The sequence below is a fragment of the Streptomyces sp. NPDC043878 genome (genome assembly GCF_056435735.1).
This window is the reverse complement of the sequence record NZ_JBWKDW010000016.1, coordinates 1-57,671: the sequence shown is the minus strand read 5'-3', so window position 1 is coordinate 57,671 and position 57,671 is coordinate 1. Positions and strand designations below refer to the sequence as shown.

The 57,671-nt window shown below is 72.1% G+C and carries 46 protein-coding genes, 5 tRNA genes and 1 pseudogene (1 of these 52 running past the window's edge); 39 read left to right on the top strand and 13 right to left on the bottom strand.

Annotation, left to right across the window (positions count from 1 at the left end; translation table 11 throughout):
• Positions 1–3,692, bottom strand: partial view of a sensor histidine kinase gene (locus tag AC07AZ_RS22535; protein ID WP_478850428.1) — the 5' portion only. 145 nt of this gene lie to the left of the window's left edge; only the first 3,692 of its 3,837 coding nucleotides appear in the window; the start codon lies at positions 3,690–3,692; the stop codon falls past the left edge of the window.
• Positions 3,693–4,295: 603 nt separating this feature from the next.
• On the opposite strand from AC07AZ_RS22535, the gene AC07AZ_RS22530 reads away from it, so the two are divergent.
• The 9 genes from AC07AZ_RS22530 (at position 4,296) to AC07AZ_RS22490 (ending at position 8,399) form a co-directional block, all read left to right on the top strand.
• Entirely contained in the window at positions 4,296–4,502 is a 207-nt protein-coding gene (locus tag AC07AZ_RS22530; RefSeq protein WP_478850426.1) for a hypothetical protein, read from the top strand.
• 208 nt (positions 4,503–4,710) lie between these two features.
• Positions 4,711–5,487 (top strand): fumarylacetoacetate hydrolase family protein, encoded by a 777-nt coding sequence (locus AC07AZ_RS22525; RefSeq protein WP_478850424.1) that lies wholly within the window; start codon positions 4,711–4,713, stop codon positions 5,485–5,487.
• Entirely contained in the window at positions 5,480–6,964 is a 1,485-nt protein-coding gene (gene gltX, locus AC07AZ_RS22520; protein ID WP_478850422.1) for a glutamate--tRNA ligase, read from the top strand. The genes AC07AZ_RS22525 and gltX overlap by 8 nt, the downstream gene beginning before the upstream one ends.
• Before the next feature lie 117 nt (positions 6,965–7,081).
• Positions 7,082–7,813: an HAD family hydrolase gene (locus tag AC07AZ_RS22515; RefSeq protein WP_478850420.1), complete on the top strand. Its 732-nt coding sequence runs from the start codon at positions 7,082–7,084 to the stop codon at positions 7,811–7,813.
• Between the two features lie 91 nt (positions 7,814–7,904).
• Positions 7,905–7,976, top strand: a tRNA-Gln gene (locus tag AC07AZ_RS22510).
• Positions 7,977–7,998: 22 nt separating this feature from the next.
• A tRNA-Glu gene (locus AC07AZ_RS22505) sits at positions 7,999–8,071 on the top strand.
• 62 nt (positions 8,072–8,133) lie between these two features.
• Positions 8,134–8,206 (top strand) — tRNA-Glu (locus AC07AZ_RS22500).
• A gap of 20 nt (positions 8,207–8,226) precedes the next feature.
• A tRNA-Gln gene (locus tag AC07AZ_RS22495) sits at positions 8,227–8,298 on the top strand.
• A gap of 28 nt (positions 8,299–8,326) precedes the next feature.
• Positions 8,327–8,399: transfer RNA gene (locus tag AC07AZ_RS22490), tRNA-Glu, on the top strand.
• A 211-nt stretch (positions 8,400–8,610) separates the two neighbouring features.
• Here the strand turns inward: AC07AZ_RS22490 and ndgR are convergent.
• Positions 8,611–9,327, bottom strand: coding sequence for an IclR family transcriptional regulator NdgR (gene ndgR / locus AC07AZ_RS22485; protein WP_478850418.1), 717 nt, complete (start codon positions 9,325–9,327; stop codon positions 8,611–8,613).
• Between the two features lie 188 nt (positions 9,328–9,515).
• On the opposite strand from ndgR, the gene leuC reads away from it, so the two are divergent.
• From leuC to AC07AZ_RS22465, 4 genes are all read left to right on the top strand, one after another.
• Complete coding sequence (leuC, locus tag AC07AZ_RS22480; protein WP_478850416.1) at positions 9,516–10,940, top strand: 3-isopropylmalate dehydratase large subunit; 1,425 nt, start codon at positions 9,516–9,518, stop codon at positions 10,938–10,940.
• Positions 10,941–10,954: 14 nt separating this feature from the next.
• Positions 10,955–11,548: a 3-isopropylmalate dehydratase small subunit gene (gene leuD, locus AC07AZ_RS22475; RefSeq protein ID WP_478850414.1), complete on the top strand. Its 594-nt coding sequence runs from the start codon at positions 10,955–10,957 to the stop codon at positions 11,546–11,548.
• A gap of 269 nt (positions 11,549–11,817) precedes the next feature.
• The gene (locus tag AC07AZ_RS22470) at positions 11,818–12,048 is read left to right on the top strand and encodes an SCO5555 family protein (RefSeq protein WP_356035124.1); all 231 of its coding nucleotides are present in this window, start codon (positions 11,818–11,820) and stop codon (positions 12,046–12,048) included.
• Positions 12,049–12,185: 137 nt separating this feature from the next.
• The gene (locus AC07AZ_RS22465) at positions 12,186–12,842 is read left to right on the top strand and encodes an HU family DNA-binding protein (protein WP_478850412.1); all 657 of its coding nucleotides are present in this window, start codon (positions 12,186–12,188) and stop codon (positions 12,840–12,842) included.
• Between the two features lie 118 nt (positions 12,843–12,960).
• Here the strand turns inward: AC07AZ_RS22465 and AC07AZ_RS22460 are convergent, their stop codons facing one another.
• Positions 12,961–13,164, bottom strand: coding sequence for a hypothetical protein (locus AC07AZ_RS22460; protein WP_478850410.1), 204 nt, complete (start codon positions 13,162–13,164; stop codon positions 12,961–12,963).
• Positions 13,165–13,173: 9 nt separating this feature from the next.
• Entirely contained in the window at positions 13,174–13,812 is a 639-nt protein-coding gene (cofC, locus tag AC07AZ_RS22455; RefSeq protein ID WP_478850408.1) for a 2-phospho-L-lactate guanylyltransferase, read from the bottom strand.
• A gap of 144 nt (positions 13,813–13,956) precedes the next feature.
• Here cofC and AC07AZ_RS22450 point away from each other — a divergent pair, with 144 nt between their 5' ends.
• The 3 genes from AC07AZ_RS22450 (at position 13,957) to AC07AZ_RS22440 (ending at position 16,968) form a co-directional block, all read left to right on the top strand.
• Positions 13,957–14,733 carry a lysophospholipid acyltransferase family protein gene (locus AC07AZ_RS22450; protein WP_478850406.1) on the top strand — a complete coding sequence of 259 codons (777 nt, stop codon included), beginning with the start codon at positions 13,957–13,959 and terminating at the stop codon, positions 14,731–14,733.
• A complete protein-coding gene (locus AC07AZ_RS22445; protein ID WP_478850404.1) occupies positions 14,730–15,740 on the top strand; it encodes an NAD(P)H-dependent glycerol-3-phosphate dehydrogenase in 1,011 nt (336 codons plus the stop codon). Before AC07AZ_RS22450 ends, AC07AZ_RS22445 begins: the two co-directional genes overlap by 4 nt.
• A 70-nt stretch (positions 15,741–15,810) precedes the next feature.
• Positions 15,811–16,968, top strand: a complete 1,158-nt coding sequence (locus tag AC07AZ_RS22440) for a D-alanine--D-alanine ligase family protein (protein WP_478850402.1) — start codon at positions 15,811–15,813, stop codon at positions 16,966–16,968.
• 51 nt (positions 16,969–17,019) lie between these two features.
• Here the strand turns inward: AC07AZ_RS22440 and AC07AZ_RS22435 are convergent, their stop codons facing one another.
• Both AC07AZ_RS22435 and AC07AZ_RS22430 read right to left on the bottom strand, forming a co-directional pair.
• Positions 17,020–17,520 (bottom strand): DUF3515 domain-containing protein, encoded by a 501-nt coding sequence (locus AC07AZ_RS22435; protein WP_478850400.1) that lies wholly within the window; start codon positions 17,518–17,520, stop codon positions 17,020–17,022.
• A 20-nt stretch (positions 17,521–17,540) separates the two neighbouring features.
• Positions 17,541–17,774, bottom strand: a complete 234-nt coding sequence (locus AC07AZ_RS22430; RefSeq protein WP_478850398.1) for an Lrp/AsnC family transcriptional regulator — start codon at positions 17,772–17,774, stop codon at positions 17,541–17,543.
• Between the two features lie 206 nt (positions 17,775–17,980).
• Here AC07AZ_RS22430 and AC07AZ_RS22425 point away from each other — a divergent pair, with 206 nt between their 5' ends.
• Positions 17,981–18,946, top strand: a complete 966-nt coding sequence (locus AC07AZ_RS22425; protein ID WP_478850396.1) for a thiamine-phosphate kinase — start codon at positions 17,981–17,983, stop codon at positions 18,944–18,946.
• Positions 18,943–19,758, top strand: a complete 816-nt coding sequence (gene thiD / locus AC07AZ_RS22420; RefSeq protein WP_478850394.1) for a bifunctional hydroxymethylpyrimidine kinase/phosphomethylpyrimidine kinase — start codon at positions 18,943–18,945, stop codon at positions 19,756–19,758. Before AC07AZ_RS22425 ends, thiD begins: the two co-directional genes overlap by 4 nt.
• Before the next feature lie 188 nt (positions 19,759–19,946).
• On the opposite strand, the gene rpmB is transcribed toward thiD, so the two are convergent.
• The gene (rpmB, locus tag AC07AZ_RS22415; protein WP_004924906.1) at positions 19,947–20,132 is read right to left on the bottom strand and encodes a 50S ribosomal protein L28; all 186 of its coding nucleotides are present in this window, start codon (positions 20,130–20,132) and stop codon (positions 19,947–19,949) included.
• Positions 20,133–20,379: 247 nt separating this feature from the next.
• Between rpmB and AC07AZ_RS22410 the strand changes: the two genes are divergently transcribed.
• Entirely contained in the window at positions 20,380–22,098 is a 1,719-nt protein-coding gene (locus AC07AZ_RS22410; protein ID WP_478850392.1) for a DAK2 domain-containing protein, read from the top strand.
• A gap of 653 nt (positions 22,099–22,751) precedes the next feature.
• Here the strand turns inward: AC07AZ_RS22410 and AC07AZ_RS22405 are convergent.
• Positions 22,752–25,679 (bottom strand): tetratricopeptide repeat protein, encoded by a 2,928-nt coding sequence (locus AC07AZ_RS22405; protein ID WP_478850390.1) that lies wholly within the window; start codon positions 25,677–25,679, stop codon positions 22,752–22,754.
• The gene (locus tag AC07AZ_RS22400) at positions 25,676–27,538 is read right to left on the bottom strand and encodes an HSP90 family protein (protein ID WP_478850388.1); all 1,863 of its coding nucleotides are present in this window, start codon (positions 27,536–27,538) and stop codon (positions 25,676–25,678) included. Before AC07AZ_RS22400 ends, AC07AZ_RS22405 begins: the two co-directional genes overlap by 4 nt.
• A gap of 166 nt (positions 27,539–27,704) precedes the next feature.
• On the opposite strand from AC07AZ_RS22400, the gene recG reads away from it, so the two are divergent.
• The 8 genes from recG to mutM all read left to right on the top strand — a co-directional run bounded on the left by recG (position 27,705) and on the right by mutM (position 35,434).
• On the top strand, positions 27,705–29,912 hold the full coding sequence (gene recG / locus AC07AZ_RS22395) for an ATP-dependent DNA helicase RecG (protein WP_478850386.1): 2,208 nt from the start codon (positions 27,705–27,707) through the stop codon (positions 29,910–29,912).
• A 499-nt stretch (positions 29,913–30,411) separates the two neighbouring features.
• Complete coding sequence (gene rsmD, locus AC07AZ_RS22390; protein WP_478850384.1) at positions 30,412–30,996, top strand: 16S rRNA (guanine(966)-N(2))-methyltransferase RsmD; 585 nt, start codon at positions 30,412–30,414, stop codon at positions 30,994–30,996.
• 26 nt (positions 30,997–31,022) lie between these two features.
• Positions 31,023–31,502: a pantetheine-phosphate adenylyltransferase gene (coaD, locus tag AC07AZ_RS22385; protein ID WP_478850656.1), complete on the top strand. Its 480-nt coding sequence runs from the start codon at positions 31,023–31,025 to the stop codon at positions 31,500–31,502.
• Positions 31,503–31,600: 98 nt separating this feature from the next.
• A complete protein-coding gene (locus AC07AZ_RS22380) occupies positions 31,601–32,668 on the top strand; it encodes an ATP synthase F0 subunit B (RefSeq protein WP_478850382.1) in 1,068 nt (355 codons plus the stop codon).
• 150 nt (positions 32,669–32,818) lie between these two features.
• Complete coding sequence (locus tag AC07AZ_RS22375; protein WP_478850380.1) at positions 32,819–33,472, top strand: YceD family protein; 654 nt, start codon at positions 32,819–32,821, stop codon at positions 33,470–33,472.
• Positions 33,473–33,474: 2 nt separating this feature from the next.
• Positions 33,475–33,648, top strand: coding sequence for a 50S ribosomal protein L32 (gene rpmF / locus AC07AZ_RS22370; RefSeq protein WP_007493396.1), 174 nt, complete (start codon positions 33,475–33,477; stop codon positions 33,646–33,648).
• A gap of 19 nt (positions 33,649–33,667) precedes the next feature.
• Positions 33,668–34,477, top strand: coding sequence for a ribonuclease III (gene rnc / locus AC07AZ_RS22365; RefSeq protein ID WP_478850378.1), 810 nt, complete (start codon positions 33,668–33,670; stop codon positions 34,475–34,477).
• Positions 34,478–34,570: 93 nt separating this feature from the next.
• Complete coding sequence (mutM, locus tag AC07AZ_RS22360; protein WP_478850376.1) at positions 34,571–35,434, top strand: bifunctional DNA-formamidopyrimidine glycosylase/DNA-(apurinic or apyrimidinic site) lyase; 864 nt, start codon at positions 34,571–34,573, stop codon at positions 35,432–35,434.
• An 80-nt stretch (positions 35,435–35,514) separates the two neighbouring features.
• Here the strand turns inward: mutM and AC07AZ_RS22355 are convergent, their stop codons facing one another.
• Positions 35,515–35,931 carry a winged helix-turn-helix transcriptional regulator gene (locus AC07AZ_RS22355; protein ID WP_478850374.1) on the bottom strand — a complete coding sequence of 139 codons (417 nt, stop codon included), beginning with the start codon at positions 35,929–35,931 and terminating at the stop codon, positions 35,515–35,517.
• 94 nt (positions 35,932–36,025) lie between these two features.
• Between AC07AZ_RS22355 and AC07AZ_RS22350 the strand changes: the two are divergent.
• Positions 36,026–36,178: pseudogene (locus AC07AZ_RS22350) on the top strand (NADPH-dependent FMN reductase); the annotation flags it as partial.
• 63 nt (positions 36,179–36,241) lie between these two features.
• On the opposite strand, the gene AC07AZ_RS22345 reads toward AC07AZ_RS22350, so the two are convergent.
• Positions 36,242–37,462 carry a CAP domain-containing protein gene (locus AC07AZ_RS22345; RefSeq protein ID WP_478850372.1) on the bottom strand — a complete coding sequence of 407 codons (1,221 nt, stop codon included), beginning with the start codon at positions 37,460–37,462 and terminating at the stop codon, positions 36,242–36,244.
• 170 nt (positions 37,463–37,632) lie between these two features.
• Here AC07AZ_RS22345 and AC07AZ_RS22340 point away from each other — a divergent pair, with 170 nt between their 5' ends.
• The 4 genes from AC07AZ_RS22340 to AC07AZ_RS22325 all read left to right on the top strand — a co-directional run bounded on the left by AC07AZ_RS22340 (position 37,633) and on the right by AC07AZ_RS22325 (position 43,942).
• Positions 37,633–37,914 (top strand): acylphosphatase, encoded by a 282-nt coding sequence (locus tag AC07AZ_RS22340; RefSeq protein WP_478850370.1) that lies wholly within the window; start codon positions 37,633–37,635, stop codon positions 37,912–37,914.
• Positions 37,915–38,295: 381 nt separating this feature from the next.
• The gene (locus AC07AZ_RS22335) at positions 38,296–38,499 is read left to right on the top strand and encodes a hypothetical protein (RefSeq protein WP_053747983.1); all 204 of its coding nucleotides are present in this window, start codon (positions 38,296–38,298) and stop codon (positions 38,497–38,499) included.
• Between the two features lie 228 nt (positions 38,500–38,727).
• On the top strand, positions 38,728–42,282 hold the full coding sequence (gene smc, locus AC07AZ_RS22330; RefSeq protein WP_478850368.1) for a chromosome segregation protein SMC: 3,555 nt from the start codon (positions 38,728–38,730) through the stop codon (positions 42,280–42,282).
• 238 nt (positions 42,283–42,520) lie between these two features.
• On the top strand, positions 42,521–43,942 hold the full coding sequence (locus tag AC07AZ_RS22325; RefSeq protein WP_478850366.1) for a sugar porter family MFS transporter: 1,422 nt from the start codon (positions 42,521–42,523) through the stop codon (positions 43,940–43,942).
• A gap of 87 nt (positions 43,943–44,029) precedes the next feature.
• On the opposite strand, the gene AC07AZ_RS22320 is transcribed toward AC07AZ_RS22325, so the two are convergent.
• The gene (locus AC07AZ_RS22320) at positions 44,030–45,001 is read right to left on the bottom strand and encodes an LLM class flavin-dependent oxidoreductase (RefSeq protein WP_478850364.1); all 972 of its coding nucleotides are present in this window, start codon (positions 44,999–45,001) and stop codon (positions 44,030–44,032) included.
• Between the two features lie 238 nt (positions 45,002–45,239).
• Between AC07AZ_RS22320 and ftsY the strand changes: the two genes are divergently transcribed.
• Positions 45,240–46,451 carry a signal recognition particle-docking protein FtsY gene (gene ftsY, locus AC07AZ_RS22315; RefSeq protein ID WP_478850362.1) on the top strand — a complete coding sequence of 404 codons (1,212 nt, stop codon included), beginning with the start codon at positions 45,240–45,242 and terminating at the stop codon, positions 46,449–46,451.
• A 244-nt stretch (positions 46,452–46,695) separates the two neighbouring features.
• Here the strand turns inward: ftsY and AC07AZ_RS22310 are convergent, their stop codons facing one another.
• A complete protein-coding gene (locus AC07AZ_RS22310; RefSeq protein WP_478850360.1) occupies positions 46,696–47,352 on the bottom strand; it encodes a bifunctional DNA primase/polymerase in 657 nt (218 codons plus the stop codon).
• Between the two features lie 434 nt (positions 47,353–47,786).
• Between AC07AZ_RS22310 and nsdA the strand changes: the two genes are divergently transcribed.
• The 6 genes from nsdA to AC07AZ_RS22280 all read left to right on the top strand — a co-directional run.
• The gene (gene nsdA / locus AC07AZ_RS22305; protein WP_478850358.1) at positions 47,787–49,310 is read left to right on the top strand and encodes a transcriptional repressor NsdA; all 1,524 of its coding nucleotides are present in this window, start codon (positions 47,787–47,789) and stop codon (positions 49,308–49,310) included.
• 315 nt (positions 49,311–49,625) lie between these two features.
• Positions 49,626–50,966, top strand: a complete 1,341-nt coding sequence (locus AC07AZ_RS22300) for an ammonium transporter (RefSeq protein WP_478850356.1) — start codon at positions 49,626–49,628, stop codon at positions 50,964–50,966.
• Positions 50,963–51,301 (top strand): P-II family nitrogen regulator, encoded by a 339-nt coding sequence (locus AC07AZ_RS22295; protein ID WP_003997576.1) that lies wholly within the window; start codon positions 50,963–50,965, stop codon positions 51,299–51,301. Before AC07AZ_RS22300 ends, AC07AZ_RS22295 begins: the two co-directional genes overlap by 4 nt.
• Before the next feature lie 42 nt (positions 51,302–51,343).
• The gene (locus tag AC07AZ_RS22290; RefSeq protein ID WP_478850354.1) at positions 51,344–53,794 is read left to right on the top strand and encodes a [protein-PII] uridylyltransferase; all 2,451 of its coding nucleotides are present in this window, start codon (positions 51,344–51,346) and stop codon (positions 53,792–53,794) included.
• Positions 53,795–54,437: 643 nt separating this feature from the next.
• Positions 54,438–55,991, top strand: a complete 1,554-nt coding sequence (ffh, locus tag AC07AZ_RS22285; RefSeq protein ID WP_478850352.1) for a signal recognition particle protein — start codon at positions 54,438–54,440, stop codon at positions 55,989–55,991.
• Positions 55,992–56,478: 487 nt separating this feature from the next.
• Positions 56,479–57,671 (top strand): ATP-dependent metallopeptidase FtsH/Yme1/Tma family protein (locus AC07AZ_RS22280; RefSeq protein WP_478850350.1); only part of this gene is annotated, 1,193 nt, incomplete at its 3' end.

Here is a 57,671-nt window from a genome sequence, read left to right as displayed (position 1 = left end):
TGGTGCTGTTGCTGCTGAGCCGTGCCCGGGACGAGGTTCGCCCGGGGCACCCGGCGCGGCAGGCCGGAAGTGGTGACGCCGCCCGCTGCCGGCTGCCGTACGCGTTCTGCCTGCCGGACGAGGTCGTCGTTCGGCGAGCTGCGCCAGGCTGAGGCGGCGGGACGTTGGGGGGCAGCGGGAGCCTGCGAGGGCTGGTGCTGCGGGGACGGCGCGGGGGCCGGTGCCGCGGCACCGTTGCCCTGCTGGCCGTGGAACCAGTTGGTCTCCAGCGTGTCGTACAGCGGGGTACGACCGTCACCGGGACCCGCCGGCGGCAGCGCCTCCGGCTCCGGGCGGGCGGGCCGCTGCTGCGGACGCTGCGCGGCCGGCGGACGCGGGAAGTCGTTGCCGCCGTGCGCGCCGTTGACCTGGGGACGCTCGAACTGGCCCGTGTTCGCGGGGTTCTGCCGCGCGGGCAGCGAGTGCTGTCCGGTGGAGCCGTTGTCGTAGCCCTGGGCCGGGAACTGGCCCGTGGACCCGTTGGCGTGACCGACGGCCGGGACCTGACCGGTCGAGCCGTTGTCGTACGGCTGCGGGGAGGCGAACTGGCCCGTGGACGACGGGTTGTGCTGGCCGGGCGGCGGCGTCCCGAAGACGTCGGAGCGGACGAACTGCCCCGAGTTCTGCGGGGGGTTGCCGTTGGAACCGTTGGAACCGTTGGAGCCGGGGTACTGGCCCGGGTCCGTGAAGCCGTTGGTGCCGACGACCGGGAACTGACCGGTGTCCTGCGGGCCGCCCGCACCGGGCCGGGGGAACTGGCCCGTGTTGTGCGGCTCGTTCAGGCCCGGACGCGGGGCGTCGAAGTCGGGCCGGGGGAGGTTCGGCACCGCGCCGGGACCCTGCCGGTCGTCGATGCGGGGCATCTGCGCGGTCTGCGCGGCGTCCTGCTCGTCGTGCCCGCGCGGGGCGTCCAGCGAGGCACGCCCCACCGGGGGCTGCGCGTTCTCGTCGCTCCAGCTGGGCGTGCGGGGCTGCTGGTCTCCGCCCGACAGCTCGGCCCGCGGACCACCGCGGCCCGGCAGCTGCGGCCGGCGGCCGCGGCGGGAGCCGCCACCCTGCTCGGCGTTCACGCTGGAGGTCTGCGGCGGTACGGGACGGCCGCCACCGAAGGCGTCCTGGCCCTGCGGGGCATTGGCACCGTTGGACTGAAGACCCTGCGGCTGGCCGAAGCCCGCGCCGGCCGGAGCCGGACGGCCCTGCTGCGGCGAGACCGGACCCTGCGGCCCGCGCGCTCCGCCGGGCGCACCCGGGCGACCGCCCGGGCCGTTGCCGGGCAGCGCGGCCCGCGGTCCCTGGCCGGCGGCGAGCCGGCCGCCACCGCCGGGGGCACCCGCGCCGAGAGCGCCGCCGGCGGGGGCGCCGGCACCGAGTGAACCGTTGTTGCCCGCCTGGCGGCGGGCCGCCGCAGCACCGGCGGCCGCCTGCGCGGCGGCCGGACCGCCCGCGGACGGGGCGCCCTGGCCGGGCTTGCCGGGAACGGGCTTCCTGCCGCCCTGGGCGACGTCGACCGGCAACATGACCAGCGCGGTCGTGCCGCCGGAGTCGGACGGACGCAGCTGGATGCGGATGCCGTGGCGCTGCGACAGACGGCCGACCACGAACAGACCCATGCGGCGGGAGACCGACACGTCCACGGTGGGCGGCGAGGCGAGCCGCTCGTTGATCGCGGCGAGGTCCTCGGGGGAGAGGCCGATACCGGTGTCGTGGATCTCGATCAGCACCCGGCCGTCGGGCAGGGCGTGACCGGTGACCTTGACCTTGGTCTGCGGGGAGGAGAACGAGGTGGCGTTCTCCAGCAGCTCGGCGAGCAGGTGCACGAGGTCGTTGACCACGCGGCCGGCGACCTCGGTCGTCGGCACGGAGGCCAGCTCGATGCGCTCGTACTGCTCCACCTCGGAGGCGGCGGCGCGCAGCACGTCGACCAGCGGGACCGGGCGGGTCCAGCGGCGGCCGGGCTCCTCACCGGCGAGGACGAGGAGGTTCTCACCGTTACGGCGCATGCGGGTCGCGAGGTGGTCGAGCTTGAACAGCGAGGACAGCTGGTCCGGGTCGGCCTCGCGCGACTCCAGTTCGGAGATGAGCGAGAGCTGACGCTGGATGAGGCCCTGGGAGCGGCGCGAGAGGTTGGTGAACATCGCGTTGACGTTGCCTCGCAGCAGCGCCTGCTCGGCGGCCAGTCGGACGGCCTCGCGGTGCACGTCGTCGAAGGCCGCGGCGACCTGGCCGATCTCGTCCCGGGAGTGCACACCGACCGACTCGACGGAGGTGTCGACGTCCTGCGGGTCGGACTCGGAGAGCTGCTTGACCAGCTCGGGCAGCCGGTCCTGGGCGACCTTGTTGGCGGTCTCCTGCAGGCGGCGCAGCGAGCGGATCATGGACCGGGCGATGACGAAGGCGCCGACCAGCGACACACCGAGGACGATCAGGATGAGCGCGCCGGAGATGATCGCCTCGCGCTCGGAGACGCTGCGCAGCTCGCGCGCCTTCTGCTCCATGTCCTCGAGCAGCGTGTGCTCGATCTTGCCCATCTGCTCGATCTTCGTCGAGCTGTCGTCCGTCCAGTCCTTGTACGACCGCTTGTCCAGCGAGGACAGACCGTTCGACGACCCCAGCGCGCGGCTGGCGTAGGTGTCGGTGGCCTCGATGGTCGCGTTGCCCTCTTCGATGGGCTTGAGGAGTTCGGTGGCGGACGCGCTGCCGTAGATGCTCTTGAAGCTGCGCAGCTCGGAGTCCTGGCTCTCCAGCGCCGAGTCGGCGTAGAGCCGGTCGTTCTCGGTGAGGTCGCCGAACGTGGTGTCGTTCGCGGGGAGCGCTGCGGCGAGCGTGGCGCGCTGGACCGACGCGTACTCCTTGGCGGACGAGAAGGCCGCCAGGGCGCGGGTGCGCGAGATCATCTCGGGGTTGCTGGTCGCCTCCGCCATGTCCTGCGAGAGGTCCAGGAGGTGGGTGATCAGCCGGTGGTACGACTCCACGGTCTGAGTGGAGTTGTCCTTGGCCGTGTAGGCCGTGCTGCGGACCTTGTTGAGCGTGCCCAGGTCGGTGACCAGGCCCACGAGGCTGTCGCGGACGCCCTGGAGGTTTCCGTTGCGGACCGAACCGTCGATGTCCTCGGCCGCGTTGTTGAAGTTGTCGACGGCACGGTCGGTCTTGGTGCGGACGTTCTTGACCGTGTAGTCGGTGTTCGACTTCGCGCCGTGCGCCAGCGGGCCGGCCGACTGGTCGCGCTCGTCCTGCAGCGCGGCCGCCAGCTCGGTGGCCTGCTTGGTCATCTCCGTCAGCAGCTTCATGTTGTCGAGCTGCTGGATGTCGTCCATCGACTGGTTGATGCGCAGCGCGCCCAGCGAGGTGGCCGCGACCACCGGGAGCGCGAGCAGCGACACCAGACGCGTGGAGATGCGCCAGTTGCGCAGCGCTATTCGGGAGCCCGGGCCGATCGGGCCGGACCCCGGCTTGATCGGTGGAGTGGTCGCCGCGGAGGAGTTCGGCGACGCTGACGCGCCGGGGCGCCCAGGGCGCTCACCGCCGTCGCCGGTCGGGGCCGCCCCCGGGTTCTGGGCGTGCTGGGGCGAGGAACCGCCGGCATTGGGGCCGGTCCCGCCATGCGGCTCCGGCTCCGCCGAAGCACTGCCATCCCTCTTGAAACGTCCCTGCACTAGCGTCGCAACCTCTGGACCAGGCGCCCCTCCGCGTGAACGGAAGGACGGTGTCGGCGTTGAAGGGGGCGCCCTGAATTGCGCCCCCCGGGTGGTCGTGAGTGACCGGCGCGGGGTCCCCCTCTCGCCGCCACTCGGCGCTCTGAGTGCGCCCCCTGCGCGCCGGCTCGATCCCTGCGGCGGTCCGTGGAATTCCAGCACAGTGCCGGATCCGCAACAAGGTCCAAGGACCAGACCGTGACCTACGTGACAGCTGGTGAGTGCCAGATTACGAGACGTACAAAAGGATCTCGCCCATAACGGACGTATGCCCGCGAGTCGTTCGACTCCCCGGGGTGTCCCAGTCGAGATGATCAGGAGCGGAATGATGGCTTCAGGGGTGCAATGTCTGTTTTGCGGGGGTGGGTTGCGAGTCTCAATTGACCGTTTTGCCCATAGCTCCGTGAGGAAACTCACACGTACTTCACGCCGTCTGTGCGGCCGCGGAGGGGAATCGGATGTTTAGCCTGACGCTTTACACCAGGGAAGCATCTGCCAACCCGCGCCTCGACGGGCCCTCCTGGGACCGGTGGGCGCCCGCACACGACAGGGTCCTCTGCCACCGTGAAGACGACGATGATGTTCCGTTCGACAGCCAACCCGCGGCGCACGACGCTGGCGCACCTCGAGGACGCCACCGACCTACAGGTGCTGGACCTGCCGGAGCACTCCGTCGATCTCCCGGCCCGGACCGCCAACCCCCGTCGCACCGTCCTGATGGACGCCCCCGTCGCGGCCGTCGCCGGCGAACACGCCGGTCACGCCGGATAGGCCGGATGCGCCGAATAGTACGACGCCCCCACGGCCGCCCGGTGCCCGGGCGGCCGTCGCTGTCGCGGCCCGTCCGCGGCCGGGCCGGTCACACCTTCCGCGTCGCGGCCCACCGGCCCGCACGGATGCGTCCCGTGGGCCCGCGGGCGCTAGCCTGGTGACCCAGACTCCAGCAGCTCAGTGACTCAGTGAGGGGCGCAAGGATCCCGTGCGCATCGCCAGATTCTCCATCGACGGGAACGTCGCCTTCGGCGCGGTAGAGGGTGACAGGCCGGACGAGTTCGTCCTCGACATCATCAAGGGCATCCCGTTCGCCGACTTCGAACTCTCCGGTACGAAGGTCCCGCTCAGCAAGGTCAGGCTGCTGCCGCCGGTGCTCCCCAACAAGGTCGTGGCCTACGGCCGCAACTACGCCGAGCACGCGCGGGAACTGGGCAACGAGGTGCCCGACGCGCCGTTCGCCTTCTTCAAGCCGTCGACCTCCGTGATCGGCTCCGGCGACGACATCCAGTACCCCGCCTTCTCCGAGGACGTGCACCACGAGGCCGAACTGGCCGTCGTGATCGGCCGGCTGTGCCGCGAGGTCCCGCGCGAGCGCGTCAAGGACGTCATCCTCGGCTACACCTGCGCCAACGACGTCACCGCGCGTGACGTGCAGAAGCGCGAGAAGCAGTGGGCGCGCGCCAAGGGCTTCGACACCGCCTGCCCGCTGGGCCCCTGGGTGGAGACGGACCTCGACCCCTCCGACCTCACGATCCAGCTCACGGTCAACGGGCAGCAACGCCAGCTCGGCCGCACCAGCGAGATGATCCACTCGATCGAGGATCTGATCGTCAACATCAGCGAGGCCATGACGCTGCTCCCCGGCGACGTGATCCTCACGGGCACCCCGGCAGGCGTCGGACCGCTCACCGTCGGCGACGAGGTCGCCGTCACCATCGAAGGCATCGGCACTCTCACCAACAAGGTTGTCAAGCGTGGCTAGCGCACCCGGCTCCCCCGTACGCGTCCGTTTCTGTCCCTCGCCCACCGGTAACCCCCACGTGGGCCTGGTCCGCACCGCCCTGTTCAACTGGGCGTTCGCCCGGCACCACCAGGGCACCCTGGTCTTCCGCATCGAGGACACCGACGCCGCCCGCGACTCCGAGGAGTCCTACGACCAGCTGCTCGACGCGATGCGCTGGCTGGGCTTCGACTGGGACGAGGGCCCCGAGGTCGGCGGCCCGTACGCGCCCTACCGCCAGTCGCAGCGCATGGACCTCTACAAGGACGTCGCCCAGAAGCTCCTGGACGCCGGCCGCGCCTACCACTGCTACTGCTCGCAGGAGGAGCTGGACAGCCGCCGCGAGGCCGCCCGCGCCGCCGGCAAGCCGTCCGGGTACGACGGCCACTGCCGCGACCTGAGCGCCGGGCAGGTCGAGGAGTACCGGGCCCAGGGCCGCGCCCCGATCGTCCGCTTCCGGATGCCCGACGAGACGATCACGTTCACCGACCTGGTCCGCGGCGAGATCACCTACCTCCCGGAGAACGTCCCGGACTACGGCATCGTCCGCGCGAACGGCGCCCCGCTGTACACGCTGGTGAACCCGGTCGACGACGCCCTGATGGAGATCACCCACGTCCTGCGCGGCGAGGACCTGCTGTCCTCCACCCCGCGGCAGATCGCCCTCTACCAGGCGCTCGTCGAGCTCGGCGTCGCCAAGGGGACCCCCGCCTTCGGGCACCTGCCGTACGTCATGGGCGAGGGCAACAAGAAGCTCTCCAAGCGGGACCCGGAGTCGTCGCTCAACCTGTACCGCGAGCGCGGCTTCCTCCGCGAGGGCCTGCTCAACTACCTGTCGCTGCTCGGCTGGTCGCTCTCCGCCGACCGGGACATCTTCACCACCGACGAGCTGGTCGCGGCCTTCGACATCGCGGACGTGAACCCCAACCCGGCCCGCTTCGACCTGAAGAAGTGCGAGGCGATCAACGCCGACCACATCCGCCTGCTCGACGTGAAGGACTTCACCGAGCGCTGCCGGCCGTGGTTGCAGGCCCCGGTCGCCCCCTGGGCGCCGGAGGACTTCGACGAGGCCAAGTGGCAGGCGATCGCCCCGCACGCGCAGACCCGTCTGAAGGTCCTGTCGGAGATCACCGACAACGTCGACTTCCTGTTCCTGCCGGAGCCGGTCGCCGACGAGGCGTCCTGGGCCAAGGCGATGAAGGAGGGCTCGGACGCGTTGCTGCGCACGGCCCGCGAGAAGCTCGACGCGGCCGACTGGTCCTCCGCCGAGTCCCTGAAGGAGGCCGTCCTGACCGCCGGTGAGGCCCACGGCCTCAAGCTCGGCAAGGCCCAGGCCCCCGTCCGTGTCGCCGTCACCGGCCGCACGGTCGGCCTCCCGCTCTTCGAGTCCCTGGAGGTCCTCGGCCGGGAGAAGACCCTCGCCCGAGTCGACGCGGCCCTGGCGAAGCTGACCGCGTAGTCCGTACGTCCCGAAGGTGCGGCGCCCCGTCCGGGGGTGCCGCACCTTCGTCGTGCGCCCTCCCCCTGCCGGTGAAAGCCCCGCAGGCCCGGCCGGCGCGGGGGTACCGTCGGTGCCATGGCGATCAAAGCCGTCGTCTGGGACGTCGACGACACCCTCTTCGACTACACGAGCGCCGACCGCGAGGGCATGCGCGCGCACCTCGCGGCCGAGGGCCTGCTCGCCGGGCACGGCACCCCCGAGGAGGCGCTCGTGCGCTGGCGCCGGATCACCGACCGGCAGTGGGCCCGGTTCGCGGCGGGCGAGGCGACCTTCGAGGGGCAGCGCCGGGACCGCGTGCGGGCCTTCGTGGGGCGGGAGCTGACCGACGGCGAGGCCGACGACTGGTTCGGCCGTTACCTGCGTCACTACGAGACCGCCTGGGCCCTCTTCCCCGACGTGCTGCCCGCCCTCGACCTGCTCGCCGCCGGCTACCGGCACGCGGTGCTGTCCAACTCCAGCCTCCACGTCCAGGACCGCAAACTGCGGGTGCTCGGCGTGCACGACCGCTTCGAGGTGGTCCTGTGCGCGGCCGAACTCGGCGTCTCCAAGCCGGCGGCCGGCGCCTTCCACGCGGCCTGCGAAGCGCTGGCGCTGAGCCCGGACCAGGTCGCCTACGTCGGCGACCATCCGGAGATCGACGGGCGGGGAGCGGCCGAGGCGGGACTGCTGTCGGTGTGGATCGACCGTGACGGTGTGTACACCGCCGGCGACGCGCCCACCGGGCCGCGCCGCATCGCCTCCCTCGCCGAACTCCCCGCGCTGCTCGGCGCTGATACCCGTTTTGGAGCCCCGTCCACCTTCGGGTAATGTTCTTCCTGCGCCGCCGGAGAGCGGGCCGAAAGGCCGGCAACCGGAGGCGCAAGCTAGAACAAGATCCCCTCAGGGGCTTGAGTTCCAGTGGCCTATGGTGTAATTGGCAGCACGACTGATTCTGGTTCAGTTAGTCTTGGTTCGAGTCCAGGTAGGCCAGCTCGCAGAGCTCATCTGCATTCGCCCCCGTTGTGTAGCGGCCTAGCACGCCGCCCTCTCAAGGCGGTAGCGCCGGTTCGAATCCGGTCGGGGGTACAGATCCTTCCCAGGGAGACAGCTCGGGTCGCACCCGCTGGCTCTCATGCAGGATCGCTAGGGCCCCCGTTGTGTAGCGGCCTAGCACGCCGCCCTCTCAAGGCGGTAGCGCCGGTTCGAATCCGGTCGGGGGTACAAACTGGTCTAAACCACATTGGTCTATGGTGTAATTGGCAGCACGACTGATTCTGGTTCAGTTAGTCTTGGTTCGAGTCCAGGTAGACCAGCTCGGATCTGCGGAAACGTAAGATCCTCGCCCCCGTTGTGTAGCGGCCTAGCACGCCGCCCTCTCAAGGCGGTAGCGCCGGTTCGAATCCGGTCGGGGGTACGCGAATCGATGGGCCTCCACTTCGGTGGGGGCCCATCGGCGTGTCCGGAGCCCGTCGAAGCGGCGGCCCGGTGCGTCAACCGGGCGGGCGACGCGATCAGTTCGGGCGAACCGCCCGGCACGGGATTCGGGGAACCGCGAGGGGTCTGCCGCGGCGTTGAGGCAGGCCCCTCCCCGTTCCCGGAGTCTCGGACACACAGGGGCGCGGGCGTCAGCCCGAGCGGCGCAGCGCCTCGGACAGCCGGCCGGCGGCGTCGATGACGGCCTGGGCGTGCATCCGGCCCGGGTGGCGGGTCAGCCGCTCGATGGGGCCGGACACCGACACGGCGGCCACCACGCGGTTGGAGGGGCCGCGGACCGGGGCGGACACCGAGGCGACGCCCGGCTCGCGCTCGCCGATGGACTGGGCCCAGCCGCGCCGCCGTACGCCCGAGAGCGCGGTGGCCGTGAAGCGGGCGCCCTGGAGACCCCGGTGCAGACGCTCCGGCTCCTCCCACGCCATCAGGATCTGGGCCGAGGAGCCGGCCTTCATCGTCAGCGTCGAACCGACCGGGACGGTGTCCCGCAGTCCGGACAGGCGCTCCGCCGCGGCGACGCAGATGCGCATCTCGCCCTGGCGGCGGTAGAGCTGCGCGCTCTCGCCCGTGATGTCCCGCAGATGTGTGAGCACCGGGCCCGCCGTGGCGAGCAGACGGTCCTCGCCGGCGGCCGCGGCCAGCTCGGCGAGGCGGGGGCCGAGAATGAAACGCCCCTGCATGTCGCGGGCCACCATGCGGTGGTGTTCCAGGGCCACGGCCAGCCGGTGGGCCGTGGGTCGTGCCAGTCCGGTCGCCGCGACCAGACCCGCGAGGGTGGCCGGACCGGACTCCAGGGCGCTCAGGACAAGGGCTGCCTTGTCCAGGACGCCGACGCCGCTACTGTTGTCCATGAAACGATACTCGCGTCTCACTCTGTGAAACGCAAGTTCAATTTTGCGTGGAACGCGCCACCCTGGAAGACACAGCGGCCCGCCGACCAACGGGCCCGGCGGCGGACGCCCGGAGACAGGGGCGCGGGTGTCGCCTCCACAAGATCTCTAGTTGGGCCGGCGCACCTTTGCCGGCCGGAGGGAAAGCGATGGGTAGGACACTCGCGGAGAAGGTCTGGGACGACCACGTCGTCCGGCGCGCCGAGGGCGAGCCCGACCTCCTCTTCATCGATCTGCACCTGCTGCACGAGGTGACCAGCCCGCAGGCATTCGACGGTCTGCGCCAGAACGGCCGCCCGGTACGGCGTCTCGACCTCACCATCGCGACCGAGGACCACAACACCCCGACCCTCGACATCGACAAGCCGATCGCCGACCCGGTCTCGCGCGCGCAGCTGGAGACGCTGCGCAAGAACTGCGCCGACTTCGGGGTGCGGCTGCATCCGCTGGGCGACGTCGAGCAGGGCGTCGTACACGTCGTCGGCCCGCAGCTGGGTCTGACCCAGCCCGGCACGACGGTGGTGTGCGGCGACTCGCACACCTCCACGCACGGCGCCTTCGGCGCGCTGGCGTTCGGCATCGGCACCTCCCAGGTCGAGCACGTGCTGGCCACCCAGACGCTGCCGCTGGCCCGCCCCAAGACCATGGCGATCACCGTCGAGGGCGAACTGCCCGACGGGGTCACGGCCAAGGACCTGATCCTGGCGATCATCGCCCGGATCGGTACCGGCGGCGGCCAGGGCTACATCCTGGAGTACCGCGGCTCCGCCATCGAGAAGCTGTCGATGGAGGCCCGGATGACCATCTGCAACATGTCGATCGAGGCCGGCGCCCGCGCGGGCATGATCGCCCCCGACGAGACCACCTTCGCCTACCTCAAGGGCCGCGCGCACGCCCCCGAGGGCGAGGACTGGGACGCGGCCCTCGCGTACTGGAAGACGCTGAAGACGGACGAGGACGCCGAGTTCGACGCCGAGGTCGTGATCGACGCCACCGAGCTGGCGCCGTTCGTCACCTGGGGCACCAACCCGGGCCAGGGCGCCCCGCTTTCGGGCGAGGTCCCCGATCCCGCTTCGTACGAAGACCCTTCGGAGCGCCTGGCCGCCGAAAAGGCCCTGGAATACATGGGGTTGGAGGCCGGGCAGCCGCTGCGGTCCATCGGTGTGGACACCGTCTTCGTAGGTTCCTGCACCAACGGCCGCATCGAGGACCTGCGCGCCGCCGCCGCGATCGTCGAGGGCCGCAAAGTCGCCGACGGTGTACGGATGCTGGTCGTCCCGGGCTCCGCGCGGGTGGGTCTGCAGGCCGTCTCGGAGGGCCTGGACGTCGTCTTCAAGGAGGCCGGCGCCGAATGGCGGCACGCGGGCTGCTCGATGTGTCTGGGCATGAACCCCGACCAGCTGGCTCCCGGCGAGCGCTCCGCCTCCACCTCCAACCGCAACTTCGAGGGCAGGCAGGGCAAGGGCGGCCGTACGCACCTGGTCTCGCCGCAGGTCGCCGCCGCGACCGCCGTGCTGGGCCACCTGGCCTCGCCCGCCGACCTGTCCGACGCCCCCGTGCCCGCCGACGTCTGAGAGCGCTGAGAGTCATGGAAGCATTCACCACGCACACCGGGCGGGCCGTCCCGCTGCGCCGCAGCAACGTCGACACCGACCAGATCATCCCCGCCCACTGGCTCAAGAAGGTCACGCGGGACGGGTTCGAGGACGGACTGTTCGAGGCCTGGCGCAAGGACGAGTCCTTCATCCTCAACCAGCCCGAGCGACAGGGCGCGAGCGTCCTGGTGGCCGGCCCCGACTTCGGCACCGGCTCCTCCCGCGAGCACGCCGTCTGGGCCCTGCAGAACTACGGCTTCAAGGCGGTCGTCTCCTCCCGCTTCGCCGACATCTTCCGCGGCAACTCGCTCAAGAACGGCCTGCTCACGGTGGTTCTGGAGCAGAAGACCGTGGAAGCGCTGCAGGACCTCACCGAGCGGGACCCGCAGGCGGAGATCACCGTCGACCTCGAAGCCCGCGAGGTGCGCGCCGAGGGCATCACCGCCGCCTTCGAGCTCGACGAGAACGCCCGCTGGCGGCTGCTGAACGGGCTGGACGACATCTCCATCACCCTCGGCAACGAGGCGGACATCGCCACGTACGAGGCCAAGCGTCCCGCGCACAAGCCGCGGACCCTCCAGGTGTGAGTCCCCGGGCCGATCCCGATCGGACGGGTTTCGGCCACCGCGACACCCCCGCTGTACCCCCGATCGGCCCGATCGGGGGTACAGCCGTGTCTGCACCCGAACGGCCCCGCTGATGTCCGGGTGCCCCCTCAACTTGCCACGTTAGAAGGGTTGTTGCCGGGGTACGCGAGGTATGCACCCATGGCTTCCGCAGGCGCCCGAGGGGCCGTTCGAGGCGGCAGTTGCCCCCTGAGCAGGCGACAACTCGCCCCAGATGGCACAATCTGTGCATGGAACACGACGGCCAACTCGAGCTCTACGCGGCAGTCGCGGACCAACTGAAGGAAGCGCACGCAACGGTGCGCGCACTGCAAGTCCCGGAGGGCGTACGGATGGCGCTGGCCCGGAAGCTGCTGGTCATTACGGCCGCGGCCAAGCACGATCTCGCCGATGCGACAAGGCGTCTGGAGCGGTTCACCGCGGACCTCGACAAGGGTCGATTCCCTGAAGAGGAACGCTGAACAAGCTCGGGACAGCCGAATCCGTTGCGGCACAAGGGTGATAAGCCCGTTTCGTGTTTGATTTGCGGTATATATCTGCCTAACGTGCGAAAACGCTTGAACAGTTTCGTTCTGGCAATGTCTCCGAAGGGGAAGACGTGAACAAGGCGCAGCTCGTAGAAACGATTGCCGACAAGATGGGCGGCCGCCAGCAGGCCGCCGAAGCCGTGGACGCGGTCCTGGACGCCATCGTCCGCGCTGTGGTCGCCGGAGACCGGGTCTCGGTCACCGGGTTCGGTTCCTTCGAGAAGGTCGACCGTCCGGCCCGCTACGCCCGCAATCCTCAGACGGGCGAGCGGGTGCGGGTCAAGAAGACCTCCGTGCCGCGCTTCCGCGCGGGCCAGGGCTTCAAGGACCTGGTGAGCGGCTCGAAGAAGCTCCCGCGCGGAGGCGAGGTCTCGGTCAAGAAGGCACCCAAGGGCAGCCTGACCGGTGCCGCCTCGGCGACGGTCAAGAAGGCCGCGGCCAAGAAGTCCACCGCGAAGAAGACGACCGGCGCGGCCGGCGCGAAGAAGACCACGGCGAAGAAGACGACGGCCAAGAAGACCACGGCCACCGCCAAGAAGACGACGGCGAAGAAGGCCCCGGCCAAGACCGCGACGGCCGCCAAGTCCACCGCCGCGAAGAAGACCACCGCCAAGAAGGCGACGGCCCAGACGGCCCCGGCGAAGAAGGCGACGGCCAAGAAGGCCCCCGCCCAGAAGTCGACCGCGCGCAAGACCACCGCCAAGAAGGCCACCGCCCGCAAGCGCTGAAAGCGTCAGGGGCACCCACGCGCCGGGCCGGACTCCGTACGGAGCCCGGCCCGCGGCGCGTTCCGGCCCCGCCGGGCGGTCCGGCCCGGGCTTCGCGCACCGCGCGGCCCGCGCCGGTTCAGAACGTCTGGAGCGTCACCAGGGTGATCCGGCGGCTCTCGCCCTCGCCCTCGGTCTCGATGCGCACCCGCTGCCCGGGCCGCAGCAGCCTGAGGCCGCCCGCGTCGAACGCCGGCCCGTCGAAGGGCACCGGGGTGCCGTCGTCGAGCAGTACCTGCCCGCTGCGGTGCTCGGGGTCGTAGGTGTACGCGGTGGCCTGCATGGCGGCAGCCTACTGCTCCGGGATCAGCAGCCGCGCGGCCGCCGCCGCCGTGCGAGGGCCCACCCCGAGCGCGAGCGCGGCCCGCAGGTCCTCGCCGGTGTCGACGTCCTGCCGTACGGAATCCACCGCCGTCAGGGCGATTTCCACGGCGCCCGACGCGCGGTGACGGGCCCGGGAATCCGTGCCGAATGACGGGAGCAATTCCCGGCCGGGGGTGGCGGCCAGCAACGTCGTGCCGACCGCGGCCGTATCCGCCAGAAAAGCGCGGGGGAATTGGGCGGCAGCACCGAGTACCCGCGCCAATTCGTGCGGGCGCAACGCCGGGAGATCGGCGTTGAGGGCCGCCACCGCGCTTTCCGGACGGGCCGCCCGGACCACCGCCGCCGCGTGCGCCAGCGCGGTGTTGAGACCGCCCCGCGGTTCGTCGGCGACGACCCGGGCGCCGAGCGCCGCGAGCTCCCGGCCAGCCAGCGCGTCGTCCGTGACGACAGCCACATCACGCACGTCCGGGCAGGCCAGCGCCGCCGCCACGGTGTCCTGCGCGAAGGCGAGAGCGAGGCCCGGGCGCACCCCGTCGGCGGCGGTGTCCGACAGTCTGCTCTTGGCCCGGGCCAAGGGCTTGAGAGGAATCACCAGGGTCCACTGCACGAGGGTTCCGTCCTTGTCTTGTCGCGGCCATTGTCACCCGGCCCACCGGGGGGCGGCGTGGGCGGGGCGTACGGTGTTCTCGACAGACCGGCGGCCTGGGGCGACACTTGTGCGGCCCCCCAGGCCCAAGAGGAAGGTGTCCGCGTGCCCCGCCGCAGAATCGGGTTCTGGTACCGCTTCGCAGCGGTCCTCTGCAAACCGCCCCTGGTGGTTCTGATCAAGCGGGACTGGCGCGGAATGGAGCACATTCCGGCCGATGGTGGATTTATCACCGCGGTGAACCACAATTCGCACATCGATCCCTTCGCATACGCGCACTATCAGTACAACACCGGGCGCGTTCCACGATTCCTGGCGAAGAGCGGCCTTTTCCGTAAGGGCTTCGTGGGTGCCGCGATGCGCGGCACCGGGCAGATCCCCGTCTACCGCGAGAGCACGGACGCGCTCAGCGCCTTCCGCGCCGCGATCGACGCCGTGGAACGCGGCGAGTGCGTCGCCTTCTATCCCGAGGGCACCCTCACCCGCGACCCGGACGGCTGGCCGATGACCGGCAAGACCGGTGCCGCGCGCGTCGCCCTGCAGACCAAGTGCCCGGTGATCCCGGTCGCCCAGTGGGGCGCGAACCAGGTGCTGCCGCCGTACGCCAGGAAGCCCGACTTCTTCCCGCGCAAGACCCACCACGTGCTCGCCGGCCCGCCCGTGGACCTGACCCGGTTCTACGGCCGGGAGATGACCCCGGACGTCCTGAAGGAGGCGACCGAGGTCATCATGGCCGCCATCACCCGCCTGCTGGAGGACATCCGCGGCGAACGGGCGCCCGAGGCGACGTACGACCCGCGCCGGGAGAGGATCGAGCAGCGCCGCAAGACCCGGTCGCAGACGCGGCCGAGGACCGAGCAGGAAGAGGGGCGGAGCAAGTGAGCAAGCCGGTCAGGGCGGCCGTCTTCGGCACCGGATCGTGGGGCACCGCCTTCGGCATGGTCCTCGCCGACGCGGGCTGCGAGGTGACCCTGTGGGGGCGCCGCGCCGAACTCGCGGAAGCGGTCAACTCCAGCCGGACGAACCCGGACTACCTGCCCGGCGTCCAACTCCCGGACAACCTGCGGGCGACGGCGGACGCGGCCGAGGCCGCGCGCGACGCCGACTTCACCGTGCTCGCGGTCCCCTCGCAGACCCTGCGCGCCAACCTGGCCGACTGGGCACCGCTGCTCGCCCCGGACACCGTGCTCGTCTCGCTGATGAAAGGCGTCGAACTCGGCTCCGCCATGCGGATGAGCGAGGTCATCGAGGACGTCGCCAAGGTCGGACAGCGCCGGATCGCCGCGGTCACCGGGCCCAACCTGGCCCGCGAGATCGCCGCCCGGATGCCCGCCGCCGCCGTGGTCGCCTGCACCGACGAGGCCGTCGCCCAGCGGCTCCAGGCGGCCTGCCACACGCCGTACTTCCGGCCGTACACCAACACCGACGTCGTCGGCTGCGAACTCGGCGGCGCGGTCAAGAACGTGATCGGTCTCGCCGTCGGCATCGCGGACGGCATGGGCCTCGGCGACAACGCCAAGGGCTCGCTCATCACCCGCGGCCTCGCCGAGACCACCCGGCTCGGCCTCGCCATGGGCGCCGACCCGCTGACCTTCGCCGGACTCGCCGGTCTCGGCGACCTGGTGGCGACCTGCTCCTCGCCGCTGTCGCGCAACCACACCTTCGGCACCAACCTCGGCAAGGGCATGACCCTGCAGGAGACGATCGCGGTCACCCGGCAGACCGCCGAGGGCGTCAAGTCCTGTGAGTCGGTGCTGGATCTGGCCCGCCGGCACGGCGTCGACATGCCGATCACCGAGACGGTGGTCGGGATCGTGCACGAGGGCAAGGCACCGGTCGTCGCGCTCAAGGAGCTGATGTCGCGCAGCGCGAAGCCCGAACGACGCTGAGCGACGCCCCGCCGACGCCACCGGGCGGACGCTGTATCCGCGCACTACCAACGGGTACTCTCAAGCCGATATGAGCACCGAGAACCTCTCCCAGAGCCCTGAGCCGTCGCCTCGCAAGCCGCGCGTGGCCCTCGTGTTCGGCGGACGCAGTTCCGAACACGGGATCTCCACGGTCACCGCCGGCGCCGTCCTCAAGGCCATCGACCGGTCCAGGTACGAGGTCCTGCCGATCGGCATCACCCAGGAGGGCCGCTGGGTGCTCACCGCCGACGCTCCCGAGCGCATGGCGATCACCGACCGCCGTACACCCGGGGTCCGGGAGCTCGCCGAGTCCGGCGAGGGCGGCGTGGTGCTCCCCGTGGACCCCGAGAACCGTGAAGTCGTCTACAGCGAGCCCGGATCGGTGCCCAAGGCGCTCGGCGAGGTCGACGTCGTCTTCCCGGTCCTGCACGGCCCCTACGGCGAGGACGGCACCCTGCAGGGTCTTCTGGAGCTCTCCGGTGTCCCCTACGTCGGCGCGGGAGTGCTCGCCTCGGCCGTCGGCCAGGACAAGGAGTACATGAAGCGGGTGTTCACCTCCTTCGGGCTCAAGGTCGGCCCGTACGTGGTGATCCGGCCCCGCGAGTGGGAGCGTGACCGGTCCGCCGCCCGCAAGAAGATCGTCGACTTCGCCGGCGAGCACGGCTGGCCGCTGTTCGTGAAGCCCGCACGCGCCGGCTCCTCGATCGGCATCACCAAGATCGACGACCTCTCCGGGCTCGACGAGGCGATCGCCGAGGCGCAGCGGCACGACCCGAAGATCCTCGTGGAGGCCGCGGTCACCGGCCGCGAGATCGAGTGCGGGGTGCTGGAGTTCGAGGACGGCCCGCGTGCCTCCGTGCCAGCCGAGATCCCGCCGCCGGACGCGCACGCCTACTACGACTTCGAGGCGAAGTACATCGACTCCACGCCCGGCATCGTGCCGGCCCCGCTCTCGCCGGAGGAGACGGCCGAGGTGCAGCGTCTCGCGGTCGAGGCGTTCGAGGCGGCCTCCTGCGAGGGGCTGGTGCGCGCGGACTTCTTCCTCACCGGGGACGGGGAGTTCGTGATCAACGAGATCAACACGATGCCCGGCTTCACCCCCATCTCGATGTACCCGGCGATGTGGCAGGCGAGCGGGATCGGCTACGCGGAGCTGGTGGACAGGCTGATCCAGGCGGCCCTGCGCCGCTCGACGGGCCTGCGCTGACCGACGTACACCCCGGGCACCCGCCCCGGACGCGCGCCGCGTGGCTCCACCTCAGTCGGCGATCCCCGCGGGGATCGCCTTCTTCACGGCCGGGGCCAGGTCGACGAGCACACCGGACGTGTCCTGCCCCCCGGCCACCGTGACCTCGACATACGCGCTGCGGTTGGCCGTCGTGAACCGGTACGCACCGTCGTCCTGCTTCTCCATCAGCCAGTCGACGCCGTCGACCCCGCCCGCCATCGCGTCCGGGTCGCTTCCCGTGGCGACCTTCGGATCGATCATCTTCGGCGGCTGGACGACACCGCAGCGCAGTATGATCGCGGCACTTCCCCAGCCCGCGGTCAGCGCGGAGGCGGGCTCGGGGTCCTCGCGGCTCTCACCGTTCACCTTCGCCGGCAGTGCCTCGTGCAGGTTCCCGCACAGTTTCGCGACTTTCGCGTCCGGGCTGGGAACCGCCGCCGAGCCGCTGTCGTCTGCCGGGGAGCAGCCGACAGCGGCGATCAACAGGGCGAGTGCGGGCGGACCGATCGGCCGGAGGCGAGAGAAGTGCACCGGCCAAGGGTAGACGGGGGCTACAGATGCACCACCGGACAGGTCAGGGTGCGCGTGATGCCGTCCACTTGCTGGACCTTCGCGACCACCATGCGGCCGAGATCGTCGACGGTGTCGGCCTGGGCGCGCACGATCACGTCGTACGGTCCGGTGACGTCCTCGGCCTGGATGACTCCAGGGATCTTGCTGATCTCTTCGGCGACGGTCGACGCCTTGCCGACCTCCGTCTGGATCAGGATGTACGCCTGTACCACGGAACCTCCAGGGCGGCCACGAGGATCATGTGGGGAAAAGGAACGCCACGGTATCGCGTCGCCGCTCGTCACGGGGAGACCCGCGGCGAGCGCGGCCCCCGCGCCGGGGTACGGGCGCGACGGAAGTTGACGGTCACCTCGACCGTAGCGAGGACAGAGATGCAGCGCGAGCGGGCACGGACAGGGACAGAAGGGGCATCGAAGCGATGAAGGGCACGGTCGGTGAACTCGGCGAGTTCGGGCTCATCCGGGAGCTCACCTCCCGCCTCACCACCACCCCGGCGGTCCGGGTCGGTCCCGGCGACGACGCCGCGGTGGTCGCCGCGCCCGACCGCAGGGTCGTGGCCAGCACCGACATCCTGCTGGAGGGCCGGCACTTCCGGCGCGACTGGTCCACGGCGTACGACGTGGGGCGCAAGGCGGCCGCACAGAACCTCGCGGACATCGCCGCCATGGGCGCCGTACCGACCGCCCTGCTGCTGGGTCTGGTCGTGCCCGCCGAACTCCCGGTGACCTGGCCTACCGAGATGATGGACGGCCTGCGCGACGAGTGCCAGGTCGCGGGCGCGTCCGTGGTCGGCGGCGACGTCGTGCGCGGCGACACCATCATGCTGTCGATCACCGCGCTGGGTGACCTGCGCAACCACGAGCCCGTGACCCGGGGGGGCGCCCGGCCCGGCGACCTCGTCGCCGTCACCGGCTGGCTGGGCTGGTCCGCGGCCGGGTTCGCGGTGCTCTCCCGCGGCTTCCGCTCGCCGCGCGCCTTCGTGGAGGCGCACCGGCGCCCCGAGCCGCCGTACCACGCGGGACCGGCCGCCGCCGGGCTCGGCGCGACCTCGATGTGCGACGTGAGCGACGGTCTGATCGCCGACCTCGGGCACATCGCGGAGGCCAGCAAGGTCCGCATCGACATCCGCTCGGGCGCGATCGACATCCCGTCCCAGATGAACGACATCGGGCAGGCCGTCGGTGTCGACCCCATGCAGTGGGTGCTGACCGGGGGAGAGGACCACGCGATCGTCGCCACCTTCCCGCCGGACGTGAAGCTGCCGGCCCGCTGGAAGGTGATCGGCGAGGTGCTCAACCCCTCGGCGCTGCCCCAGGTCACCGTCGACGGGGCGCCGTGGACCACGAAGGGCGGCTGGGACCACTTCGGGGACATCGAGCCGTGAGCGCGGCCGGTGCTCCGCCGAGGGTCCTGACGGTCGCCGGCTCCGACTCCGGCGGCGGCGCCGGCGTCCAGGCCGACCTGAAGACGATGCTGGCGCTCGGCGTGCACGGCATGAGCGTGATCACCACCGTCACGGCCCAGAACTCGCTGGGCGTGCAGGGGGCGTGGGAGCTTCCGGTGGCGGCGGTACGGGCTCAGTACCGCAGTGTCGCGGACGACATCGGCGTCCAGGCGGTCAAGACCGGGATGCTCGTGTCGGCCGAACTGGTCGAGGCGGTGGCCGAGTTGATCGGCGCCACTGACGTGCCCACGGTGGTCGACCCGGTCGGCGCCTCCAAGCACGGCGACCCGCTGCTGGCGGACTCCGCCCTGGACTCCGTACGGAGGCGGCTGCTGCCCGTGGCGACCGTGGCGACCCCGAACCTCGACGAGGTGGCCCAGCTCACCGGCGTGCACGTGACGTCGGAGGAGGACCTGCCCCGGGCGGCGGCGGCCGTGCTGGCGTTCGGGCCGCGGTGGGTGCTGGTCAAGGGCGGCCATCTGGCCGGAGACGCCGTCGATCTCCTCACCGACGGCTCGGCCGAGCACTGGCTGCGGGCGCCCCGCCACGACAACCGGCACACCCACGGCACGGGCTGCACCCTGGCCTCGGCGATCGCCTCCCACCTCGCCCGGGGGCGGACCGTCCCGGAGGCGGTCACGGCGGCCAAGGAGTACGTCACGGGAGCGATCACGGCCGGGTTCCCACTCGGCGGGGGCATCGGTCCGGTGGACCACGGCTGGGCCCTCGGCCGGAGGACACCCGCGCGGTGAGGGCCGTGCTGCCCGCCCCGGCCGTGGCCCGTCACGGCGACGGGCCCCACAGCCCGTTCACCCGGCTCCGGGCACAGCAGAAAGCCGGTCCACACCAGGTGGACCGGCTCTGTGCGGCGAACCAGCAGTGGCCGCGCGTGATGGAGGTTCCCCCACCCCGGCGTGAGCCGGGGACAGGGGAAAATGCGTCAGCGCGAGACCTTGCCGGCCTTGATGCACGAGGTGCAGGCGTTCACGCGCTTCGGCGTCCCACCGACCACGGTACGCACACGCTGGATGTTCGGGTTCCAGCGACGAGGCGTACGACGGTGCGAGTGCGAGATGTTGTTGCCGAAGCCCGGCCCCTTGCCGCAGACGTCGCAGTTGGCAGCCACCGGTCACTCCAAAGACTTCAGATGCACTTACGGTTGATTCCGGCATGCCGGAATCGGATCGAGGATCTGAGTGGGCGGTGCCGGGGGAGAGCCCGATCTGCATCGGGCAACCGGAGCAGCATACAACGACTGCGCCAGCACAACGAAACTACCACGGCTCCTCAGGGGGCGGCCCCACGCCCTCTTCCGGTGGACACCGCTCCGGGGTCTACGCTGCCTCCCACGTCCAGCAGCTCAGGAGGCGCAGGTGGCGCAGGTGCCGCAGACATTCTTCGATGCTCTCGCGGTGCGCACCTGGTGCGGTCTCGCGCTCGAAGCGCTCGGGCGGGCCCGCGAGGAGATCGACGCGATCAACGTCTACCCCGTGGCGGACGGCGACACCGGCACCAACCTGTATCTGACCGTGGAGTCCGCCGTCACCGCCGTGGAAGCGGTGTTCGCGGGGCACGAGATGGGCTCCGCGGGAACGGCGGCGGGCGGTGAGCCCTCGCTGTCCGACGCCGTCGGGGCGATGGCCCACGGGGCGCTCATCGGGGCGCGCGGCAACTCCGGCACGATCCTCGCGCAGCTGCTGCGCGGCATGGCGCGGATCCTCGGCGCCGGCGGTGAGGCGACTCACACCGACGCGGAGGGCCTGCGGCTCGCCCTGCGGCACGCGGCCGACTCCGCCCGCCAGGCCGTGGCCCACCCCGTCGAGGGCACGGTTCTCACGGTGGCCTCCGCCGCCGCCGACGCGGCCGGCGAGGCGGCCGGGGGCGCCGCGGGCGACTGCGGCACGGTCGCCCGCGCCGCCTACGAGGGCGCCCGTACGGCGCTGGCCGCCACCCCGGACCAGCTCACCGTGTTGCGGCGGGCCGGAGTGGTCGACGCGGGCGGCCGGGGGCTGGTGGCGGTCCTGGCCGCGCTGGTGGAGGCGCTGACCGGGGAAGCCCCCCGAGCCGTCGCCCGCGGGCACGTGCGCGAAAACACGGACCCGGGCGGGGCCGGCGACCCCGCCGACGGACACGACCCCGGTGTCCCCGCCGGCACCCCGGACAAGGGCGGCCCCGCCTTCGAGGTCATCTACCTCCTGGAGGCCGACGACCCGGCCGTCGCCCGGCTGCGGGCCCGGCTGGACGCCCTCGGGGACTCCCTCGTCGTGGTCGGCGGCGACGGGCTGTGGAACGTGCACGTCCACGTGGACGACGCGGGCGCCGCCGTGGAGGCGGGCGTCGAGGCCGGGCGGCCGTACCGCATCCGGATCACGCACTTCGGTGCCGGCGACGTCCACACCACCGGCGCCGAGCGGCCGCCCCGGGAGCGGACCCAGCGGGCCGTGGTGGCGGTCGTGCCCGGCGAAGGACTGGCCGGGCTGTACACGGAGGCCGGCGCGACCACGGTGCTCGCGCGGCCCGGGGAGCCGCCCGCGAGCGGTGAACTGGTGGAGGCCGTACGGCGGGCCCACGCGCGCGAGGTGGTACTGCTGCCCAACGACGCGGAACTGCGCCACACCGCGGCGGCGGCGGCCGAGCAGGCCCGCGCGGACGGCATCCGGGTGGCGCTGATCCCGACCCGTTCCGCGGTCCAGGGCATCGCGGCGCTCGCCGTGCACGAGCCGGGGCGCCGCTTCGACGAGGACGTCGTGGCCATGACCTCCGCCGCGGGCGCCACCCGCCACGCCGAGGTCGTCGTCGCGGAACGCCAGTCGTGGACCATGGCCGGCATCTGCCAGGCCGGCGACGTGCTCGGCCTCATCGACGGTGACGTCGCCGTCATCGGTTCGGACATCACCGTCACCGCCGAGATCGTCCTCGACCGGATGCTCTCGGCCGGCGGCGAACTGGTCACCCTCGTCCTCGGCGACGAGGCCCCCGAACCCGTCGCAGCCCACCTGGAGACCCGCGTCCGCGAGGCGTACCTGGCCGTCGACACGGTGGTGTACCGGGGCGGCAGACAGGGAGCGGTGCTCCTTATCGGGGTGGAGTAGCGGGAGGTGCGGTGCGGTCGGCGGTGCGGCTCCGGCCGGGCGCTGCCTGTCCGGTGACTTCCGGGATGGAGGGCGCCGTCTCGTGGCGGGCCGCGGTGTCCTGGGGGTGGCGGGTCGCGCCGACTCGCTGCGGCCGGCTGGGGCGCCCTCCTGTGACCTGCCGGGTGGTCGGACTCAGGCCCGTGTCGCCTGGGGTGCCCCACCGCCGGGAAGGTCGGGGCGGCTGTCGGCGAGCGCGGCTGAGGGATGGGGACCCGGGGTCGGCCTCCGGGGCGGCCGGGCCCGGTCCGGTCCGGGGGGAGCAGGCTTGCGCTGTGTCCGGTTGTTCCGGTCGCCCTGTCGGGCGGGTGGTTCCGGGCGCGGCGGGTGAGGTGGCTGGTCGGGCGGGTGGCTCACGGCGCGGTGGGTGAGCGGCCGGTAGCGGGCACGGCCGGCGACGCGGCTGTCGGCCGGTGCCGCCGCCGTCGCGGTTCCCCCGGGGGCGTCCGTGCGGCCGGCTCCGGGCCGGCCCCTGCCGGGCCGGCCTGGTGTCCTGCGCCGGAAGGTCCTTGGCAGTGCCGGCCGAGCCGCGGACGGTCGACGCGGCCGGGAGGCGGCGGGAACCCGATCGCTGAGACGGGACAGTTCCACCGACGGAACTCAGGCGCAGGACATCAGAGGGTCGTCGTCTCCTCCTCGACCGCGTCGAGGAGTTGCCGTGCCTCCGTGCGGCGGGAGCGGGACGGGTCGTCCTCTGCGGTGGGGTAGGCCGCCAGGACCGCGCGGGCGAGGGCGGCCGCCTCGGCGGGGCGGCTCAGGTCGGCCGCCAGCCAGCCGGCCGCGAGTTCGGCGCCGGTCCGGCTGTGGCGGCCCTCGTCGCCGAGCCGGGTGAACACGGCGATCGCCTCGGTCATCCGGCCCAGGGCCTCCTCCAGCGCGGCGCGGATCGCGTCGTCCTCGGCGTCCTCCGCGGCCGACCGGGCGAGCAGGTCGCCGAACTGCCGCTGGGTGTGCCCGAGTTCCGCGACGAGTCGCTGCCGCGCCTCCTCGTCCTCCGCGCCGGGCAGCGCCGCCTCACACTCCTGGGCCGCGGCCGCCATCAACTCCCTTGCTCCGTCAGGGCCGTCGTCCGTGCCCAGCGCGAGCCACGCGCGGGCGCGCAGGGCCCGCACCAGCCCGTGGACGTTGCCCAGGGCGCGCCACAGCTCGCCCGCGCGCGCGTAGGCCCGGTCCGCCTCGGCCGGCAGGTCCGCGTGGCCCAGGGACTCGGCGGCGAGGTGGGCCAGCGTCGCGTGGTCGTGCTGCTCGGGCCAGTGCCGGGCGATCTCGGCGGCCTGGAGCCTGTGTTCGGCGGCCGCACGGTGTTCGCCGAGCTCGCTGAGACAGTCGCCGAGCCACCACCGCGTCTGTACGACCGCGCCGTCGCCGTGCGTCTCGGCGGTCAGGTCGGGCAGCGCCGACTCCAGCACCTCCGCGGCCTCGGCCCACCGCTCCTGGAGCAGCAGGAACCCGCCGAGCTGCTGTCGTGCCCAGGCGCCGAGGGTGGGGCCCTCGCCGGCCTCGTCGGCCCAGTGCGCCGCCTCCAGGGCGTGTCCGGCGGCCTCCTCGGCCAGTCCCCGGCCGCCGACGACCTCGGCGAGCTGCAGGTTCAGCTGCGCGCGGCCGGTCGCCTCCAGGTGCGGACCGCCGTGCTCCAGGGCCGCGCGCAGGGCCCGTTCGGCCTCCACGATGTCGCCCAGGTGGTGCGCGAGTCCGGCCAGCCGGGCCTCGTACTCCACCGCGAACCACGGCAGTCCCGCCCCGACGAACGCGGCCGCCGCCGCCGCGAACAGTTCCGTGGCCCGTTCCAGGTCACCGGTGCGCGCCGCCAGTTCCGCCAGCATCGCCTGCGCCTCGGCGGCCCGCGCGGCGAGCCGTACGTCGTCCCCGACGTGGCCGTCCACCAGTGCCAGTACCTCCCGCGCGGCCGTCTCGGCGTCGGCCAGGACCGCCGGGGTGGCCGCGTCCTCGGCCGCGTGCACCCGCCGCAGCAGGATCCGCGCCCGTCCCATCAGCACGGCCGCCGTCTGCCGTACGCCCGTGCCGCCCCCGGCGTAGAGCGCGAGGACGTCGTCGTAGGGCTCGGCGACCGCCGCGAGTGCCTCCTCCACCTCGCCCGACAGGGCGCGTACGTACGCCGCGCGCGTACGCGCCGCCAGGCACTCGCCGGGGTCGCCCGCCTCCGCGTACAGCTCGGCGGCCCGCTCGAACAGCGCGACGCCCTCGGGCCCCCGGCCCATGGCCTCGTGGTCGGCGATCTCCGCCCGGTCGCGTGCCTCCAGTTCCAGGCCCTCCGCCGCCTCGGCGGCCGCCGCCCACGCCTCCACCGCGTGGGGCCGCAGCGTGTCGGACAGCCGCCGCGCCTCGGCGAGCAGGGCGGCCGCCTCCGGCGCCGCCCCGGCCGAGGGCGTGCGGGCCGGCGGCGGCGCGGTCGGCGTGACGGCCGCCCGCGCCGACCGCACCCCGAGCGGCAGCCGCTCCACCAGCGGGCGCCGCGCCATACGCGCGCGTGCCCGCTCACTGACGTACGACGTGCCGTTGCGCTCGTCGAAGCGCGCGGCCAGAGCGAGCGCCTCCCCGCGCGCGTGGGCGGCGAGTTCCCGCGCGGTCCACGCCCGGCCGGCCGGACCGGGCACCTGCCGGTCGCCGTGGCCGAGCTCGGCCAGCCGGTCCATGAGCAGGGCCACCACCGCCATGAACTCCAGCTTGCTGCGCGGATGACCGTCGTCGGTGAAGTACGCGGGCCGCTCCGCGAGCAGCTCAAGCCCGCGCGCCTCGTTGCCGGTCAGCGCGCAGAACTCGACGTGGTCCGCGTAGGCGCCGCGCATGCTCTCCATGGCCCGTACCAGGCGGAAGCCCCGCAGGTGGTTGGCGCGCGCCTCGTCCGTGCGGCCCAGCCGCAGCAGCGGCGCCAGCGAGGAGGCGAGGACCGTGTGCGGTTCGTGCGCGCAGGTGAACTCGCCCTCCAGGACCGGCCGCCACAGCTCCAGCGCCTCCGTGTCCCGGCCGCGTCGCGCCTGCCACCAGCCCTGCCCGTGCAGCTCGCACGCGTGGCAGTCGGCCATGGTGTCCCGGTCGGCGGCGAGCCAGGCGTCGTACGCCCGCTCCGCCCGCCCCAGGTCGCCGACGTGCGCGGCGACGCTGAACTCGGCTCTGCGCACCGCCCGTTCGGAGTGCCCGGCGAGCCGGTAGCGGTGCTCCATCTCGCCGAGCCACTTCTCGACCGAGGCCAGCGGCACGTGCGGCTGGTCCAGCATCCCGGACGACATCCACTTGAAGACCCAGTGCAGCGAGTGGACCTCGTACTCGTCGAAGTCCTCGGGCCGCTCGTCCCACATCCGCAGCAGACGCGCGAAGGGGACGAACATCCGGTCCTTCTCGGAGCTGTAGTTGTAGACCTTCAGCTGGTGCCCGAGTGCCTCGATCACCGCGAGCGGGATGTTCAGCTTCTCGGCCTCGGCGAGCAGCACCTCAGCGCGCGCGTTGCGGGCCGGCCCCTCCGGCTGCTCGGCGTTCTCCGCCATCGCCCGGCGCAGCGCGTCGAAGTCCGTGATCGCGCTCATCGGCGGTCGTCCTCGCTGGAGTCGGATTGGGGGTGGGTGGCCCATTCGAGGAGGCCGATGAACGCCCGGTTCAGCAGCGCGGAGTCCGCCGGACGCAGCGGGCGCTGCGCCATCAGCAGGGCCTGCCCGTACAGCGACTCCGTGGCGGTGCCGATGAGTTCCGGGTCGCCCAGCGAACTGATGCGCCGGATCAGCGGGTTGAGGTGGTTGAGCACCAGACGCGCGCGCGGGGCGCTGCCGCGCAGCGAGCCGAGGATGCCCGCCCACAGGTCGTCGGCCTGCTCCTCGGCCTCCGCGCGGGCCTGTTCGTGCCGGGCCGTGCGGTCGTCCAGGTGCAGCGCGGGCACGGAGAGCGGATGGAAGGCGCGCAGCACGACGTCGCAGCCCAGGGGGTCCAGCCGGGTCCGCGCGGCCGCCAGGAAACCGGCCAGGGCCAGCTCCTCGGCCGGGTCGACCGCGTCGAGATGGGCGGTCACGGTGTCGGCGTCCAGTTCGGCGACGACCGTGCCCGGCCGTACCGAGGGCAGCGCCTCGACCAGGTCACTGTCGTAGGTGTAGCCGCCGTTGACCACGCCGACGCCCTGCGCCGACGCGATCGGCGCGACCTGGCGGTACTCCTCGACGGTCCGGGTGAAGTGCACCACCGGGTGCCGCTGCGCGAACTCCTCCAGGGACAGCCGCCCGTCGGTCGTCTCGAAGGGCAGCCACGGCAGCATCGTGCGCAGCATCTCCGGATCGTGCCGGGCGAGCGACTTCACGCCCAGATGGTGCACGGACAGGAACGCCGCCAGCCGCTCGGGATCCCCCGCGGCGAGGCCGGTCAGCCAGGACCGGATCCGCTCGCCCAGCGCCTCCCGTACGGCGGCCAGCGTCTCGTCCTCGTACAGCGACTCGCGGGAGGCCGTCGGCCGCAGACTGTCGGTGTCCAGGACGCAGCGCACGAAGAACGCCCAGTCGGGCAGCAGCTGTTCGGCCCGCTCGGTCAGCAGCATCCCCTTGAGGTGGACGCGATGGCCGGCGCGCTGCGCGGGACTGACCGCCGACGGCAGGACGTACGCCGTGCCGCGGACGCCGGCGAGCGGCACCGCCAGGTCGATGGAGTCCAGCGGGGTGAAGCCGAACAGGTCGTGGCAGTGCCGCGCCAGGGCCACCCGGCGGGTGGCGGGACTGGGATACGCCCGGTCCCAGGGCGCCGGCAGGTCGGTGACCGCCTCCTCACCCACCCGCACGTCGTAGGGCAGCAGCGACCCGAAGTCCCGCGCCAGGGCGAGGACGCGCCCCTCGGACAGCCACTCCGCGGCCCCGGCCCGCGCCACCAGGTGCACGGTGGTGCCCGGCTCGGGGCGGGCCTCGTCCGGCAGCGTCCGCACGGTGTACGAACCGTCGTCCGTCGCCGTCCACTCGACGGGCGGCGCGTCGGGCGTACGGGCACTGCGGCTGACCACCCGGATCCGCTCGGCCACCACGAAGCAGGCCAGCAGACCGATGCCGAACTGGCCGAGGAAGTCGGAGCGGACCTCCCGCAGGCCGTCGGCGCGCTTGGAGCTGCGCCCGATGGTGGCCAGCAGACTGTGCACGTCCGACTCGGTGAGCCCCACGCCCGTGTCCTCGACCCGCAGGGCGACACCCGCGCCGCCCGCACCGCGTTCGACGTGCAGCCGCACCCGCGCCGGGGCGTCGGGCTGCTCGGCCCGCCGGGCGGTGATCGCGTCGACCGCGTTCTGCAGCAGTTCGCGCAGGTAGACCTTGGGGCTGGAATAGAGGTGATGGGAGAGCAGGTCCACCAGACCGCGCAGGTCGACCTGGAAGGAGTGAGGTGACAAAGATGCCTGGGATGCCTGTGAGGTCTGGGAGTCCATCGTCGCAGCGCCGGTGGGGGGAGGGGCGTCGGCGCGGGGTCGGGCGGTCCCATGTGAGGTGGTGACCGCGGGGATGGCCGGAGGCGCGCCATCCTAGAGCCCGAACCAGCCGTCTGACCAGGGGTTTCCCAGGGCGTATACGGGAATGTCAGTGCCGTGGTGTGCAATGGATCTCGTGCCCGCGCTGGAAGAACCACTGAAGAAGGTGCTCGGCCCCGCCACCGCGAAGGTGATGGCCGAGCATCTCGGCCTGCATTCCGTCGGCGACCTCCTGCACCACTACCCGCGCAGATACGAGGAGCGCGGCCAGCTCACCCACCTCGCCGAACTCCCCATGGACGAGCACGTCACGGTGGTCGCCCAGGTCGCCGACGCCCGGCTGCACTCGTTCGCCTCCGCCAAGGCCCCCCGGGGCAAGGGCCAGCGCCTCGAAGTGACCATCACCGACGGCAGCGGCCGGCTCCAGCTCGTCTTCTTCGGCAGCGGCGTCCACAAGCCCCACAAGGAACTCCTGCCGGGCACCCGCGCGATGTTCGCGGGCAAGGTCTCCGTCTTCAACCGGCGCCTGCAACTGGCCCACCCGGCCTATGAGTTGCTGCGGGGAGAAGAGGGGGAGCCGGTCGAGACCTGGGCCGGCGCGCTCATCCCGATCTACCCCGCCACCGCCAAACTGGAGTCCTGGAAGATCGGCAAGGCGATCCAGACGGTGCTGCCCAGCGCCCAGGAGGCCCTCGACCCCCTGCCGGACTCGCTGCGCGAGGGCCGCGGCCTCGTCTCCCTCCCCGAGGCCCTGCTGAAGATCCACCGCCCGCACACCAAGGCCGACGTCGAGGGCGCCAGGAACCGCCTGAAGTGGGACGAGGCGTTCGTCCTCCAGGTCGCCCTGGCCCGCCGCCGCCATGCCGACGCCCAGCTGCCGGCGGTCCCGCGCCGGCCCCGGCCGGACGGCATCCTCACCGCCTTCGACGACCGGCTGCCCTTCACCCTCACCGAGGGCCAGCTCAAGGTGTCCAAGGAGATCTTCGACGACCTCGCCGAGGAACACCCCATGCACCGGCTGCTCCAGGGCGAGGTCGGCAGCGGCAAGACGATGGTGGCGCTGCGCGCCATGCTCGCCGTGGTCGACGCCGGCGGACAGGCCGCGATGCTCGCGCCCACCGAGGTCCTCGCCCAGCAGCACCACCGGTCGATCGTCGAGATGATGGGGGAGCTGGCCGAGGGCGGGATGCTCGGCGGCGCCGACCGGGCCACCAAGGTCGTGCTGCTCACCGGTTCCATGGGGGCCGCCGGCCGGCGGCAGGCGCTGCTCGACCTCGTCACCGGGGAGGCCGGCCTCGTGATCGGCACCCACGCGCTGATCGAGGACAAGGTCCAGTTCCACGACCTCGGGCTGGTGGTGGTCGACGAACAGCACCGCTTCGGCGTGGAGCAGCGCGACGCCCTGCGCGGGAAGGGCAAACAGCCGCCGCACCTGCTCGTCATGACGGCCACGCCCATCCCGCGGACGGTCGCGATGACCGTCTTCGGCGACCTGGAGACCTCGGTCCTCGACCAGCTGCCGGCCGGGCGCTCGCCGATCGCCAGCCATGTCGTCCCCGCCGCCGACAAGCCGCACTTCCTGTCCCGGGCCTGGGAGCGGGTGCGCGAGGAGGTGGACAACGGCCATCAGGCCTACGTCGTCTGCCCCCGCATCGGGGACGACGTCGACGAGGCGGGGACCGCGAAGAAGAGCAGGTCCGCGGAGGACGACGCCGAGAAGCGCCCGCCCCTCGCCGTCCTCGACGTGGCGGCCCAGCTCGCCGAGGGGCCGCTCCGGGGCCTCGCGGTCGAGGTGCTGCACGGCCGTATGCACCCCGACGACAAGGACGCGGTGATGCGCCGCTTCGCGGCCGGCGAGACCCACGTGCTGGTCGCCACCACGGTCATCGAGGTCGGGGTCAACGTGCCCAACGCGACCGCCATGGTGATCATGGACTCGGACCGGTTCGGCGTCTCCCAGCTGCACCAGCTCCGCGGCCGCGTCGGGCGTGGCTCGGCCCCGGGGCTGTGCCTGCTGGTCACCGAGATGCCCGAGGCGAGCCCGGCCCGCCAGCGGCTGAACTCCGTCGCCGCCACCCTCGACGGCTTCGAGCTCTCCCGGATCGACCTCGAACAGCGCCGGGAGGGCGACGTCCTCGGCCAGGCCCAGTCCGGCACCCGCTCCAGCCTGCGGATGCTCACCGTCATCGACGACGAGCAGATCATCGCCGAGGCCCGCGAGGAGGCGGCCGCCCTGGTCGCCGCCGACCCGGACCTCACCCGCCTCCCCGGCCTGACCACGGCCCTGGCCGCCCTCCTCGACGAGGAGCGGGAGCAGTACCTGGACAAGGGGTGACGCCGGCGCCGCGCCGCGGTCAGTCGACCGGCACGAGGAACACCTCGCGGCCGATGCCCACCGGGGCCGTGCCGCCGGGCCGGGACCTGTGTCACCGGGTCGGGCCTGTGCCGCTGGGTCGGGCCTGTGCCGCCGGGCCGGATCCGTGCCGCCGGGTAGCTGGGCCGGATCTGTGCCGCCGGGCCGGGACCGTGCCGCCGGGCCGGGACCTGTGTCACCGGGTCGGGCCTGTGCCGCCGGGTAGGGACCTGTGTCACCGGGTCGGGCCTGTGCCGCCGGGCCGGGACCTGGGTCTCCGGGGCGGGCCTCTGCCGCCGGGCCGGGACCTGGGTCTCCGGGCCGGGAGCCACGCCACAGGACCGAACCCGTGCCACCGGGCCCCGCACCTCGCGCCGACGGCCCGTCCGTCGCCGGCCGCCGCCGCCTGCCAGACTGGATCCGTGAGTTTCCGCACGACAGCGCGCCCCACCGCAACCACACCCACGAACGAGGACCCGAGATGACCCGCGTGATCGCCGGCGCAGCCGGCGGACGCCGTCTGTCCGTCCCCCCGGGCAACGGCACCCGCCCGACGTCCGACCGCGCGCGCGAGGGACTCTTCTCCACCTGGCAGTCCCTGCTCGGCGGCCCGCTGGACGGCGAGCGGGTCCTCGACCTGTACGCGGGTTCGGGCGCCGTCGGCCTGGAGGCGCTGTCCCGCGGCGCCGGGCACACCCTGCTGGTCGAGGCCGACGCCCGGGCCGTGCGCACGGTCCGGGAGAACGTGAAGAGCCTCGGTCTGCCCGGCGCCGAGGTCCGCGCGGGCAAGGCCCGGCAGATCATCCAGGAACCGCCCGCACAGCCGTACGACCTGGTCTTCCTCGATCCGCCGTACGCCGTGTCGGACGACGATCTTCGGGAGATCCTGCTCACACTCCGCACGGAGGACTGGCTCGCGGCGGGAGCGCTCGTCACGGTGGAGCGCAGCACCAGAGGCGGCGAATTCCGCTGGCCGGCCGGTTTCGACGCGATCCGGGCCCGTCGCTACGGCGAGGGAACGTTTTGGTACGGTCGCGCCGCCTCTACGTGCGAAGACGCACGATGACCGGACCGGAGAGCGAGGGATCTCAGTTGCGCCGCGCCGTCTGTCCCGGGTCGTTCGACCCGATCACCAACGGACACCTCGACATCATTGGCCGCGCCTCGCGTCTCTACGACGAGGTCTACGTCGCCGTGATGATCAACCAGTCCAAGAAGGGCCTGTTCGAGATCGACGAGCGGATCGACCTGATCCGCCGGGTCACCGCCGAGTACGGCAACGTCGTCGTCGAGTCCTTCCACGGCCTCCTCGTCGACTTCTGCAAGCAGCGCGAGATCCCCGCCATCGTCAAGGGCCTGCGCGCCGTCAGCGACTTCGACTACGAGCTGCAGATGGCCCAGATGAACAACGGCCTCTCGGGCGTGGAGACCCTCTTCGTGCCCACCAACCCGACCTACAGCTTCCTGTCGTCGTCGCTGGTCAAGGAGGTCGCCACCTGGGGTGGCGACGTCTCCCACCTGGTGCCCCCGGAGGTCCTGGAGGCCCTCACCGGACGCCTCGGCAAGGAATGACGAACTGACGGGCCGTCACCCGCTGTCGGGCGGACACCCCGTGGCCGTACAGTCGTCCCGTCCGTCTCCAACACAGCTGTAGAGAGTGGCGAGCACAGGTGGACGTGCAGAAGAAGCTCGACGAGATCGTCGCGATGGTCTCCGGCGCCCGGGCCATGCCCATGTCGGCCTCGTGCGTGGTCAACCGCGCCGAACTGCTCTCGTCGCTGGAGGAGCTGCGCGAGGCGCTGCCCGGCTCCCTCGCGCAGGCGCAGGAGCTGATCGGCGGCCGCGAGCAGATGGTCGAGCAGGCCCGCCAGGAGGCCGAGCGGATCATCGAGCACGCCCACGCCCAGCGCGGCTCCCTGATCTCCGACACCGAGGTCGCCCGCCGCTCCCAGGCCGAGGCCGACCGCATCCTGGCCGAGGCCCGCAAGGAGGCCGAGGACGTCCGCGCCGAGGCCGACGACTACGTCGACTCCAAGCTCGCCAACTTCGAGGTCGTCCTCACCAAGACCCTCGGCTCCGTCGGCCGCGGCCGCGAGAAGCTCCTCGGCACCGGACCCGGCGTCGACGAGCAGGGTTATGAGGACGAGGACGCTCCCGAGCGCAGCCACGACCCCGAGACCCTGCGCCGCAACGCCGACGACTACGTCGACGTCAAGCTCGGCGCCTTCGAGGCGGTCCTCGCCAAGACCCTGGAGGCCGTCGGCCGCGGCCGGCAGACCCTGCACGGCCGGATCGCCTCCGACGAGCTCGGCGCCCTCGCCGACGACCCCACGACCGTCCAGCACTCCAGCGACGCCGACTACCTGGCCGACCTCGCCGCCATGACCGACACCCCGGCCGAGCAGCCCCGCCGGCAGGACCGGCAGCAGGACTACGCCCAGCAGCCGCAGCCCGCCTACGGCTACCAGCAGCCCGATCCCTACGCGGCCGGCTACCCGCAGCAGGACTACGCCCAGCAGCCCGACCCCTACGGCTACCAGCAGCAGGCCGACCCCTACGCCTACCAGGGCTACGACGCCCAGCAGGCCGCCGGGTACGACCCCGACGCCGTACAGCAGCACCAGCAGGACTACGGCCGGCAGCAGCCGCACGCCCTCGACGAGACCAGCCTGTTCGACACCGGCATGATCAGCGCGGAGCAGCTGCGGGCGTACGAGCAGGGCCGCGGCAACGGCTGAGCCCCCGCGGGGGACGGCCGGGAGCACCGGATTGGGACCTGAGCGAAAGGTCCAGTATCCTGGCTCTTCGGTCGCGTGTACGTCCGCGATCAGCGCTGCCCGGCAACACCGAAGGGCGGCGTCCCACGAGCTCAGAGATCGAAAGCAGGAATGGCCCTGAACGCCCGCCTCGACCACCGCAACCCTCTCGTGTTCGACACACACGAGCTGGGCCGGCGGCCCGGTGCGCAGCAGCGCCTGACCCGCGAGATCGACGCTCCTTCGGATCTCGGGATCCAGGGAGTCGTCGGAGTGCCGGAAGGCGCCCCGGTGAAGCTCGACCTCCGGCTCGAGTCGGTCATGGAAGGTGTGCTCGTCACAGGCACCGCCCGTGCGCAGGCCGAGGGGGAGTGCGTAAGGTGTCTGGAGCCGCTCGGGCTGAAGCTCGAAGCGGACTTCCAGGAGATGTTCTCGTACCCTGACGCCGACGACCGGGGCCGTGTGAAAGCGGAACCGGCCGACGACGCCGAGGAAGACGAGGACATGCTTTTCCTCGAGGACGGCCTGTTCGACCTCGAGCCCGTGCTGCGTGATGCGGTGGTGCTCGCACTGCCGATGCAGCCGGTGTGCCGGGAGGACTGCCCGGGTCTGTGCTCCGAGTGCGGAGCGCGACTCGCGGACGACCCGGCCCACCACCACGATGCCGTCGACATCCGTTGGGCGGCACTGCAGGGACTCGCCGGTTCATTCGGAGACGGCGAGAAGGACGAGATGAGCGGCGGCGCGCCTCGATCAGCACGCGCCGACGAGAAGCAGGAGAAGTAGCCGTGGCTGTTCCGAAGCGGAAGATGTCGCGCAGCAACACGCGCCACCGCCGGTCGCAGTGGAAGGCTGCGGTCCCCACCCTGGTTGCGTGCGAGCGCTGCCACGAGCCCAAGCTGCAGCACATCGCGTGCCCGTCTTGCGGCACCTATAACAAGCGCCAGGTTCTCGAGGTCTGAGCGGCTGGTGAGAGGTCTGATGTCTGACGCCACGGCGGAATCCAGCGCCAAGAAGAAGGCGGAGAACACAGCCTCGTCCCACACGCTTCTGGAAGGGCGGCTCGGCTACCGGCTCGAGTCCGCCCTTCTGGTGCGTGCGCTGACCCACCGCTCGTACGCGTACGAGAACGGCGGTCTGCCCACCAACGAGCGCCTGGAGTTCCTCGGGGACTCCGTCCTCGGCCTCGTGGTGACGGACACGCTGTATCGCATCCACCCCGACCTGCCCGAAGGCCAGCTGGCCAAGTTGCGGGCCGCGGTGGTCAACTCGCGTGCACTGGCGGAGGTCGGCCGCGGCCTCGAACTCGGCTCCTTCATCCGGCTCGGCCGGGGCGAAGAGGGCACGGGTGGCCGGGACAAGGCATCCATTCTCGCCGACACCCTCGAAGCGGTGATCGGCGCGGTCTATCTCGACCAGGGCCTGGAAGCGGCGGGCGAACTCGTCCACCGTCTCTTCGACCCGTTGATCGAGAAGTCCTCGAACCTCGGAGCCGGCCTGGACTGGAAGACCAGTCTCCAGGAGCTCACCGCGACCGAAGGACTCGGTGTCCCCGAGTACCTGGTCACGGAGACCGGCCCCGACCACGAGAAGACCTTCACTGCTGCCGCCCGCGTCGGAGGCGTCTCGTACGGCACCGGCACCGGCCGCAGCAAGAAGGAGGCGGAGCAGCAGGCCGCGGAATCCGCGTGGCGGTCCATCAGGGCCGCGGCGGACGAGCGAGCCGGCAACGCGGCGGCCGAGAAGGCCGCCGAGCGGGACGGCGAGAGCCCGTCGTCCCTCTCCGCCTGACCGAAACAGCGCGACCCGAGCGCCCGCCCCCGCCACGGGGGCGGGCGCTCGACTCATCCACCGGTTCGTGAAGTTCGTGAACGGGAGAGCGCCATGCCCGAGTTGCCCGAGGTCGAGGTCGTCCGGCGCGGTCTGGAGCGGTGGGTCGCCCACCGGACCGTCACCGAGGCCGAGGTGCTGCACCCGCGCGCGGTACGCCGTCACCTCGCCGGCGCGGACGACTTCACCCACCGGCTCAAGGGCCATCGCGTCGGCACCCCCAGCCGGCGCGGCAAGTACCTGTGGCTGCTGCTGGAGGACACCCGTCAGGCGGTCCTCGCGCACCTCGGCATGAGCGGCCAGCTCCTGGTCCAGCCGCACGAGGCACCCGACGAGAAGCACCTCAGGATCCGGGTGCGGTTCGCGGACGATCTGCACACGGAACTCCGCTTCGTCGACCAGCGCACCTTCGGCGGACTGTCCCTGCACGACACCACGCCGGACGGGCTGCCCGACGTCATCGCGCACATCGCCCGCGACCCCCTCGACCCGCTCTTCGACGACGAGGCCTTCCACCAGGCGCTGCGCCGCAAGCGCACGACCATCAAACGGGCCCTGCTGGACCAGTCGTTGATCAGCGGTGTCGGCAACATCTACGCGGACGAGGCCCTTTGGCGGGCCCGCGTCCACTTCGAGCGTCCGACCGCGAACTTCACCCGGCCGCGCACGGCCGAACTCCTGGGCCACGTACGGGACGTGATGAACGCGGCGCTCGACGTCGGCGGCACCAGTTTCGACAGCCTGTACGTCAACGTCAACGGCGAGTCCGGCTACTTCGACCGGTCGCTCGACGCGTACGGGCGGGAGGGGCTGCCGTGCAGGCGCTGTGCCACGCCGATGCGCCGGCGCCCCTGGATGAACCGGTCCAGCTACTTCTGCCCGCGGTGCCAGCGGGCCCCGCGCGTCACGCAGGGCTGACGTCACGCGTCACCGGAGCCGGCGGTGGGCGCGATGCCCGGCGCCGTGCCCGCCCGGGCGGCGCGTGTCCCGGAAGCCCGTCAGACCGGCTTGGAGAGCCCTTCCCGGCGCGTCTCGTCGTAGCGCTCGCGTGCCGCGAGCACGTCGTCCATGTTCCCCTCGACGAACTCGATGAGGGTGATCAGACGCTCGGCGACCGCGCGACCCAGCGGGGTCAGCTCGTAGTCCACGCGGGGCGGGTTCGTCGGCTGGGCGTCGCGGCGCACCAGACCGTCGCGCTCCAGCGCGTGCAGCGTCTGTGACAGCATCTTCTCGCTCACGCCGTCTACGCGGCGACGCAGCTCGTTGAAGCGGAACGAGCCCTGGTGCAGGGCGCCGAGCGTCAGAGCACCCCAGCGGCCCGTGACGTGCTCCAGGGTGCCGCGCGAGGGGCAGGCCTTGGCGAACACGTCGTACGGGAGGTCGCGCACCTCCGTGGGCTCCTGCGTGATGTTCATGTGTCAAGAGTACGCGAAGGTAGCGCTAACCACCAGGTTGCACTAACCAGAAGTTAGTGCTCACCTTTTCTCATCGCTGACGAGCTGCCGTTTCCGCCTCGGCGTCTTCGCTGGCGCCGCCGCCCAGACCAACGTGGACGAGGGCCCGGAGGCCGTCCACAAGGCGGACGTGGCGACGGCGGAGCACCTCGGACGCCGGGTGGCGGAAACCGCGACGGTCTTCCGCTACGGCCGCCCGGCCGCCTGAGTCACCGGTCCGGCCGCCGGTCGGGGTGCCCTGACCGGGGTGAACCGCCCCGGTGCCGTGAGGCTAGTAGCCGAAGTCCTGCGTCCACCAGGGGCCGCCCGAACCGAAGTGCACGCCGACGCCCAGCGTCTTGAAGTCGCAGTTCAGTATGTTCGCCTTGTGGCCGGGGCTGTCCATCCAGGCTTCCATCACAGCGGCCGCGTCGGCCTGGCCCCGGGCGATGTTCTCGCCGCCCAGGCCGGATATCCCCGCCTTCTCGGCACGGTCCCAGGGGGTGGCCCCGCTGGGGTCGGTGTGGTCGAAGAAGCCCTCGGCGGCCATGGCGTCGCTGAAGTCCGTCGCCAGGCCTGACAGCGCGCTGTTGGCGGACAGTGCGCTGCAGCCCACCTTCGCCCGCTCCTCGTTGACGAGCGCGAGCACCTCGGCACCGGCCTGGGCCTCCGCCGACACCGTCACCGGGGCGCTGGTCTGCTCGGGAACCTTGGTCGCCGCCGCCGGAGGCGTGGCCTTGGCCTTCTTGCTCGGGGTCGCCTTCGGCTGCTTCGCCGGCTTCTTGGTCGGCGCGGCCGACGCCGAGGCCGACGGGGCCGGGGCGGACGGCGTCGGGGAGGCGGCCCGCTGGGCGTCGCGGCTCGTCGCCGAACCGTCGTCGCGGCTGCCGGTGGCGGTGCCGCCCGCGTCGCCGGAGGTGCCGCCCTGCTCGCTGGCGCTGTTGGTCGGCGAGTCCGCGGCCTGGACCTTCTCACCGCTGGAGGTGGTCCCGCCGAGCTTGTAGTTGTCGAGGCCGGGTACGGCGCCGGTGGCGACCGCGACCGTGCCGAGGGCCACCGCGGCGGACACCCCGAGCAGTCCGGTGCGGACCGGCGTCACGGTCCTGCGCTTACGGCGGTGCGAGCGTCCGCGCCGGGAGCCGCCGGGGGCGAAGCCCTCGTCGGGGAAGACCGTGGCGAAGTCGTCGTCCGTGGCGAAGAGGTAGGCGGCGCTCCGGGCGGAGGCCTGGACGTGCACCTCGTCGGTCACGGCGTAGGGCTCGGCGAGCGGCTCGGGGTCCGGGACGGGCTCCTCGGCGGGGCCGCCGGTGTTCAGGTAGGGCGCGATGCCCATCGTGCCGCGGTCGTCCGCGTACGCGCCCCGCTGCCGGGGGACGTAGGGGCTCTCCGCGCGGTCGAAGCTGTAGGAGTCCAGCGGATCGTGGCTGCCGGTGTACGAGTCGCGCGTCTGCGTGACCCCCGTGGCGCGGCCCGTGGCGGCGCGGCCGGCGGCGGAGCGTCGGTGGCGTCCCATGTCCTTGCCTTTCCTCATCCTCGGCGGTCGACGCGTCCCCCCGGTCAACCAAACTCACGAAACTCACACGATCAAGTGAGTTTCGTATGAGATTCACTGGGTGGGGACGGTACCGCATGACGCAAGGGGGGGAAGTGCCCGGAGGGACATTGCCCGGTTAGGTTGCACCCATGAGCGAGGACGTACGGCTGGTGGCCTGGGTGCGCGGACGCGTGCAGGGCGTGGGTTTCCGCTGGTTCACGCGGGCCAAGGCCCTGGAGATCGGCAGCCTGAGTGGCTTTGCTCTCAATCTGGACGACGGACGCGTCCAGATCGTCGCCGAGGGCCCCCGGCCGGGGTGTGAGGGTCTCCTCGGCTGGCTCCGCGGCAGCGACACGCCCGGCCGCGTGGATGGCGTCACCGAGATCTGGGACACACCCCGCGGCGGCTACGAGGGCTTCGCCATCCGCTGAGACCCTCCGCCGGGACGCCCCGCCGGGGGCCGGCGGGCGGCCCCCGGGCGCCCGCGTCCGGCGGGAAGTGCCTGGTGGTTGCCGAGAATCGCTTGCGCCGACGGGCTCGGCACGCCAGGATGATCGCCACGCCCTCAGGGCCCGTTCGCGTCGCAGCGCCGCCGGTATCCGGCCGCGCGCCCGGGGCCGCCCGCCGATACCGGGCGTGATCGTGTTGACCGTCAAACTTTTTGGTGAGACGCTGAAAGCACCCCGCGCACCTTAGCTGTTTGGCATGGATGAACGGCAAACCCGAACTCAAAAGTGTCAATCACCGCGGGTGCGAATCCCTCACGACCCACACCGCTTCGGTCGGTCACTCAGTGTGGAGGACCATCCATCATGGCAAAGGCGCTTCTCGGTTACGTCGGCGGCTCCGACCCTCGGCTCCTCGCCGAGATGCGACGGCTCCAGCAGCGCGTACAGGATCTGGAATCCGAACTCGTACGGATCCAGGCCGAGAACGACACGCTCGCGGCTGCCGCTTCTCACGACAGGATCATGGAGAGCATCGACGCACACCAGGCGGAGCCCGCGCTCACCTGATCACTGCATCGCTCACGACAGCTCACGCAGTGGTTGTGCGGCCTGTCTCAACCGCTTAGTTGTCAGATTTGCAAGGGACGCTTCGGCGTCCCTTCTTTCTTTCTCCGCACGTCTTTCCTTCCCCCGCAAGCCTTTTCACCCTCTTCACGTCTGGTGTGCCCTCCGCGTTCACACGTGAAACCGCGGGTTCATGGAGTGAGACACCCCCGAAAGGTAGAGTCCGGCGGCGTGCACCTCAAGGCCCTGACCCTGCGCGGGTTCAAGTCGTTCGCCTCGGCGACCACGCTCCGGTTCGAACCGGGCATCACGTGCGTCGTGGGGCCGAACGGCTCGGGCAAGTCCAACGTGGTGGACGCGCTCAGCTGGGTGATGGGCGAGCAGGGCGCCAAGTCGCTGCGCGGCGGCAAGATGGAGGACGTCATCTTCGCCGGCACCACCGGCCGCCCCCCGCTGGGCCGCGCCGAGGTGTCCCTGACCATCGACAACTCCGACGGGGCGCTGCCCATCGAGTACGCCGAGGTCACCATCACGCGGATCATGTTCCGCAACGGCGGCAGCGAGTACCAGCTCAACGGCGACACCTGCCGGCTCCTCGACATCCAGGAGCTTCTCTCCGACTCCGGCATCGGCCGGGAGATGCACGTCATCGTCGGCCAGGGCCAGCTCGACTCCGTCCTGCACGCCGACCCGATGGGCCGTCGCGCCTTCATCGAGGAGGCCGCCGGCGTCCTCAAGCACCGCAAGCGCAAGGAGAAGGCGCTGCGGAAACTGGACGCGATGAAGGCCAACCTCGCGCGCGTGCAGGATCTGACCGACGAACTGCGCCGCCAGCTCAAGCCGCTGGGCCGGCAGGCCGCGGTCGCCCGCCGGGCCGCGGTCATCCAGGCCGACTTCCGGGACGCGCGCCTGCGGCTGCTCGCCGACGACCTGGTCCGGCTGCGCGAGGCGCTCACCGCCGAGATCGCCGACGAGGCCGCCCTCAAGGAACGCAGGGAGACCGCCGAGCGCGAGCTCAGGCAGGCCCTCCAGCGCGAGGCGCTCCTGGAGGACGAGGTACGGCAGCTCACCCCGCGCCTCCAGCACGCCCAGCAGACCTGGTACGAGCTCTCCCAGCTCGCCGAACGGGTCCGCGGCACGGTCTCGCTGGCCGACGCCCGGGTCAAGAGCGCCACCTCCGCGCCCCCCGAGGACCGTCGCGGCCGCGACCCCGAGGACATGGAGCGCGAGGCCGCCCGGATCCGCGAGCAGGAGGCGGAGCTCGAAGCGGCTCTGGAGGCGGCCGAGCGGGCCCTTGAGGACACGGTCGCCCACCGCGCCGACCTGGAACGCGAGCTGACCCACGAGGAACGCCGTCTCAAGGACGTCGCCCGAGCCATCGCCGACCGGCGCGAGGGCCTGGCCCGGCTGAACGGCCAGGTCAACGCGGCCCGCTCGCGCGCCGCCTCCGCCCAGGCCGAGATCGACCGGCTGGCCACCGCCCGCGACGAGGCCCGGGAGCGGGCCGTCGCCGCCCAGGAGGAGTACGAGGCGCTCAAGGCGGAGGTCGACGGCCTCGACGCCGGCGACCTGGAACTCGCCGGGCGGCACGAGACGGCGAAGGCGGACCTGGCCGAGGCGGAGGCCGCCCTGACGGCGGCCCGCGAGGCGGTCACGGTGGCCGAGCGCAGGCGCGCCGCGACCCAGGCCCGCCGCGAGGCGCTCGCCCTGGGCCTGCGTCGCAAGGACGGCACCGGCGCGCTGCTCGGCGCGCGGGACCGGCTCGCCGGTCTGCTGGGCCCCGCCGCCGGGCTGCTGAGCGTGACGCCCGGCCACGAGGTCGCCCTCGCCGCCGCGTTCGGCGCGGCGGCGGACGCCCTGGCGGTGACGACGCCGGCCGCCGCCGCCGACGCGATCCGCCTGCTGCGCAAGCAGGACGCGGGACGGGCGGCACTGCTGCTGAGCGGCGCCCCCGACGACGTACCGCAGGAGCCGCGGGGCGACGGGCCGCCGTACGCCGCCGAACTCGTGCGCGGTCCCGCGGAGCTGATGCCCGCCGTACGGCGGCTGCTGCGCGGGATCGTCGTGGTCGCCACCCTGGAGGACGCCGAGGACCTTGTGTACGCGCGTCCCGGGCTGACCGCGGTGACCGCCGAGGGCGACCTGCTGGGCGCGCACTTCGCGCACGGCGGGTCCGCCGGGGCGCCCAGCCTGCTGGAGGTGCAGGCGTCCGTGGACGAGGCGGCCGCCGAGCTGGAGGAGCTGGCCGTGCGCTGCGAGGAGCTGACCGCGGCGCAGCACGCGGCCGGTGAGCGGCGCCGGGAGTGCGCCGCGCTGGTCGAGGAGCTGGGGGAGCGGCGACGGGCCGCGGACCGCGAGAAGTCGGCCGTCGCCCAGCGCCTCGGCGCTCTCGCCGGCCAGGCGCGGGGCGCGGCCGGTGAGGCCGAACGGTCGACCGCGGCGGCCGTCCGGGCCCAGGAGGCGCTCGACCGGGCCGTGGACGAGGCCGAGGAACTCGCCGAACGCCTCGCCGTGGCCGAGGAGCTGCCCGTCGAGGAGGAGCCCGACACGTCGGTGCGCGACCGGCTCGCCGCCGACGGGGCCAACGCGCGGCAGACCGAGATGGAGGCGCGACTCCAGGTCCGTACGCACGAGGAGCGGGTCAAGGGGCTCGCCGGACGGGCGGAGTCCCTCGACCGCGCCGCGCGGGCGGAGCGGGAGGCACGCGCCCGCGCGGAACAGCGCCGGGCCCGGCTGCGGCACGAGGCTGCCGTGGCGGCGGCCGTCGGCTCCGGCGCGCGCCAGGTGCTCGCGCACGTCGAGGTGTCGCTCGGCCGGGCGCAGCGGGAGCGGGCCGTGGCGGAGGCGGCCAAAGCCAGCCGCGAGCAGGAACTGACCGTCGCGCGCGGCACGGGACGCGACCTCAAGGCCGAACTCGACAAGTTGACTGATTCGGTTCACCGCGGCGAGGTACTCGGTGCCGAGAAGCGGCTGCGGATCGAGCAGCTGGAGACCAGGGCGCTGGAGGAACTCGGTGTCGAACCGGCGGGGCTCGTGGCGGAGTACGGCCCCCGCCAACTGGTGCCGCCCTCGCCCCCCGCCGAGGGTGAGGAACTGCCGGAGGACCCCGAGCACCCGCGCAACCAGCCCCGGCCGTTCGTCCGGGCGGAGCAGGAGAAGCGGCTCAAGGCGGCCGAACGGGCGTATCAGCAGCTCGGAAAGGTCAACCCGCTCGCCCTGGAGGAGTTCGCGGCGCTGGAGGAACGTCACCAGTTCCTCAGTGAGCAGCTGGAGGACCTGAAGAAGACCCGCGCCGACCTGCTCCAGGTCGTCAAGGAGGTCGACGAGCGGGTCGAGCAGGTCTTCACCGAGGCATACCGGGACACCGCCAGGGAGTTCGAGGGTGTCTTCGGCCGGCTGTTCCCGGGCGGCGACGGACGGCTCGTGCTGACCGACCCCGACAACATGCTCACCACGGGTGTGGACGTCGAGGCGCGGCCGCCGGGCAAGAAGGTCAAGCGGTTGTCGCTGCTGTCGGGAGGTGAACGGTCGCTGACGGCCGTCGCGCTGCTGGTGTCGATCTTCAAGGCGCGGCCCAGTCCGTTCTACGTCATGGACGAGGTCGAGGCGGCGCTCGACGACACCAACCTGCAGCGGCTGATCCGGATCATGCAGGAGCTGCAGGAGGCCTCGCAGCTGATCGTGATCACGCACCAGAAGCGCACGATGGAGGTCGCCGATGCGTTGTACGGCGTGTCCATGCAGGGCGACGGTGTGTCGAAGGTCATCTCGCAGCGTCTCCGCTAGGTGTATGCGGTCTACACCTATCCCGACCTGCATCTTCCGCAGACCTTCAAGTATTGAACACGGGCAGCGCACGTCACCGCCTCAGTTTTCCATGGTTCCCCCGTTTGAATTCGAAACTTGAAGGCATAGTCTCTGCAACGTTGCTTTTACCTTCAGGTGGTGGGCGGCGGTACGACGTGCGCCACTGGAAGGGCCGACCCCCACACCGGCAGCGTTGCCGGTGGCCCGAGGAGTACACGTGACCAGCACAGCGAAGGCACCCCAGCCGTCAGGAGCCGGGACGCCTCACCCCGAGCATCTCGGGCATGTCATCTTCATCGCGGCCGCGGCCGCGATGGGCGGGTTCCTCTTCGGCTACGACAGCTCCGTGATCAACGGCGCCGTCGAAGCCATCCGCAGCCGCTACGACATCGGCTCCGCGGCGCTGGCCCAGGTCATCGCCATCGCCCTGATCGGCTGCGCCATCGGGGCGGCCACCGCCGGCCGGATAGCCGACCGCATCGGCCGCATCCGCTGCATGCAGATCTCGGCCGTCCTCTTCACGATCAGCGCGGTCGGTTCGGCCCTGCCCTTCGCCCTGTGGGACCTCGCCTTCTGGCGCATCGTCGGCGGCTTCGCCATCGGCATGGCCTCGGTCATCGGCCCGGCCTACATCGCGGAGGTCGCCCCGCCCGCCTACCGCGGCCGCCTCGGCTCCTTCCAGCAGGCCGCGATCGTCATCGGCATCGCCGTCTCGCAGCTGGTCAACTGGGGTCTGCTGAACGCCGCCGGCGGCGACCAGCGCGGTGAGCTGATGGGCCTGGAGGCATGGCAGGTCATGCTCGGCGTCATGGTCGTCCCGGCCGTCCTGTACGGCCTGCTGTCCTTCGCGATCCCCGAGTCCCCCCGCTTCCTGATCTCCGTGGGCAAGCACGACCGGGCCCGTCAGATCCTCGACGAGGTCGAGGGCGACAGCGTCAACCTCGACGCCCGCGTCGCCGAGATCGAGCACGCGATGAAGAGCGAGCACAAGTCGAGCTTCAAGGACCTGCTCGGCAGTTCCTTCTTCTTCAAGCCGATCGTCTGGGTCGGCATCGGCCTGTCGGTCTTCCAGCAGTTCGTCGGCATCAACGTCGCGTTCTACTACTCCTCGACGCTGTGGCAGTCCGTCGGCGTCGACCCGACGGACTCGTTCCTGTACTCCTTCACCACGTCGATCATCAACATCGTCGGCACCGTGATCGCGATGATCTTCGTCGACCGCGTCGGCCGCAAGCCGCTCGCGCTCGTCGGCTCCGTCGGCATGGTGATCGGTCTCGGCCTGGAGGCCTGGGCCTTCTCCTACGACCTGGTCGACGGCAAGCTGCCGGCCACCCAGGGCTGGGTCGCCCTGGTCGCCGCCCATGTGTTCGTCCTCTTCTTCGCCCTGTCCTGGGGTGTCGTCGTCTGGGTCTTCCTCGGCGAGATGTTCCCCAACCGGATCCGGGCCGCCGCCCTGGGCGTCGCCGCCTCCGCGCAGTGGATCGCCAACTGGGCCATCACCGCGAGCTTCCCGTCGCTGGCCGACTGGAACCTGTCCGCGACCTACGTGATCTACACGGTCTTCGCCGCGCTCTCCATCCCGTTCGTCCTGAAGTTCGTCAAGGAGACGAAGGGCAAGACGCTGGAGGAGATGGGCTGAGCCTCCTCGCGAGGCCCCAGAACCCGAGGAGCCGGGCCAAGTCCCCGCTGCCCGCTCCTCGACATCCGTGAGGCGTGCTGCCCCGGCTCACCCGTCGAGCCGGGGCAGCACGTCCTCGCAGAACAGCCGCAGACTGCGCCACCCCTCGTCCACCGGCATCCCGCCCGCCAGCGGATGCAGGACGAGGTTGTCCAGGCCCTCGGCCACGCACGCGTCCGGCGTGAGGATGCGGTAGACGCCCTCCGCGCGCAGCTCCGCCACCGTGGTGGCCGCCGACTTCACCGCCGACCGGATGTCCCCGGACTGCCAGGAGGCGTAGGTCCGGGCCTCGTGCAGGAAGTGCTCGCCGTAGCGCGCCCAGGTTCGGTCCGGGTCCTCGGCGACGTGCAGCAGGGGCGTCTCGGCGGCGGGCATCATGGTCCAGCCCTCGGTGCCGTGCTCGACGAGTTGTTCCCGGTAGTAGTTCTCCAGCTCCGGCAGGTGCGCGCTGGGGAAGAAGGGCAGGCCCAGCCGGGCGGCGCGGCGGGCGGCGGCCTTCGAGGAGCCGCCGACCAGCAGCAACGGGTGCGGGTCGGTGAACGGGCGCGGGGTGACGCGTACCGTACGGCCCCGGTACTCGAACTCCTCGCCGGTCCACGCCTTCAGCACGGTCTGGAGCGTCTCGTCCTGGAGTCTGCCGCGCCGCTTCCACTCCACGTCGAACAGCGTGTACTCCTCGGGCCGGTACCCGATCCCGGCGACCGTCACCAGCCGTCCGCCGCTGAGCAGGTCCAGCACGGCGATGTCCTCGGCGAGCCGCAGCGGGTCGTGCAGCGGGCCGATGATCGCCGACACCGTGACCGCGAGGTGCCGGGTGGCGCCGAACACCGCTCCGGCGAAGGCGAACGGCGACGGCAGCCAGTTGTTCTCGACCCCGTGGTGCTCCTCGGTCTGCACGGTGGTGACCCCGTGCTCGTCGGCGTACGCGGCCATCTCCAGGGCGGCCCGGTAGCGGGCGCCGAGCGAGGCGGGGGTGGCGTCGGGCTCGACCAGGTTGAACCGTACGACCGTGACGGACATGGGCAGTCCCCTTCGCCGGGCGGGTGGCGTTCCGGTGGAGGGGGACGGTAGCTGACGGTGCGTCAGACATCCAGGGCCCGGGTGACGGGTGTACGGCGGCTCGTCCCCGGTGATCCGTCCAGGACGGCCCGTTCCACGACGGCCCGCCCACCACCCCGGTGACCGCCCACCCCGTTCGCCCGGCCCCCGCGCGGGCAACCGGGGAGCGGGCGGGGGGTCACGCCATACTGGAGCTGTTATGGAAACCGTCATCCTTGCTGTAGTCATCGCCGTGGTCGTGCTCGGTGCGCTCGGAGGGCTGGTCGTCGGCAGCCGGCGCCGGAAGTCGCTGCCACCGCCGCCCCCCACCGCCCCCGACATCACCGCCCCTCCGGCCGAGCCGCACGTCGGCGACGAGGCCGAGACGCCGCACGACGAACCGCGCCGGACGATAGAGGAGGTGGATCTTCCGGACGGCTCGGCCCCCGCGGCCGTCGAGGAGCCGCTCGTCGTCCCCGAACTCGAAGTCCCCGAGATCGAGGTGCCCGAGCCGACGGCCGGACGCCTCATCCGCCTGCGGGCCAGGCTCTCCCGGTCCCAGAACGCCCTCGGCAAGGGACTGCTCACGCTCCTGTCGCGCGAGCATCTCGACGAGGACACCTGGGAGGAGATCGAGGAGACCCTGCTCACCGCCGACGTCGGCGTGCTGCCCACCCAGGAACTGGTCGAGGGCCTGCGCGAGCGTGTGCGGGTGCTCGGTACCCGGACCCCGGACGAGCTGCGCGCGCTGCTGCGCGACGAGCTGCTCAAGCTGGTCCGCACCGACGCCGACCGCGCGGTCCGGACCGAGCCCGGGACCGGCAAGCCCGGCATCGTGATGGTCGTCGGCGTCAACGGCACCGGCAAGACCACGACCACCGGCAAGCTCGCCCGGGTCCTGGTGGCCGACGGCCGCAGCGTCGTCCTCGGCGCCGCCGACACCTTCCGGGCCGCCGCCGCCGACCAGCTCCAGACCTGGGGCGAGCGGGTCGGCGCCCACACCGTGCGCGGACCGGAGGGCGGCGACCCCGCCTCCGTCGCCTTCGACGCGGTCAAGGAGGGCAAGGAGATGGGCGCCGACGTGGTGCTCATCGACACCGCCGGCCGGCTGCACACCAAGACCGGACTCATGGACGAGCTCGGCAAGGTCAAGCGCGTGGTCGAGAAGCACGCCCCGCTCGACGAGGTGCTGCTCGTCCTGGACGCGACGACGGGACAGAACGGTCTGGTGCAGGCGCGGGTCTTCGCCGAGGTCGTGGACATCACCGGCATCGTGCTCACCAAGCTGGACGGTACGGCGAAGGGCGGCATCGTGGTCGCGGTCCAGCGCGAGCTGGGCGTACCGGTCAAGCTGATCGGTCTCGGCGAGGGCGCCGACGACCTGGCGCCGTTCGACCCGGAGGCGTTCGTCGACGCCCTTGTCGGCGAGTAGGACGGCGCCGGCCGAACCCCTCCCGGCGGCGGACCGGACGAACCACGGAAGCCGGCGAACCACCGGAACCGGACGCACCGCAGGCGCGAGCCGGGAACGAAGAAGCGCCCGCCCCCGACACACGGTCGGGGACGGGCGCTTCGCCGTGCCGGCCGCTCGGCGCCGGCCGCCTCGTCCGAGTCCGTGCGTTCCAGGGCGGCCCGCGCCGCGGCCGCCGGGTGACGCGCCCCGCCGCTCGCCGGGCCTACGCGCGTGACCGGTGCGCCACGTACGCCAGTGTGCCCAGCAGCAGGCGCGCGGCCGGCGGTTTCGCCGAGGCGTCCAGGGCGGGGGAGCGCAGCCAGCGCACCGGGCCCAGGCCCCCGCGGTCGGAGGGCGGGGCCGTGACGGACGTACCCGGGCCGAGGCCGCGCAGGTCGAGGGAGCACGGGTCGTCCCAGCCCATGCGGTAGAGCAGGTCGGAGAGTCCGGCGGCGGCGCCGGGGGCTACGAGGAACTGGGCGCGGCCCTCCGGCGTCACCGTCACCGGGCCGAGGGGCAGGCCCATGCGCTCCAGGCGGACCAGCGCGCGGCGCCCGGCGGCCTCGGCCACCTCGATCACGTCGAAGGCCCGGCCGACCGGCAGCATCACCGAGGCGCCGGGGAACTCCCCCCAGATGCGGGTCACTTCGTCGAGCGTGGCACCGGCCCGGACCTGCGGTGCGAAGGCGAGCGGGTGGGCGCCCGGCGCGGGGCAGTCGGCGCGGCCGCAGGAGCAGGTGCCGGCGGCGGCCCGCGCACCCGGCACGACCTCCCAGCCCCACAGTCCGGTGAACTCGGCGACGGCGGTGCACTCCGAGGAGCGGCCGCGCCGACGCGAGCCGGAGCGGATCTCCCGAATACCGCCGATCGTGAAGTCCATGCCCCCTCCAACGGGTCCAGCGCACCGATGGTTACGCGGTGAAGCCGAACCGTGACCCTCTGTCACGACTTCTGGTTCCACGCGGCGCCCGGACGTGTCCCGGGTGGTGCACCCGGCCGTACGCGCCCCCGAGTGCACCGCTTCGCCGACTCTGGTTCGCCCTATGTCAAGTGAATCGTGCGCGGGCAACCGTTAGTTCATTCGAAGGGGTGGCGAATGGTGGCGTTTACGCGTTCGCCATGGCTGGACGGGTGATCGTGGGATTACTGTGAGTGCACGAGTCCTGGGGGCACATGCGCTTGTGGGTATGCCGGAGGCAAGGCGGCTTCCCGTTCGAAGGGTGACGACCACCGTACGGGCGGCGGTATTTACCGGCATTCTGATAGGGCTTGGCGCACTCGGTGACAAGTGGTCTCAGGGATGGGGGCGTTCCAGTGGGCGGCAACGGCGGAAGCGGGACAGGCGCTGGAAACGCCGTGCAGGCTGACAAGCGCCCCAACGAACTGCTCTCCTCGTGGTTCGTGCGCAGCGGCTGGTCCAAAGGCGAGCTGGCCCGCCAAGTCAACCGCCGGGCACGCCAGTTGGGCGCCAACCACATCTCCACGGACACCTCCCGGGTGCGCCGCTGGCTGGACGGCGAGAACCCGCGCGAACCGATTCCCAGGATCCTGTCCGAGCTGTTCTCCGAGCGGTTCGGCTGCGTGGTCTCCGTCGAGGACCTCGGGCTGCGCGCCACCCGCCAGTGCCCGTCCGTCTCCGGCGTCGACCTGCCCTGGACGGGCCCCCAGACCGTGGCCCTGCTCAGCGAGTTCTCGCGCAGCGACCTGATGCTGGCGCGGCGCGGCTTCCTCGGATCCTCGCTGGTCCTGTCCGCGGGCCCGTCCCTCATCGAACCGATGCAGCGCTGGCTGGTGCCCGCGCAGACGCCCCCGCGGCACCCGTCCTCCGACCCCGGCTCCCCGCAGCAGGACCCCGAGGTCTCGGCCGCGAGCCGCCGGGCCGGCCGGCTGTCCCGGCCCGAGCTGGAGCTCCTGGAGTCCACCACCGTCATGTTCCGCCAGTGGGACGCCCAGTGCGGCGGCGGCCTGCGCCGCAAGGCGGTCGTCGGCCAGCTGCACGAGGTGACCGACCTGCTCCAGGAACCGCAGCCCGAGCACACCACCCACAAGCTCTTCAAGGTCGCCGCCGAACTGGCCGAGCTGGCCGGCTGGATGTCGTACGACGTGGGGTTGCAGCCCACCGCCCAGAAGTACTTCGTCCTCGCCCTGCACGCGGCCAAGGAGGCCGGCGACAAGCCGCTCGGCTCGTACGTGCTGTCCAGCATGAGCCGCCAGATGATCCACCTCGGGCGGCCCGACGACGCCCTGGAACTGATCCACCTCGCGCAGTACGGCAGCCGGGACTGCGCGAGTCCGCGCACCCAGTCCATGCTGTATGCGATGGAGGCGCGGGCGTACGCCAACATGGGCCAGCCCGGCAAGTGCAAGCGGGCGGTCCGGATGGCCGAGGACGTCTTCGCCGACGCCGACGACTGGGACGAGCCGGACCCCGACTGGATCCGCTTCTTCTCCGAGGCCGAGCTGTACGGCGAGAACTCCCACTCCTACCGCGACCTGGCCTACGTCGCCGGCCGCAGCCCCACGTACGCCTCCCTGGCCGAGCCCCTCATGCAGCGAGCGGTGGACCTCTTCGCCGACGACGACGAGCACCAGCGGTCGTACGCACTGAACCTGATCGGCATGGCCACCGTCCACCTGCTGCGCCGCGAGCCCGAACAGAGCACGGTGCTCGCGGGGCGGGCCATGCAGATCGCCAGGAAGGTGCGCTCCGAGCGGGTCAACACTCGTATCCGGAAAACGGTCGACACGGCCGTACGCGATTTCGGGGACCTCGCCGAGGTCGTGAACCTCACCGACAAGCTCGCGGCAGAGCTGCCGGAGACCGCCGAAGCGGTCTGATCCCCCCTGAGCCCCGGCCGCGGCCGGCCCTCCCGAACAGCCCGACTCGGCTCCCCCATGCCAGGTCGTCGGAGAGCCGTCCGCGGCCGGTTTGCGTCCCTCTCCGAAGGTTGCGCCACGATAACGATCCACTCGGCGAACATCAGGCAGTTCATCGACGCGTAACGCACAGGGCGCCTTCGTCACGGCGGCGAAACAACGAGGGGCGTCCGCCGAAACCGCGCTGCGTCAATCTCATGGCGCATAACCGGCCCACCCCTCAAATCCGCTCAGGCTTCGCCCGCACGGGGCCGTACCAACGACGAGGAGACGCCGATGGCCCCAGCCATCACGCTAGCCGCAGAGGCACCCAAGCTCTCTGCCGCCAACACCGGCTTCATGCTCATCTGTTCCGCCCTGGTGCTGATCATGACCCCGGGCCTCGCCTTCTTCTACGGAGGCATGGTCCGCGTCAAGAGCACGCTCAACATGCTGATGATGAGCTTCATCAGCATCGGCATCGTCACCATCCTCTGGGTGCTGTACGGCTTCTCCATGGCCTTCGGTACGGACTCCGGCGGCTTCATCGGCTGGACGTCCGACTGGGTGGGGCTCAGCCACATCGGGCTGACGGAGCTGTGGCCCGGATACACCATCCCGGTCTTCGTCTTCATGGTCTTCCAGATGATGTTCGCCATCATCACGCCCGCCCTGATCAGCGGCGCCCTCGCGGACCGCGTGAAGTTCACGGCCTGGGCACTGTTCGTCGCGCTGTGGGCCACGGTCGTCTACTTCCCGGTCGCGCACTGGGTCTGGGGCGCCGGCGGCTGGGCCTTCGAACTCGGCGTGATCGACTTCGCCGGTGGTACGGCGGTCCACATCAACGCGGGTGCCGCGGCGCTCGGCGTGATCCTGGTCATCGGCAAGCGGGTCGGCTTCAAGAAGGACCCGATGCGCCCGCACAGCCTCCCGCTGGTCATGCTCGGCTCCGGTCTCCTGTGGTTCGGCTGGTTCGGATTCAACGCCGGCTCCTGGCTCGGCAACGACGACGGCGTCGGCGCGCTGATGTTCGTCAACACGCAGGTCGCCACCGCCGCCGCCATGCTGGCCTGGCTCATCTACGAGAAGATCCGCCACGGCACGTTCACCACGCTGGGCGCCGCCTCCGGTGCCGTCGCCGGCCTGGTCGCCATCACCCCCTCGGGTGGTGCGGTCTCCCCGCTCGGCGCGATCGCCGTCGGCGCCATCGCCGGTCTGCTGTGCGCCATGGCCGTCGGCCTGAAGTACCGGTTCGGCTACGACGACTCCCTCGACGTGGTCGGCGTTCACATGGTCGGCGGAGTCATCGGCTCCCTGCTGATCGGCCTGTTCGCCAGCGGCAAGGGCCAGTCCACCGTCGAGGGTCTCTTCTACGGCGGCGGTCTGACCCAGTTCTGGAAGCAGTGCGCCGGCGTCTTCGCGGTCCTCGCCTACTCGCTGGTCGCCTCCGCGGTCCTCGCCTTCCTGATCGACAAGACGATCGGCATGCGGGTCCCCGAGGACGACGAGGTGGCCGGTATCGACCAGGCCGAGCACGCCGAGACCGCATACGACTTCAGCGGCGCCGGCGGCGGTGCCGTCCGGACCGCTGGTCCCGCCCCGGTCGCCGACACCGCGAGCAAGAAGGTGGACGCATGAAGCTCATCACCGCCGTCGTGAAGCCCCACCGGCTCGACGAGATCAAGGAGGCCCTGCAGGCCTTCGGGGTCCACGGCCTGACGGTCACCGAAGCGAGCGGCTACGGTCGTCAGCGGGGCCACACCGAGGTCTACCGCGGTGCCGAGTACACGGTCGACCTGGTCCCCAAGATCCGCATCGAGGTGCTGGCCGAGGACGACGACGCCGAGCAGTTGATCGACGTCATCGTCAAGGCGGCCAGGACCGGCAAGATCGGTGACGGCAAGGTCTGGTCCCTGCCGGTCGAGACGGCCGTCCGGGTGCGGACCGGCGAGCGCGGCCCGGACGCGCTCTGAAGAGCTGGACGCGTTCAACAGAAGAACGACAGGAGTCGCTGGGTGACGAGTAGGCACGTGAGCAAGGAAGCAGACGACTCGGGACCCAGCGGCTACGCGGCGGCCCGGCTGCGCCTCCTCCAGGAGGCGGCGCGGTCCGGGCCGCCGCGCCGTGCGGCCCTCAGCGAACTGACCGACGACTGGCTCTCCGGCCTCTTCGAGGCGGCCACCGGGGGACTGCGCGGAGCGTCCCTCGTCGCCGTCGGCGGCTACGGCCGCGGCGAGCTGTCCCCCCGCAGCGACCTGGACCTGCTCCTGCTGCACGACGGCAGCGACTCCGCCGCGGTCGCCGCCCTGGCCGACCGCCTCTGGTACCCCGTGTGGGACCTCGGCCTTGCCCTGGACCACTCGGTCCGCACTCCGGCCGAGGCCCGGAAGACGGCCGGCGAGGACCTCAAGGTCCAGCTCGGCCTGCTCGACGCCCGCCACCTCGCCGGCGACCTCGGCCTCACCGCCGGACTGCGCACCGCCGTCCTCGCCGACTGGCGCAACCAGGCCCCCAAACGCCTCCCCGAACTCCACGAACTGTGCACCGAGCGCGCCGAACGCCAGGGCGAGCTGCAGTACCTCCTGGAGCCCGACCTCAAGGAGGCCCGCGGCGGCCTGCGCGACGCCACCGCCCTGCGCGCCGTAGCCGCCTCCTGGCTGGCCGACGCCCCGCGCGAGGGCCTCGACGACGCCCGGCGCCGGCTGCTCGACGTCCGCGACGCGCTGCACCTGACGACCGGCCGGGCCACCGACCGGCTCGCCCTCCAGGAACAGGACCAGGTGGCCGCCGAGCTCGGCCTCCTCGACGCGGACACCCTCCTGCGGCAGGTCTACGAAGCGGCCCGCGTCATCTCGTACGCCAGCGACGTCACCTGGCGCGAGGTCGAGCGGGTGCTGCGCTCCCGCGCCGTACGGCCGCGGCTGCGCGCCATGCTCGGCGGCGGCAAACCGGTCGCCGAGCGCTCCCCGCTGGCCGAGGGCGTGGTGGAACAGGACGGCGAGGTGGTGCTCGCCCGGGCCGCCCGCCCCGAACGCGACCCCGTCCTCCCGCTGCGCGCCGCGGCCGCCGCCGCGCAGGCCGGCCTCCCGCTCTCCCTGCACGCCGTCCGGCGCCTCGCGGCCACCGTGCGCCCGCTGCCCACGCCCTGGCCGGCCGAGGCCCGGGAACAGCTCGTCACCCTGCTGGGCTCCGGCACCCCGACCATCGAGGTCTGGGAGGGGCTGGAGGCCGCGGGCCTGATCACCCAGCTGCTGCCCGACTGGGAGCGGGTGCGCTGCCGCCCGCAGCGCAACGCGGTGCACATCTGGACCGTCGACCGGCACCTCATCGAGACCGCCGTCCGCGCCTCCGAGTTCGCCCGCCGCGTCAGCCGCCCCGACCTGCTCCTGGTGGCCGCCCTGCTGCACGACATCGGCAAGGGCTGGCCCGGCGACCACTCCGTGGCCGGCGAGATCATCGCCAAGGACGTGGCCGCCCGCATCGGCTTCGACCGCGCGGACGTGGCCGTCCTCGCCACCCTGGTACGGCACCACCTGCTGCTCATCGAGACGGCCACCCGGCGCGACCTGGAGGACCCGGCCACCGTGCGCTCGGTCGCCGAGGCCGTCGGCACCCAGAGCACCCTGGAGCTGCTGCACGCGCTGACCGAGGCCGACGCCCTGGCCACCGGTCCTGCCGCGTGGTCGTCCTGGCGCGGCTCCCTCGTCACCGACCTGGTCAAACGGGTCGCCGCGGTGCTCGCCGGGGACGCCCCCGAAGAGCCCGAGGCCCTCGCCCCCACCGCCGAGCAGGAACGACTCGCCATCGAGGCGGTCGCCACCGGCAGCCCCGTCCTGGCGCTGCGCGCCCAGACCGAGCCGCCGCCCACCGAGGAGCAGCCCGTCGGCGACCCCGAGCCGCTCGGCGTGGAACTGCTCATCGCCGTACCGGACCAGGCGGGCGTGCTGCCCGCGGTGGCCGGTGTTCTCGCCATGCACCGGCTGACCGTGCGCACCGCGGAACTGCGCGCCCTCGACCTCCCGGACGGCGTCGATGGTTCCGTCCTGTTGCTGAACTGGCGGGTCGCCGCCGAGTACGGCTCGCTGCCCCAGGCCGCCCGGCTGCGCGCCGATCTCGTCCGCGCGCTGGACGGCTCGCTGGAACTCACGGGCCGGCTCGCCGAACGGGACGCGGCCTACCCGCGCCGCCGGGGTGTCGTGGCGCCCCCGCCCCGGGTGACGGTCGCGCCGGCCGCCTCCCGGCTCGCGACGGTGATCGAGGTCCGCGCGCACGACGCCCCGGGTCTGCTGCACCGGATCGGGCGGGCCCTGGAGGACGCGAAGGTACGCGTGCGCAGCATGCACGTCTCGACGCTCGGCGCCAACGCCGTGGACGCCTTCTACGTGACCGGCCCCGAGGGCGCACCGCTCCCCGGCGAGGAAGCGGCGTCGGTGACGCGCAAACTGGAGGAGACGCTGCGGGGGTGACGCGGGGCGTCCGCCGGCGGGCGGCTGTGACCTTGTGCGGGCGGCCCTGGCTCTGCTGGTGGGCGGCTCGGCGCCTTGTGTCGGGCGGCTGCGCCTGTCGGCGGTCAGCTGTGACCCCTGTCGGTGGGCGGCTGTGACCGTGTGCGGGCGGTCGGCCTTGGGCTCTGCCGGTGGGCGACTCGGCGCCTTGCGGCGGAGGGCCGCGCCCCTGTCGACGGACGGTTGTGCCCCTTGGGGCGGACCGCGGCCCCTGCCGGCGGACGGCCTTGGGCCCTGTCGGTGGGCGGCTGTGGGGTCTGCCGGGTGGGCGGCCTGCCCCCCTGCGGCGGTCGGCCGTGACCGTGAGGCCCGCCGAGCCCGGGGCCGGGATCGCTGTGTTCCGGTTGGACGCCGGGACGCTCCCGTGGCCCGGACTCCTTGTGGTGCGCCGGTACCCGCGGGTGACCGGTCGCCTCCGGGCCGCCCGGTGCCCGTGGGGTGCCGGGCCTCCCGCGGGGCGTCCCGGCGGTGGCCGACGCGCGCCACGGCCGGCGGCGGGCCCCGTGCCGCCCGTCGAATACGGCAGGCGGGGACGATTGTCCCGCGCGGCCGGATACCCTGGAAGACGCTCACCCTGCCCCCGACTCCGAGGACCGACGCCGCCGTGTTCGATACTCTCTCCGACCGCCTCTCAGCGACCTTCAAGAACCTGCGCGGCAAGGGGCGCCTGAGCGAGGCGGACATCGACGCCACGGCGCGCGAGATCCGTATCGCGCTCCTCGAGGCGGACGTGGCGCTCCCCGTGGTCCGCACGTTCATCAAGAACGTCAAGGAGCGGGCCCTCGGGGCCGACGTCTCGCGGGCCCTGAACCCCGCCCAGCAGGTCCTGAAGATCGTCAACGAGGAACTCGTCACCATCCTCGGCGGCGAGACCCGTCGGCTGCGTTTCGCCAAGCAGCCGCCCACCGTGATCATGCTCGCCGGTCTCCAGGGTGCCGGTAAGACGACCCTCGCGGGCAAGCTCGGCCGCTGGCTCAAGGACCAGGGCCACTCGCCGCTGCTGGTCGCCGCCGACCTCCAGCGCCCCAACGCCGTCAACCAGCTCAGCGTCGTCGCCGAGCGCGCGGGCGTCGCCGTGTACGCGCCCGAGCCGGGCAACGGCGTCGGCGACCCGGTCAAGGTCGCCAAGGACTCCATCGACTTCGCGAAGGCCAAGGTCCACGACATCGTGATCGTGGACACCGCCGGCCGCCTCGGCATCGACCAGGAGCTGATGCGGCAGGCCGCCGACATCCGCGACGCGGTCCGCCCCGACGAGATCCTGTTCGTCGTCGACGCGATGATCGGCCAGGACGCGGTCAACACGGCCGAGTCCTTCCGCGACGGCGTCGGCTTCGACGGTGTCGTGCTGTCGAAGCTCGACGGCGACGCCCGCGGTGGCGCGGCCCTGTCGATCGCCTCGGTCACCGGCAAGCCGATCATGTTCGCCTCGAACGGCGAGAAGCTCGAGGACTTCGACGCGTTCCACCCCGACCGGATGGCCTCCCGCATCCTCGACATGGGTGACCTGCTCACCCTGATCGAGCAGGCGGAGAAGACGTTCAGTCAGGAAGAGGCCGAGAAGATGGCCTCCAAGCTGGCGTCCAAGAAGGGCCAGGACTTCACCCTGGACGACTTCCTGGCCCAGATGGAGCAGGTCCGGAAGATGGGCAGCATCAGCAAGCTGCTCGGCATGCTCCCGGGCATGGGCCAGATCAAGGACCAGATCGCCAACCTCGACGAGCGGGACGTCGACCGTACGGCCGCGATCATCAAGTCGATGACCCCGGCCGAGCGCCACGAGCCGACGATCATCAACGGCTCGCGCCGCGCCCGTATCGCCAAGGGTTCCGGCGTCGAGGTCAGCGCGGTGAAGAACCTCGTGGAGCGCTTCTTCGAGGCCCGCAAGATGATGTCCCGCATGGCCCAGGGCGGCGGCATGCCGGGCATGCCGGGGATGCCGGGCATGGGCGGCGGCCCCGGCCGGCAGAAGAAGCAGCAGAAGCAGGCCAAGGGCAAGCAGCGCTCCGGCAACCCGATGAAGCGCAAGCAGCAGGAGCAGGAGGAGGCCGCTCGCCGTGCCGCCGCCGCGCAGGGCGGCGGCGCCCTCGGCGTGCCCGGTCAGCAGGCCCCTCAGGACTTCGAACTGCCGGACGAGTTCAAGAAGTTCATGGGCTGAGGCAGTGCCTGCCTCGATCTGACGATCGAGGTCGGGGCGAGGAGGGGCGTACGTCTTCGGGCGTGCGCCCCTCTCGCGTGGGCGGGGCGGCGCGGGAGGGGTCTCGCCGCGTGGCGTCGGGGGCGGTGCGGGGCGGTGTGCGGCGCGATCCGGCGAGGCTCCGTCGACGGCGCGCCACGGGGCGGGCGACCTGCGGTGATGCGGGCAGTGGGCGGCCCCGTACGGGGGCTGCGGCGTGTGCGGCGCAGCGCCCCCTCTGAGGCGTGGCCGAAGCGACGCCCCACACGGGGCGTGCACACGCCGCCCGTGCGCCCCATACGGCCGCGCGGCCCCGCGCCCCGCCCGCCGCGCCCGCTCCGTCTCCGTCCCGCGCCGGCGCCCCACAGCCCGACCACCGAGGGTCACCCGCCTGACGGGCCCCTCGCGCAATGGGGTGACAAGCGCACTAATGTCGGCCGCATCCGGCGTCGGCGTGAAGGAGATGCGAGTGACCAGCCCCGTCCCGCCGCGCGACCGCACCGACAAACCCTGGCGCTCGGAGGGGGCGCCGGAGCAGGACCAGCCCAAGAAGCGCGGCCGCATGCCCGGGGGCTGGTGGCGGCTCCTCATCACCGCCCTGCTGGTCTTCGTCATCGCCAACCTGGTGCTCTCCTTCTTCGACCAGAGCGACGACACGACGATCTCGTACACCGAGTTCAGCCGGCAGGTCGGCGACAACAACGTCGCCAAGATCTACGCCAAGGGCGACGCCATCCAGGGCGAGCTGAAGAAGGCCCAGCCCCGCCCCGACGACAACGGCTCGGACGACGGTGACGGTGACTACAAGACCTTCACCACGCAGCGTCCGGAGTTCGCCGACGACGGTCTCTGGGCGGAGCTGGAACGGAACAAGGTCACGGTCACGGCGGAGCCCGTCGTCGCCGAACGCAGTCTCCTCTCCAATCTCCTGATCTCGTTGGCGCCGATACTGCTCCTCGTCGCGCTCTGGGTGTTCATCGCGCGCCGCATGAGCGCCGGACTCGGCGGGGGAGGGGGCATGCTCGGCCGTAAGCCGCCGCCCAAGCCCGTGGAGCTGGAGGAGGGCCGGCGGACCACGTTCGCCGACGTCGCCGGGATCGACGAGGTCGAGGGCGAGCTCAACGACATCGTCGACTTCCTCAAACACCCCGAGGCCTACCGTGCCATGGGAGCCAAGATGCCCCGCGGCGTCCTGCTCACGGGGCCGCCCGGTACGGGCAAGACACTGCTGGCCCGTGCTGTCGCGGGAGAGGCCGACGTACCGTTCTTCTCGGCCTCGGCCTCCGAGTTCATCGAGATGATCGTCGGCGTCGGCGCGGGGCGGGTCCGCGAACTCTTCGCCGAGGCCCGCAAGGTGGCACCGTCGATCATCTTCATCGACGAGATCGACACCATCGGGCGCGCGCGGGGCGGCGGCTCCGGCATGGGCGGCCACGACGAACGCGAGCAGACCCTCAACCAGATCCTCACCGAGATGGACGGCTTCTCCGGCTCCGAGGGCGTCATCGTGATAGCCGCCACCAACCGCGCCGACATCCTGGACCCCGCCCTCACCCGCCCCGGCCGCTTCGACCGCGTCGTCGCGGTCAGCCCGCCCGACCGGGGCGGCCGCGAGGCCATCCTGAAGATCCACACGCGCGACATCCCGCTCGCCCCCGGCAT

Bases quoted from the DNA above. Each gene is read 5' to 3' on its own strand.
- AC07AZ_RS22515 (WP_478850420.1), top strand. From the start codon at position 7,082: ATGGCGATCAAAGCCGTCGTCTGGGACGTCGACGACACCCTCTTCGAC.
- ndgR (WP_478850418.1), bottom strand. From the start codon at position 9,327: ATGGACAACAGTAGCGGCGTCGGCGTCCTGGACAAGGCAGCCCTTGTC.
- leuC (WP_478850416.1), top strand. From the start codon at position 9,516: ATGGGTAGGACACTCGCGGAGAAGGTCTGGGACGACCACGTCGTCCGG.
- leuD (WP_478850414.1), top strand. From the start codon at position 10,955: ATGGAAGCATTCACCACGCACACCGGGCGGGCCGTCCCGCTGCGCCGC.
- AC07AZ_RS22470 (WP_356035124.1), top strand. From the start codon at position 11,818: ATGGAACACGACGGCCAACTCGAGCTCTACGCGGCAGTCGCGGACCAA.
- AC07AZ_RS22460 (WP_478850410.1), bottom strand. From the start codon at position 13,164: ATGCAGGCCACCGCGTACACCTACGACCCCGAGCACCGCAGCGGGCAG.
- AC07AZ_RS22440 (WP_478850402.1), top strand. From the start codon at position 15,811: ATGAGCACCGAGAACCTCTCCCAGAGCCCTGAGCCGTCGCCTCGCAAG.
- AC07AZ_RS22425 (WP_478850396.1), top strand. From the start codon at position 17,981: ATGAAGGGCACGGTCGGTGAACTCGGCGAGTTCGGGCTCATCCGGGAG.
- AC07AZ_RS22405 (WP_478850390.1), bottom strand. From the start codon at position 25,679: ATGAGCGCGATCACGGACTTCGACGCGCTGCGCCGGGCGATGGCGGAG.
- AC07AZ_RS22400 (WP_478850388.1), bottom strand. From the start codon at position 27,538: ATGGACTCCCAGACCTCACAGGCATCCCAGGCATCTTTGTCACCTCAC.
- recG (WP_478850386.1), top strand. From the start codon at position 27,705: ATGGATCTCGTGCCCGCGCTGGAAGAACCACTGAAGAAGGTGCTCGGC.
- rsmD (WP_478850384.1), top strand. From the start codon at position 30,412: ATGACCCGCGTGATCGCCGGCGCAGCCGGCGGACGCCGTCTGTCCGTC.
- AC07AZ_RS22375 (WP_478850380.1), top strand. From the start codon at position 32,819: ATGGCCCTGAACGCCCGCCTCGACCACCGCAACCCTCTCGTGTTCGAC.
- rnc (WP_478850378.1), top strand. From the start codon at position 33,668: ATGTCTGACGCCACGGCGGAATCCAGCGCCAAGAAGAAGGCGGAGAAC.
- mutM (WP_478850376.1), top strand. From the start codon at position 34,571: ATGCCCGAGTTGCCCGAGGTCGAGGTCGTCCGGCGCGGTCTGGAGCGG.
- AC07AZ_RS22355 (WP_478850374.1), bottom strand. From the start codon at position 35,931: ATGAACATCACGCAGGAGCCCACGGAGGTGCGCGACCTCCCGTACGAC.
- AC07AZ_RS22345 (WP_478850372.1), bottom strand. From the start codon at position 37,462: ATGGGACGCCACCGACGCTCCGCCGCCGGCCGCGCCGCCACGGGCCGC.
- AC07AZ_RS22340 (WP_478850370.1), top strand. From the start codon at position 37,633: ATGAGCGAGGACGTACGGCTGGTGGCCTGGGTGCGCGGACGCGTGCAG.
- AC07AZ_RS22335 (WP_053747983.1), top strand. From the start codon at position 38,296: ATGGCAAAGGCGCTTCTCGGTTACGTCGGCGGCTCCGACCCTCGGCTC.
- AC07AZ_RS22320 (WP_478850364.1), bottom strand. From the start codon at position 45,001: ATGTCCGTCACGGTCGTACGGTTCAACCTGGTCGAGCCCGACGCCACC.
- ftsY (WP_478850362.1), top strand. From the start codon at position 45,240: ATGGAAACCGTCATCCTTGCTGTAGTCATCGCCGTGGTCGTGCTCGGT.
- AC07AZ_RS22310 (WP_478850360.1), bottom strand. From the start codon at position 47,352: ATGGACTTCACGATCGGCGGTATTCGGGAGATCCGCTCCGGCTCGCGT.
- AC07AZ_RS22300 (WP_478850356.1), top strand. From the start codon at position 49,626: ATGGCCCCAGCCATCACGCTAGCCGCAGAGGCACCCAAGCTCTCTGCC.
- AC07AZ_RS22295 (WP_003997576.1), top strand. From the start codon at position 50,963: ATGAAGCTCATCACCGCCGTCGTGAAGCCCCACCGGCTCGACGAGATC.